This window comes from Chitinophaga hostae (assembly GCF_018224885.1).
GTDB classification, from domain to species: Bacteria; Bacteroidota; Bacteroidia; order Chitinophagales; family Chitinophagaceae; genus Chitinophaga; species Chitinophaga hostae.
The window spans coordinates 173,015-230,685 of the sequence record NZ_JAGTXB010000011.1 but is presented as its reverse complement, the minus strand read 5'-3'; the positions used below and the strand labels follow the sequence as shown (position 1 = coordinate 230,685).

The 57,671-nt window shown below is 48.1% G+C and carries 41 protein-coding genes (2 of these 41 running past the window's edge); 23 read left to right on the top strand and 18 right to left on the bottom strand.

Annotated features, from left to right (window positions below; translation table 11 throughout):
- The 13 genes from KE626_RS21945 to KE626_RS21885 all read left to right on the top strand — a co-directional run.
- Positions 1–203, top strand: the 3' portion of a protein-coding gene (locus tag KE626_RS21945; protein ID WP_211975135.1) for a CIS tube protein. 577 nt of this gene lie to the left of the window's left edge; the window shows 203 of its 780 coding nt (coding positions 578–780); its start codon lies off the left edge, out of view; it ends in the stop codon at positions 201–203.
- The gene (vgrG, locus tag KE626_RS21940; RefSeq protein ID WP_211975134.1) at positions 200–1,900 is read left to right on the top strand and encodes a type VI secretion system tip protein VgrG; all 1,701 of its coding nucleotides are present in this window, start codon (positions 200–202) and stop codon (positions 1,898–1,900) included. Before KE626_RS21945 ends, vgrG begins: the two co-directional genes overlap by 4 nt.
- A 6-nt stretch (positions 1,901–1,906) precedes the next feature.
- Positions 1,907–2,218: a PAAR domain-containing protein gene (locus tag KE626_RS21935; protein ID WP_211975133.1), complete on the top strand. Its 312-nt coding sequence runs from the start codon at positions 1,907–1,909 to the stop codon at positions 2,216–2,218.
- Positions 2,219–2,229: 11 nt separating this feature from the next.
- Positions 2,230–2,667, top strand: a complete 438-nt coding sequence (locus tag KE626_RS21930; RefSeq protein WP_211975132.1) for a GPW/gp25 family protein — start codon at positions 2,230–2,232, stop codon at positions 2,665–2,667.
- A complete protein-coding gene (locus tag KE626_RS21925) occupies positions 2,664–6,953 on the top strand; it encodes a hypothetical protein (RefSeq protein WP_211975131.1) in 4,290 nt (1,429 codons plus the stop codon). The genes KE626_RS21930 and KE626_RS21925 overlap by 4 nt, the downstream gene beginning before the upstream one ends.
- A gap of 8 nt (positions 6,954–6,961) precedes the next feature.
- Positions 6,962–10,258, top strand: a complete 3,297-nt coding sequence (locus KE626_RS21920) for a hypothetical protein (RefSeq protein WP_211975130.1) — start codon at positions 6,962–6,964, stop codon at positions 10,256–10,258.
- Positions 10,259–10,269: 11 nt separating this feature from the next.
- Positions 10,270–12,237: a hypothetical protein gene (locus tag KE626_RS21915; RefSeq protein WP_211975129.1), complete on the top strand. Its 1,968-nt coding sequence runs from the start codon at positions 10,270–10,272 to the stop codon at positions 12,235–12,237.
- A 5-nt stretch (positions 12,238–12,242) separates the two neighbouring features.
- Positions 12,243–13,604, top strand: a complete 1,362-nt coding sequence (locus KE626_RS21910; protein ID WP_211975128.1) for a contractile injection system tape measure protein — start codon at positions 12,243–12,245, stop codon at positions 13,602–13,604.
- Positions 13,605–13,628: 24 nt separating this feature from the next.
- Positions 13,629–18,278: an eCIS core domain-containing protein gene (locus tag KE626_RS21905; protein ID WP_211975127.1), complete on the top strand. Its 4,650-nt coding sequence runs from the start codon at positions 13,629–13,631 to the stop codon at positions 18,276–18,278.
- A gap of 10 nt (positions 18,279–18,288) precedes the next feature.
- Positions 18,289–18,816, top strand: coding sequence for a hypothetical protein (locus tag KE626_RS21900; protein ID WP_211975126.1), 528 nt, complete (start codon positions 18,289–18,291; stop codon positions 18,814–18,816).
- Positions 18,817–18,823: 7 nt separating this feature from the next.
- On the top strand, positions 18,824–19,990 hold the full coding sequence (locus KE626_RS21895; RefSeq protein WP_211975125.1) for an eCIS core domain-containing protein: 1,167 nt from the start codon (positions 18,824–18,826) through the stop codon (positions 19,988–19,990).
- Positions 19,991–20,016: 26 nt separating this feature from the next.
- The gene (locus KE626_RS21890; RefSeq protein WP_211975124.1) at positions 20,017–21,438 is read left to right on the top strand and encodes an ATP-binding protein; all 1,422 of its coding nucleotides are present in this window, start codon (positions 20,017–20,019) and stop codon (positions 21,436–21,438) included.
- Between the two features lie 108 nt (positions 21,439–21,546).
- Positions 21,547–22,374, top strand: coding sequence for a 3-keto-disaccharide hydrolase (locus KE626_RS21885; protein WP_249207628.1), 828 nt, complete (start codon positions 21,547–21,549; stop codon positions 22,372–22,374).
- 177 nt (positions 22,375–22,551) lie between these two features.
- Here KE626_RS21885 and KE626_RS21880 read toward each other — a convergent pair whose 3' ends face one another.
- Positions 22,552–22,983, bottom strand: coding sequence for a MarR family winged helix-turn-helix transcriptional regulator (locus KE626_RS21880; RefSeq protein WP_211975123.1), 432 nt, complete (start codon positions 22,981–22,983; stop codon positions 22,552–22,554).
- 66 nt (positions 22,984–23,049) lie between these two features.
- Between KE626_RS21880 and KE626_RS21875 the strand changes: the two genes are divergently transcribed.
- On the top strand, positions 23,050–25,326 hold the full coding sequence (locus tag KE626_RS21875) for an ATP-binding cassette domain-containing protein (RefSeq protein ID WP_211975122.1): 2,277 nt from the start codon (positions 23,050–23,052) through the stop codon (positions 25,324–25,326).
- 67 nt (positions 25,327–25,393) lie between these two features.
- Entirely contained in the window at positions 25,394–26,080 is a 687-nt protein-coding gene (locus tag KE626_RS21870) for a GNAT family N-acetyltransferase (RefSeq protein ID WP_211975121.1), read from the top strand.
- A 13-nt stretch (positions 26,081–26,093) separates the two neighbouring features.
- Here the strand turns inward: KE626_RS21870 and KE626_RS21865 are convergent, their stop codons facing one another.
- The 7 genes from KE626_RS21865 to KE626_RS21835 form a co-directional block, all read right to left on the bottom strand.
- A complete protein-coding gene (locus tag KE626_RS21865; RefSeq protein ID WP_211975120.1) occupies positions 26,094–26,846 on the bottom strand; it encodes a ferritin-like domain-containing protein in 753 nt (250 codons plus the stop codon).
- Positions 26,847–27,208: 362 nt separating this feature from the next.
- Positions 27,209–27,454, bottom strand: coding sequence for a DUF6755 family protein (locus tag KE626_RS21860; RefSeq protein WP_211975119.1), 246 nt, complete (start codon positions 27,452–27,454; stop codon positions 27,209–27,211).
- 25 nt (positions 27,455–27,479) lie between these two features.
- The gene (locus KE626_RS21855; protein WP_211975118.1) at positions 27,480–27,995 is read right to left on the bottom strand and encodes a Rieske (2Fe-2S) protein; all 516 of its coding nucleotides are present in this window, start codon (positions 27,993–27,995) and stop codon (positions 27,480–27,482) included.
- Positions 27,996–28,005: 10 nt separating this feature from the next.
- Positions 28,006–28,575, bottom strand: a complete 570-nt coding sequence (locus KE626_RS21850; protein ID WP_211975117.1) for a 4Fe-4S dicluster domain-containing protein — start codon at positions 28,573–28,575, stop codon at positions 28,006–28,008.
- Between the two features lie 24 nt (positions 28,576–28,599).
- A complete protein-coding gene (locus KE626_RS21845; RefSeq protein WP_211975116.1) occupies positions 28,600–30,813 on the bottom strand; it encodes a molybdopterin oxidoreductase family protein in 2,214 nt (737 codons plus the stop codon).
- A 38-nt stretch (positions 30,814–30,851) separates the two neighbouring features.
- Positions 30,852–31,913 carry a hypothetical protein gene (locus KE626_RS21840; RefSeq protein ID WP_211975115.1) on the bottom strand — a complete coding sequence of 354 codons (1,062 nt, stop codon included), beginning with the start codon at positions 31,911–31,913 and terminating at the stop codon, positions 30,852–30,854.
- Between the two features lie 39 nt (positions 31,914–31,952).
- Positions 31,953–33,014: a tellurite resistance/C4-dicarboxylate transporter family protein gene (locus KE626_RS21835; RefSeq protein WP_211975114.1), complete on the bottom strand. Its 1,062-nt coding sequence runs from the start codon at positions 33,012–33,014 to the stop codon at positions 31,953–31,955.
- Positions 33,015–33,198: 184 nt separating this feature from the next.
- Between KE626_RS21835 and KE626_RS21830 the strand changes: the two genes are divergently transcribed.
- Positions 33,199–34,110: a sterol desaturase family protein gene (locus KE626_RS21830; RefSeq protein ID WP_211975113.1), complete on the top strand. Its 912-nt coding sequence runs from the start codon at positions 33,199–33,201 to the stop codon at positions 34,108–34,110.
- 219 nt (positions 34,111–34,329) lie between these two features.
- Entirely contained in the window at positions 34,330–34,971 is a 642-nt protein-coding gene (locus KE626_RS21825) for a hypothetical protein (RefSeq protein WP_211975112.1), read from the top strand.
- Positions 34,972–34,990: 19 nt separating this feature from the next.
- Here KE626_RS21825 and KE626_RS21820 read toward each other — a convergent pair whose 3' ends face one another.
- Positions 34,991–35,947: a ligand-gated ion channel gene (locus KE626_RS21820; protein WP_211975111.1), complete on the bottom strand. Its 957-nt coding sequence runs from the start codon at positions 35,945–35,947 to the stop codon at positions 34,991–34,993.
- Positions 35,948–36,417: 470 nt separating this feature from the next.
- On the opposite strand from KE626_RS21820, the gene KE626_RS21815 reads away from it, so the two are divergent.
- The 4 genes from KE626_RS21815 (at position 36,418) to KE626_RS21800 (ending at position 39,753) form a co-directional block, all read left to right on the top strand.
- The gene (locus KE626_RS21815; RefSeq protein WP_211975110.1) at positions 36,418–36,681 is read left to right on the top strand and encodes a hypothetical protein; all 264 of its coding nucleotides are present in this window, start codon (positions 36,418–36,420) and stop codon (positions 36,679–36,681) included.
- Positions 36,682–36,743: 62 nt separating this feature from the next.
- On the top strand, positions 36,744–37,676 hold the full coding sequence (locus tag KE626_RS21810) for a TlpA family protein disulfide reductase (RefSeq protein WP_211975109.1): 933 nt from the start codon (positions 36,744–36,746) through the stop codon (positions 37,674–37,676).
- A gap of 194 nt (positions 37,677–37,870) precedes the next feature.
- Positions 37,871–38,122 carry a hypothetical protein gene (locus KE626_RS21805; protein ID WP_211975107.1) on the top strand — a complete coding sequence of 84 codons (252 nt, stop codon included), beginning with the start codon at positions 37,871–37,873 and terminating at the stop codon, positions 38,120–38,122.
- A gap of 74 nt (positions 38,123–38,196) precedes the next feature.
- Complete coding sequence (locus tag KE626_RS21800; RefSeq protein ID WP_211975105.1) at positions 38,197–39,753, top strand: TlpA family protein disulfide reductase; 1,557 nt, start codon at positions 38,197–38,199, stop codon at positions 39,751–39,753.
- A 177-nt stretch (positions 39,754–39,930) separates the two neighbouring features.
- On the opposite strand, the gene KE626_RS21795 is transcribed toward KE626_RS21800, so the two are convergent.
- From KE626_RS21795 to KE626_RS21765, 7 genes are all read right to left on the bottom strand, one after another.
- Positions 39,931–40,767 carry a DUF5018-related domain-containing protein gene (locus KE626_RS21795; RefSeq protein ID WP_211975103.1) on the bottom strand — a complete coding sequence of 279 codons (837 nt, stop codon included), beginning with the start codon at positions 40,765–40,767 and terminating at the stop codon, positions 39,931–39,933.
- Between the two features lie 30 nt (positions 40,768–40,797).
- Positions 40,798–42,525 carry a RagB/SusD family nutrient uptake outer membrane protein gene (locus KE626_RS21790; RefSeq protein ID WP_211975101.1) on the bottom strand — a complete coding sequence of 576 codons (1,728 nt, stop codon included), beginning with the start codon at positions 42,523–42,525 and terminating at the stop codon, positions 40,798–40,800.
- A 29-nt stretch (positions 42,526–42,554) separates the two neighbouring features.
- On the bottom strand, positions 42,555–45,869 hold the full coding sequence (locus KE626_RS21785; protein ID WP_211975099.1) for a TonB-dependent receptor: 3,315 nt from the start codon (positions 45,867–45,869) through the stop codon (positions 42,555–42,557).
- Between the two features lie 209 nt (positions 45,870–46,078).
- Positions 46,079–47,236, bottom strand: coding sequence for a FecR family protein (locus KE626_RS21780; RefSeq protein WP_211975098.1), 1,158 nt, complete (start codon positions 47,234–47,236; stop codon positions 46,079–46,081).
- A 129-nt stretch (positions 47,237–47,365) separates the two neighbouring features.
- Complete coding sequence (locus KE626_RS21775; RefSeq protein ID WP_211975096.1) at positions 47,366–47,962, bottom strand: RNA polymerase sigma factor; 597 nt, start codon at positions 47,960–47,962, stop codon at positions 47,366–47,368.
- A 308-nt stretch (positions 47,963–48,270) separates the two neighbouring features.
- Positions 48,271–50,256 carry a flavin monoamine oxidase family protein gene (locus tag KE626_RS21770; protein WP_211975095.1) on the bottom strand — a complete coding sequence of 662 codons (1,986 nt, stop codon included), beginning with the start codon at positions 50,254–50,256 and terminating at the stop codon, positions 48,271–48,273.
- A gap of 35 nt (positions 50,257–50,291) precedes the next feature.
- Positions 50,292–52,010, bottom strand: coding sequence for an alpha-keto acid decarboxylase family protein (locus tag KE626_RS21765; RefSeq protein WP_211975093.1), 1,719 nt, complete (start codon positions 52,008–52,010; stop codon positions 50,292–50,294).
- Between the two features lie 402 nt (positions 52,011–52,412).
- On the opposite strand from KE626_RS21765, the gene KE626_RS21760 reads away from it, so the two are divergent.
- A complete protein-coding gene (locus KE626_RS21760; RefSeq protein WP_211975091.1) occupies positions 52,413–55,223 on the top strand; it encodes a family 78 glycoside hydrolase catalytic domain in 2,811 nt (936 codons plus the stop codon).
- 119 nt (positions 55,224–55,342) lie between these two features.
- The gene (locus KE626_RS21755; RefSeq protein WP_211975090.1) at positions 55,343–56,038 is read left to right on the top strand and encodes an alpha/beta fold hydrolase; all 696 of its coding nucleotides are present in this window, start codon (positions 55,343–55,345) and stop codon (positions 56,036–56,038) included.
- Positions 56,039–56,051: 13 nt separating this feature from the next.
- On the opposite strand, the gene KE626_RS21750 is transcribed toward KE626_RS21755, so the two are convergent.
- A complete protein-coding gene (locus KE626_RS21750; RefSeq protein ID WP_211975089.1) occupies positions 56,052–57,323 on the bottom strand; it encodes a Na+/H+ antiporter in 1,272 nt (423 codons plus the stop codon).
- A gap of 269 nt (positions 57,324–57,592) precedes the next feature.
- Positions 57,593–57,671, bottom strand: partial view of a hypothetical protein gene (locus KE626_RS21745; RefSeq protein ID WP_211975088.1) — the final stretch only. It continues 245 nt past the right edge of the window; only the last 79 of its 324 coding nucleotides appear in the window; its start codon lies beyond the right edge, outside the window; the stop codon is at positions 57,593–57,595.

Here is a 57,671-nt window from a genome sequence, read left to right as displayed (position 1 = left end):
TGCTTTCATTGCTGTCGCCCGACCTTAGCCGCCATCACCTGGTGCTGGCCGGCGAAAACATCCTGCGCATCTGTGATGATGTATACGAGGATGAAAAATATTACCTGGAAGTGGCGAAGGCCAACAAACTCACCAACTTCAGGAACCTGCAACCCGGCACACAGCTTATTCTTCCACCCATCGATAAAACCGCGAAAAGATGATCCTGCCACTCACAGGGGAAACACAAAACAGGGAAACGCATAACGTATCCATTACCGTGAAAGCAGACGGTAAAGAGGTAACGATGTTGCCCGGCGGACTGATATCCTTGTCCATAGGACTGGAGCTTAACCGCATACCCTGGGCGCGCCTTGTATTTGCGGATGGCGCCGTAGAAAAACAGGAGTTTGCGAAAAGTAACCTCGCGCTGTTTTCTCCCGGTAAAACCGTGGAAATACTCCTCGGATATAACCAGCAGGAAGAAACTGTTTTTAAAGGCATCATCATCCGGCACGCAGTAAAAGTACAGCAGGCCCGTTATTTCCGGCTGGAGATAGAATGCCGCGATGCCGCCGTGAAAACGACGGTAGCCAGGAAGAGCCGCTACTTTTATAATCTTTCTGATAAAGACCTTGTACAAAATATCCTTAATGATTACCCCGATGTAAAAATCGGAACATTGGAAAGCCCGGGTTACACACACAACGAGTTAGTGCAATACAATGTAACCGACTGGGACTTTATGCTGCTAAGGGCCGATGCCAACGGGCTTTGTCTCAACCTGCTGGATGGCGACCTGCACATGAAGAAACCGGCTGTAAAACCTACCCCCGATCTGCAGGTGCAGTTTGGGGTAGGCAGCACCGGTATTCCCATACTTGAGTTTGAATCCGAACTGGATGCCCGCGATCATTACCCCGAAGTGAAAGGCAGCACCTGGGATTATACCCGGCAGGAAGTGATGGAAGAATCTGCCGGCGCAGCAGGTGGCCCCGCTGCGGGTTTGCTGTCACAGGCGGCCGGCGCGCTTACCGGTGGCGGTGGTGCACAACGCGATTTCCCGGATGTATTGTATAAAGATAATCCAGTGCAGCTCTATCACGGCGGAGATATGGATACCCAGGAACTCAGTGCCTGGGCTGCCGCCAAGCAGCAACGCGGAACCTTATCACATGTAAAAGGCCGCGCTTCGGTAAACGGCGTGAAAGTACAACCCGGCGATACCCTCGAAGTAAACGGGGTAGGCGACCGGTTTAACGGTACACATCTTATCAGCGCCGTATTACACCAGGTGGTAAACGGGCAGTGGAAAACAGATGTGCAGTTTGGCTGGAATAAAAATTTTACGGCAGAAAATATAACGCCGGAAGCAGCAGATGCCGCAGGCCTGGTAGGAGGCATTCGCGGCCTGCATGCAGGCATCGTATCAAAAATTGCGGGCGATACCCGCAGCGGCGATTACCGGGTACAGGTGAGGTTGCCGTATGTGGCACAGAACCCAAACAGCACCAGCGCCGATGGTATTTGGGCAAGACTGGTAAATATCTACGCCGGTAATGACCGCGGATTTATTTTCAGACCCGAGCTAAATGATGAAGTCATTATCGGGTTTATCAACAACGACCCCAATGACGCCGTAGTGCTGGGCGCCGTACACAGCGATAAAAATACAGCCCCGCAGGATATACCAGCCTCTGATCAGAATCCTAAAAAAGGATTCATTTCCAAAGCAGGTATGCAATTCCTTTTTGATGATGATAACAAGAAAATAATTCTCAGCGCAGGAGACAGCAACAGCCCCAAAATTGAGCTGGATGGAAGCGGACAAAAGATCAGCATCGTGCTGGACGGCAGCACTTCCATTGAATTATCGGCGCAGGGAATAAAAATAAATGGTACCCGAATCGATTTAAACTGATCAGTTATGCCAGGAAAACCAGCAGCACGCAATACCGATATTCATGTATGTCCTAAAACATTGCCACCGCCATCTACCGTGCCGCACGGGCCCGGACAGATCATGGCCGCCGGGACAGCAAGGGTATTTGTAAACCAGCTCGCCGCTGCCGTGAAAAACGATATGTGTATTTGTGTGGAACCAGGCAATATGATCAAGAACGGTTCTTCTTCAGTTTTCTTTGGCGGTCAGCCCGCAGCGCGACAAATGGATGAAACTACCCATCAGCCGGGAGGCATGATACAGGCAGGATCTCCCAATGTATTCATCGGAGGATAAAAATATAAACCATGGAATATTTATTCTTAAATCCGCAGGACGAACAGAAAGCCTTTCTCGGCAAAGGCTGGGCCTTTCCGCCCGCCTTTGACCGTAACACCGGGAAAGTAGGCATGGCACAATATGAAGAAGATATTGACCAGAGTCTCCGGATATTATTCAGCACCAGCGTACGCGAACGCGTGCTGCAACCGGAATTCGGCTGTAACCCGGAAGACTACGTGTTCACCGCACTCAACATCACCTTTCTCAGTTACCTGGAAGACCTGATCCGTAAAAACATTGCCAAATTCGAACCACGGATCAAAGTGCTGTCGCTCGTGATTGCACCCACCGAACTGGAAGGCATGCTGGAAATTAAACTGGACTATGTTGTCCGCACCACTAACACCAGGTATAACATCGTGTACCCATTTTATAAACAAGAGGGAACAAACGTGGACGTATGATACTACACTGCAACACATTGCGCCATCCATTGGTACATGGCGGCACCCAACAACGCGACAGACTGCTGATCAGCCTGATCCCTGAACAACTGGAACTGGACGATCGCGCTATTGAAGAACTGATTGCCTTTGCAGGCGGATTGTCTACCCACGTGCGCCATTGGGGCCCGGATAACAAGGAGGCGGGCGATTGGCTGCCTTTCTGGGAATCTGATACCACCAGCCTCCTGGCCATCCTCGCCGCCACCGATCTCGATAGTCCGCGCACCGCTTTCCGCTCCAAAGAAATACTTTTCCGCCGCCGGAAAAAACAGGAAGATATGGGTACCGCAAAACCCGGTGAGCCTCCTTCTGCCGCCATTATGGAAGAGATGATCAAAAGTACGGCATGCGGCATCTACGGTCTTGCGCTGACGATCCTTCATATCTGCCAGAAAATTCCGGCAACACATCCGCTGAAACAGGATATTATCAATATTATCAGCAGCACCCTGCAGGATCCATTGTACCGGCTTATACAATTTCACAAAGCCATTGATCAGGCAGCTATTCAGCAATATGAAGGGTTTATAGGTACCACCGGCTGTTCAGCACCATGGGGGCTCAAAGATAAAGCAGCCTTCGAATGTATCAATTTCGTATTGCCGTATGAGTATATCGATGAATTGTGGAGCCTCTTCCTGAAATTCTACAAAGCATTATCGATCATCCTGGAAAAAGTAAAGAAAGCTTTTCACAGCTCCCTTCGCTCCCGGCATGACCATGAACCACATATTGCCCTGTTCATCACCTTTCTCCACCTGTTCAAATACCTGCAACAGGAATTGAATAACACGGTAGAAAAACATTTACTGTTCTATTACCATGATGTGCTGCGCTTGGAAAAACGTCAGCTGGTACCCGATAAAGTACATATCGTATTTGAACTGGCCCTTCGGTTGCCGCCACACCTGATCACCGCCGGTACGGCGCTAAAAGCAGGTGCGGATGCAGCAGGTGTTCCAATGACCTATGCTTTAACAGATGAGTTAGTGATTTCACCTGTAAAACTGGTGGAGAAAAAGAACCTGTATGTAAAAGACGACAGAGCAAATGGTCGGCCGGTAAAGCATGTTTACTCATTGCCGGCCGCCGATAAAAGAGATGGCCTGGAAGAAGAATGGCCGGAAGGAGAGAAGGCATGGCGGGCGCTTTCCGGGGAAACCGTGTACGAGAGAATCAGCTACCAGTATCGCAAAATCCAGGGCCTGCTGGACACTTATGAGTATCATCCTGCAGCTGTGCTGAAGGAACAACAGAAGCTGGCGAAGAAACTCGGGCAACTGCAGGCTTACGCGGGTTTCAGCATTAACAGCACAGAATTCTGGCTGGAAAATGGAGCCGACCGGATGATCTCATTGCAGTTAACCACTACCGCTAACATCGATAGTCTCAATTTACTGGAACTGTTCCAGCTGGATATATCTACAGAGAAAGGACTGATTCCGTTGAACCCCAATGTAGCCAATCAACCTTACGACTATAACGATACACGCACCGGCATGCCCTATTCTTTTCTGAGCGACATCCGGAACGAATATTATTCGGAGATCAGTGCGGCGAAAGCAGCAGGTATTCCACCGGATGCGACCTACAGTCTTTATAACAGGGTAGCACAGGTACATCCTTACGGAGGTGGTATTGATCTCGCCAAAAAAGAGACAATAAAAGGAGAAAAGGAAGACATGATTGTATGGATCTACCGTCTCATCATCTGGCTGCATGCCGACTTCCCCGCAGTGCTGCCGGCAGATGAAAATACGCCTCCTTTTATACGTTTTAAAACCCGGGAATTAAAAGAAACAGATCTCACTATACAACAGGTAGAAGTATATAGCTACAGCGGTATTGTTACAGAATATTCCGAAACAGGTATGGGCGTGCTGGGCCATCTGCAACAACCCGGGCAACCGGCTGTTTTTTTCAGAGAAAATACTCCCGGGGTCATAGAATCCAAAAACCAGCTGGTCATGGCCTCGAAGGTGGAATCGGATGTGTTTATAAAATTACAGGAGCTTTTTTTTAAGGATCCCGGCTTCCTGTACATTTGGCATAACGGCGATGATAACCTGAGCCTGGGAACGAAATCTTTTTTATACGATGGCGGCTGGCTGGAAATAAAAGATAACACAGGCCCCGGCATTATCAACTACGTTGAAAAAGAAGGCCCCTTACAGGCTTCCGGTCAGTTCCCGGTAGTAAAGTCTTCCAGGGTGAGCGGCTGGATTAAAATGGAAGTTACCTGGGGCGGCGAGCAGTTCTTTGTACTGGATGCTAATAACATTGTATTCGCTTATCGCAGCAACCCGGTAAAAATTGATGCCAATGATACCAGTCTCCATCAGCGAACAGATGGAAGATTGACCTCCCGGCACTTTTTGCGCGCCTTTAATTCGCTGGGTAACTGGGAAGATTTGTCTGGCAACGGCGTAAGCAGCTCCCCGCTGATCCCCATGCCGGAACCGCAACTGCCCATTGGTCCAGAGTTATTTGAACCTTCCCGGCCAAGGCCTGTACCGGCTAACGGTAACCTTTTCCTGGGCTTCGAACAGCTAAAGCCTGATCAAACACTATCGTTGCTTTTCAAAACGGCGCCTGGTACCGGCAACCCGGATCATTATGCACCCGACATCGCATGGTCCTATCTCACCGACAACAACTGGACAGCCCTGCCTCCGCAATATATCCTGAAGGATACCACCCTGGGGATGCAACAAACCGGTATTATCCTTTTCCAGATACCCGGAAATATCAACAACGATAACACGGCCATTACCGGTAAAGACGGACGAAAGGATCTCTACTGGCTCAGGGCTTCCGCAGTGGAAAAGCCGGAAGACGACGTGATGGTAGACGCGTTGCCCATGCTCGTAGATATCCATGTAAATGCAGCGGAAGCTGTCTTCACAGATAATAACAATACAGAAGAACACCTCATAAACGGTATACCGCCATTCACTGTCAGCGCCCTGAAGTACCGGGATGTGCAGGTGAAAACAGTTACCCAGCCTTATGCTTCCTTCCAGGGACGCACCTCTGAACAGTTGGACCGCGATGGCTATATCACACGCATACACGAAAGACTGCGTCACAAAGACAGGGCCGTAACCTTATGGGATTATGAGCGCCTGTTGCTGGAGTCTTTCCCGGAAGTGAAAGTATTGAAATGCCTGCCGCATTCCCGCCGTATTTATACCGCCAAGCCAGGACATGTTACCGTGGCAGCAATTCCATACCCGGAAAAGATGACGGGCAACCGTATTTTTTATCCCATCTTCGAAGCGGGGGAACTAACCACTATGAAACAGTTCCTCGCAAAACGTAACAGCTATTTTGTGGGCGGTTATGGAGATCCCGGATTTTGCTGTTGTGAAGATAACTGCCAATGCGATGATGAACACGATCGCCTCGATGTGATCAATGCCAGGTTTGAGCCGGTAAGGATCAGGGTATGCGTGCGCTTCCTGAAAGGGAAGGATATTCCCTTCTACACCAAAGCGCTGAACGAAGCACTGAAATTGTTTTTGTCGCCCTGGGCAAAAGGGAAAAAAGCATTGTTGTTTGGTACCTCCGTGAGCAGAACACGATTGCTGCAGTTCCTCGAAAACCTCGACTATGTGGATGTGGTGACCAACCTGAAAATTAAACATTTCTCTTCCCGGCAAATGGCGGAAGAATATGAAGACAGCATCAACTGGAGCACCACCGAAGTAATTACGCCATACGCCGCGGCATCAGTCCTCACCACTTATCTCGACAGGCTGAACGAAGACAACCCTAATGTCATTGATCATGATATCAACGTGATAAGGGAAAATGACCGCTGCGCCTGTGGCAGCTGTGAAGAAGACCGTCCGCCAACGTTTACAGATGAAGTGATCGACGTAAAAGAAGACACCCGAAATGTACCGGCGCCCGATAGGAAAGAAACGGATAAAACGAACACCGCACCGGTTACCGCCAAACAGCGGAAGGAGCTACACGATCTGTTACTGAAGGCCTGGCAACCCCGGCTTATCCATGCCGATGCCATTATTAATGCAATGAAAAAAGCACTGAAAATGGCACTGGAAGAAAAGAAGCTGGAAGGAAAAATTCCCGCCGACGCCAGGAAAGGAATCGCCGGAGAACATGCCTACCGCATTACACCGGTGTTGCTTAACAACCAGGTAACCGCAATGAATGTAGATGTAGCCTTTACGAAAGATGAATTTACCACGATAAAAATAGACAAGCCCCAAAAATAAACTGACGTATGAGTACCTCTCTCATCATCCCCAAAGACCCCGTGTATCCACCGTCGATGGATTGGCAGCTGCTGCGCCGGGAAGGTATCCGGCATATCGAAAACCTGGCCTCGGATATCTGGACAGATTATAACCTGCATGATCCAGGCATCACCATACTGGAGATACTTTGCTACGCCATCACCGACCTGGGATACAGGAGCAACATGGCCCCGGCCGATTTGTTTGCAACGCCTAACAACGACTCATTTTATACGGCCGCACAGATCCTTCCGTGCGCACCCGTAACAGCACTGGATCTCAGGAAGATCCTCGTAGATATACCCGGCATACAAAATGCCTGGGTGGAACAGCTGGATCACCCGGAAGTGCGTTTTTACTGGCAGGAGGGATTTATACTTTCCTATGCAAAGGAAAAATTGCAGCCCTTCCTCACCCTGGTGAAAGCCAACGAAAACCTGGAATTGCCGCCGGTGAAGGGTATCGACGGCTCCACGCTGCTGATCATCAGTGGTTGCAGCAGCGATGCCGATAAAGCTGCTGCAAAAGAATTGTTTCTGAAGGGATTGCGGGATAGCGTTACCATCAGTGATGAACTTAAAAGGGCATTGTTGTTATATGTGCTGACCAGCTACTTTGATGAGGCCATTTTCTTCCTGGAAAGCTCCCTGACCTCGCCACAGCAAAATATACATCTTGTACAGGATCTGCTATTGTTGCTGGATTTGCTTACACCGCTTCGCGGGTTGCCGGCAGCGGAAATAGCTGCCAACATTGGCTCTCAGCTGCTCGATCCCATCAACCGGCATTCGGAGCTGACCAACTTTTTCTTTTACGATCCGCTGTTCGCCCTCTACTTTACCGGAAGCCTGAAGATCGCAGAAATACCCGACAAGGACCAGCCACCGGCGTATAATCTTTTTGCACCGCAAGGTATCTACAGCGTTACCATCAGGCTGGAAGAGGGGTATGAAGGTCAGGAAGCTGATCTGATGGCAGAAGCCAAAAGAAGGTTACACCGGGTACGTAATCTCAGCGAAGATATCCATCCAAAAATACATATAGCCGAAACCGTAGGATTTGGCCTGAACCTGTCGCTGGAGCTGGATCCCACCATCGATAAATGGGAGATACTGGCCAATGTATATCGTGCTGTTGAACAATACCTATCGCCCGACATCCGCTTCTACAGCCTCGAAGAAATGATGAACCGCTATGCGCAGTTTGAAATCGACAGCGACGTGCTTACAGCATTGCAGGCAGCACAGCTCCCCGCAACACTGATCACCGCATTAAACCCGGTTGTGGGCAAACGTTTTACCGGTGATGCTGCCTTCAATAAAGCCATAGCCGCCCTGTGGGATGACAAGGGCATGGATGATTATTATAGTGACGTATTTATCCAGTCAAAAAAATATTACAATGCTGATCCCGTATTCAAAGGGCCTTTGTTACAACATGGTTTTGTAGAGGAAGCAGCATTGCTGAATGCACAGCCCCGGCAAACGGTGTATCGCTCGGATCTCTACCAGGTGATCACCGCCGTGCAAGGCGTGAGGCAGATCGATAAACTGGAGATATTCCTGTGCAATAACGATAACAGATATACGCAGGATGAAAAATGGTGCATTGCATTTGATTGCAAATGTTTACCTGTACTGAGTATCGACTGCTCACATTTTGAAATCATCTCCAATTACCAGGAAATGCCGGTAGACATGCTCCGGCTGAAAGAATACCTGGAAGTGCATCCTGCGCCCGTTACTAAAATAAACAGATCACAACAGGACCTGCCCGTACCGGATGGCCGGGTACTGACTGACCTGACTGATTTTACCAGCGTCCAGGAAGATTTTCCAAGGACCTATAAGATCGGTAACGGCGGTATCTCCAAAAAACTGCCGGATCTGCGCCAGGCGCAGGCAAAGCAACTCAAAGGATACCTCTTTTTTTACGACCAGCTGTTGGCCAATTATCTCACCCAGCTGTCGGCCGTAAAAACATCCCTTTCTGTAAAAGGAAATGATACGGATATCTACCAGACGTTATATAATATACCCGGTATAAAAGAATTATTGCTGGATTATAAAGGTGCGCAGGTAGTGCCGGCCACGCTTAATAAAGTGGATCCCAACCCGGAGTGGGACGCTTTTACCGCCGATGAAAACAATGCCTATGTAACGGCGTTGAAACGGCTGACAGAAGGCAGTGATACCGACCGCCAGATTTTTCATAACCGCCTGCTGGATCATATGCTGGCGCGTTTCGGAGAACAGTTTACTGATTACGCGCTTCAGTTATACCGCATTGAGATGCCGCTCTCCGATAGCAATGCATGGGCCGCTGATGAAGGGCTGGAAGAAAGTATTGCCGACAAACAACGTTTCCTGCAACAGGTGCCGGCGCTGGGAGCAAAGCGTGGTACCGGATTCGTATACCAGTTTGAGAAGGATGAATTTCGTTACTGGAAAACGGATAATGTAGAAGGTGTTCGTAAAAGAGTATGCGCTATTTTAGGGATGCAGGATGCCACCCGGCATACCATTACCTGTGAACCGGTATTTGAAGTAGGCGTAGGGGAGATAGATAACCTGGGTAACACGAATGCGGAAACAACCTATGCCTTTTATGTAAAGGCGCCGCAACCAGGCGCAGCACGATTGCTGGTGAGCACGGAAATATTCAGAAGTTTTGAACAGGCGAAAAAAGCCCGTCTCGATTTTCTCAATCGTGCCGGCGACAGCAGCGCTTATGATATTGTGGAAGATAACCTCGTTGGTTTCTGGCTGAATATCCCACCGGCATCGCGTACCGCAAAAAATGCGCTGATGCTGGAGCCTGGCCCTGGCCGCGACGGCGCTGCCAAGCGACTGGAATATATCAGGAGCCTTGCTTCCGGCAACTGCAACGACGATAGTTTTCATTTGCTGGAACATATCCTGCTGCGGCCAAGAGACGTCACCTTTACACAGATACTAACGCCGATGATCTGCTGCCCGGAAGATCCGGCGCTGCTGGATCCTTATTCATTCTGGATTACAGTGGTATTGCCCGACTGGGCCAGCCGTTTTCAGAACAGCGACCGGCTGAATGCCTTTATGCAAACACTTCGCCGTGAAATGCCCGCGCACCTTTCCGTACGTTATGCGATGTTGTCAAGAACAGATATGCTGGCATTTGAAGCCGCTTACAACGAGTGGATAAAACGGCTTTGCACAAAAAATCAGCCTGAGCTGGCCGAAGCGAACGATGTATTGGTAACGCTGATGAATAACTGGAGTGATAATCAGATTCATTATTTCTAACAACAGCCTTCATGAAAGAAAGTATTGATACCTGTTTTGCCGGCACCGGCGTAGTTTGCGGAGCAGAAGTACACGTAAATGCAGACTGCTCTATCGAGGTGACTGAGGGAACCGTTATTTTACCCAACGGCGCCGTATTGCATACCCGGCAAAAGAAATTCCGCTACTATGTAAAGCCTTTGCCTGCCGGCAATAATAAGGGAGAGAAGCAGTCTTCCGTGGTTAACCCGGTAAGCCAGTTTATGCTCGCTTACCTGAAAATCGATAAGCTGGATGAAAAACACATGGAATTCCTGCAGCTGGCGGAAGATGGCGCCGCAGCAGAGACTATAGACTCCCTGAAACAACAGCACCCGGACGATATTCCTGAGCGTAACCTCAACCGTGATAAGATCATGGTGCTGCTGGCATTGCCGGGAGAGGAGGATGATACGCCGGTGCTGTACTGGATATTGGTAACCCGCAATGCCATGGCACGCGCCGCCGGTATTGAAGCGCCCAAAACAGACGATGACCAGTCCCTTTTTTCAAAAGCATTTTCCCCGGAAGATATTGATATTGAAGAGGTGGATCGTTTTCTGCGACCTGTTTTGAAATTGCCGCTGCTGACCATTCCCCGCGTCGGCTACCGCAAACTGGCTATCATACAGCCAGCCATCGGTTTGAAAGATGATAACCTGCAACCGCCTTTTAAGGTGGTGAATAGTTACGCGCCGCTCTTCTTTGAGTATAAAACCATCATTGATGAGTACATGCAGGTATTCCGCGATGCGCTGAAGCAGTTGCATGATCTGTTTGGCCCGCTGTTGTCGCACAAAGGTCCTGCCCTGCTGGAAACCTACCAGAAGATCCTGTCCCTGAAACTGTCGGCATTTTATGAAGAAGGAATACATCTTTACTATATCCAGTACGTGTACGATTGGCTGCGCGACCTGACCACGGCTTATAATGAGCTGGTAGCTAAATTGAGCGGTTACCGCGGAGTATGTACCTGTAAGTCATTAAAGGAGACGGATAATAAAGGTTTGCTGCTGATGCTGGGACCTGTACTCGGTGGCCGCACCACTTACCAGCCACTCATCTTCCGTGACCTGGCCATTATAGCAGAGAGAGACGCCACTATTCGGGAAGTCCGTTGTATGCACTGGCGCATGATGACAATGATCCGGACTTTTGATCTGCCATTTTTGCAACTGGACAAAGCGCTGGCTTTTACCGGCCAGGGCATAGAGGAAAAGCTGGATTCCACCGACTACTGGGAGTCGCTCGCCAATCCGGATGATAATGATGACTTCAAAAATATTCCCATAAAGCTAACGCCTACACGTAGCTCTGCGGAACTGCTGGGTAAAACAGCCATTCCTTATTATTATCCGCTCGACAGTAACAGCATTTACTCCGTACACCAGTTCTGGGATTATGAAACCACGGTGTTGCGGCGTGCGGATACGCATTTGTCCTATAACGCTTTTGACGGTGATGAGGACAAACCATCTACCGATATTATCAACGACAGCTACAGCACCCGGCCGGAAGTATTGTTGCCACTGGCTTTTAATTTCGAACCCCGGCACTGGCTTCGTGCGGAAGGGCATATTGGTAAAGGAATTTCATTAGGGGATGGGGAATCCAGAACATTCTGGTTTAACGACTTTGACCTGCTGGACTATCTGCAAAAATATAACATCGCTCTGGACGTGATTGCGGTGGATCTGAGCACGCCCTACAACAAAGAACGACTGCAGTTTATGAGAGGCCTGGAGCACCGGCCTGCGGTGCAACAGGGACAAACGCTGGTACTCATGTATGTATCCAGCCCGGAACAGATTGAGCTGCATGAGTGCAGCAAAACTAACCGGCCGGAGATAGGCGCCTATATCATTGTGGCGGATTTTGTATTGCCTTACCGCTTCACTTGTTGCCCTGTTGAGAACATCGACTACTATGTAATAGGCAGCGAGATTGAAATAAACCGCTAAAGCACTTGAGCGATCGTCAACATATCATTGGAAGAATGGAGGTGCAGGTAAACGCATCGGAACCGCTGCTGGCCACACAGGTGCAACAGCAGCTGGGCTACCGTTTGCACACCGCCGCCTTTATGCAGCAACTTGATGCCGTACTGAATGAAGCTGCCGGTGAATATGAATATATCGAAATTCCCACGCTGACCGTGTCGCTGGAATGTGCCGGTGAAGTGGATTTTCAATCTCAGCTGCTACAACAGCTGGCTGCCGCCATCCGTGAACAGGTGAGCCAGCGGCAAACTGCCGGCATCGTGATGGCTAACGGAAATGCTTATACGCTGGCGGTGAAACAGTTCTTTTTAAAGTATGGTATCCGTGCATTTTATAACGGTAAAGATATCCTTGCTGCGCTGCATGAAGAAATAAAAGAGCTGCCTGTAAAGGAACAACCTGCATTGGAGCAGTTATTAAAACAAGCGGGCCGCGAAACCCCGCTGTTGTGGCGCAGGTTGTATTACCTGCTGGGAGCTGCTGGTATACAGCAATTTTTCCTGCGTACTTTTGGCAGCAGCGAAGCGGCCCTGGAGTTACTTGTTATACAAACGCTGACACGAATGGGGAAGTGGCCAATAGCTTCAACCCCCGCGGCTAAAGTGATCAGGGACGGAGCTGCTGTCACCACATTATCTCCGGTATTGTCTCCTGCGCTGCTGGAAGATGCTTTGCTATGGGAGGCTTGCTTCCGGTACATGCTGGAAGGAAACGACATTAAAGCATTGCCGGCAGCAATGGTGGCGTCGGCCCCGGCGCTCAAAAAAGAAAATAGCAAACAGGGCATCACGGCTGATCCGGAAGAAACAGCTATTGAATTATCGGCGCAACTGCAAAATGGTTTGTTTGTTGAAAACGCCGGGCTGGTATTACTATGGATGGAGTGTGCTCGCTTGTTTCGAACCCTGGGATACGTGGTGGAACGGCAGTTTACGGATGAAGTAGCCCAACAGCGGGCCATCCTGTTGCTGCATTACATCTGCTATGGCCCGGACGTTTTGGGCAGCGAGGAAGACTGGCTGCTCAACAAATTGTTGTGCGGCTGGCCGCCTGAAATACCGGTAGATCCTGCGTTGGCGCCTGATGATGCAGCGCAGCAGGCAGCCCGGGAAATGCTGGCTGCCTACCTGGACACCTGGCGTAAAGACCGGAAGTTTTCGGCAGCATGGTTCAGCACGGCCTTCCTGCAAAGGGAAGGGGTGTTATTACGCCGCGCCGACGGAGCCTGGGTCCTGGAAGTAAGCGCCAGAACAGAAGATGTCCTCATTAGCAAAGTATCGATGGTTAAATACGCGTGGATGCCACAAATACTATATGTACGGTGGTAGTTTGAATTACCCGGAAATAATTTTATGAGCGAAAGCGGTACCCATACAGCACTGCCAAAGGCAGGCCTCAAAGCGGGCAAACTTTTCCGTAGGGAGGAGCAGGGGCAGGGTTATGCACATCGCAATAATCCTTCACAACCCTTCTTCTCCGGCACCGTATCGCTAACAGCCGATATGGAATCTGCGCATCCGGAGGTGCAATCGCAGTTTATTCCGGGTATTCATCGTTATGGCGGGAAGGAAGAACTGCAAGCCAAATGCGCGGAATGCGAACACGAAGAAAAATTGCAGCGTGCCGAAACGTCCGTTGCCACCCCGGCTATCCACCGGTCGGCAGCAGCAGAAGAGGTGCAAGCCAAATGTGCGGAATGTGAACAGGAAGAAAAATTGCAGCGCGTTGAAATGACGGCTATTCACCGGTCTGCCGGGGAAGAAGTGCAAACGAAATGTGCCGAATGCGAGAAAGAAGAACAGCTTCATAAAAAGGAAACTGAGGGAGGTACACCACAGGGGCTTGTGCAGGCCAAGGAAGTTAGTGAAGAAGATCTCCTGCTATCCAGGCAGGAGGATGCGGAGGTGCATGCCAAACCGTCGGAAAATATTTCCCCGGCGCTGCAACGGAACGAATCTTCCGGGGATGATGCGGCCACGGTGCAAACAAGTTTGAAAGTGGGCAGGCCGGATGATGCTTATGAAATAGAAGCCGACCGTATGGCCGATAAGGTCATGCGCATGCCGCTGCGATCCTTTACCGGCGGCGGAGGCACGCGCCCGGAAGGAAACGGCAATAACAACAATAACAACATTCAGCGTAACGAAGAAGAAGGGGGTGAGGTACAAACCAAGCCCATAAGCGGTTTGCAAAGAGCCGGGGATGGCGGGCTTCGTACCAGTGATAATTTTACCTCCCGGCTCAAAACATCCGGTCAGGGTAAACCACTCGCCGCGCCGGTACGCGAGGATATGGAAAGCGCTTTCCAGGCAGATTTCAGCGCGGTGCGTATACACACCGGAACAGAAGCGGCAGGGCTTAGTCGTGACATAGGCGCAAAAGCTTTTGCTCATCAACACAATATTTATTTCGCGGAAAATAATTACCAGCCGGAATCTCCAGAGGGACGTTTTTTATTGGCGCATGAGCTTACGCATACGGTGCAGCAGGGCGCTGCCAAAACCGTACAGCGGGATCCGGAAGAAGGTGAAGAAGAAGAATCATCCTGGTGGGATATGCTGCGCAACGGCGCCGAATACGTGCTGGAGTCCGTGTTGCCGGCAAGCATCTACCAGTTTTATAAAGACATCAAAAGCGAAGGTTTACTGGGTTTTGTGAAGGGTAAACTCTTCGGTTTGTTCCGCGGGTTGTTCAACGGGCTGGGCTTTTCCGACCAGGAATTTATGTTGATCATACAGATCTTCCTCCAGCTCAAAGCACAGCTGCCTGCTATTATTGACGGTCTTTCAAAGGGCGATTGCGCCCCGTTGTTCGCTGCGTTGAATGTATTGTCTGCCGTGATCAGCGGTATCGCAGGTGCAGTATGGGACCGTGTAATGAACGCCATTGAGCCATTGCGACAATGGCTCAATAATATCTGGGATACCTACATGGCGCCCGCTCTTGACCGCATCACGGCCTTTGCGGGAGAAGTATGGGAACGGATCAAGAGCCTCGGACGATGGATCTGGGATGCTTTCTATTGGGTGGTGATCAAACCTTACCGCGACGCCTGGGACTGGATCTGCGAAAAGCTGGGCTTTACAGATTCTGATGAAGGCGGCTTTATGAGCTATGTAACAGGATTGCTGGGAGAGGCCTGGCAGTATATCAAAGCACAATTGCGCCCCGTCATAGAGCCCATCCAGGAAGTAGTATCGGCCATCGGCGCTATGGTGAACATGGAAGCTATCAGGAAACTACAGGAAGATGCCACCGAATGGCTGAATCATGTGGCAGATACCGCTACAGCCATGGGCGGTGAAGACGATGCCGTAGCCAATAAACAGCTCACCCTGCGGGAAGTATTGCTGCCTGCCCTCAATAACTCTATTGATCGTATCAAGGTACGGTTGCAGGAAGCCGGCAGGTGGGTGGTAGATAAAGTAAATAATATAGCCACCACCGTTAGTGGATTTGTTACCGGTATCGGCAGCAACCAATATCTCAGCCCCGTGTATTCCCTTATCAGCTGGGTACCCGCCACGATGACGAGTATCCAGGATTGGGCGGTGGATAAAGTAAACTGGCTGTTTGATAAGATCAACACCGGCATGGACTATATCCGCGATTTTATGAAGCGGGTACTGGATATGCTGATGCAGTTGGTGTCTGCAGCAAGCGATTTGCTGGGGCGCCTGGGTGATTTTATTCTTGGTCCGTTAAACCTGGTGCCTAAATGTATCAAAGATCCCATCGTTAACTGGATAACAGAAGTGATCCTTAAAAAGATCCCGGTCATCGCCGAATTCATTGAGCTGGCGGACAAGTGGCCGCAGATAAAAGCCGCGGCGCTCACCGTATTGAAACAGGTGTTTGTTGACGGGGCGCTGGCAAAAGGCCTGTGGACTTTCTTCCGCAACCTGCTCAGTATCCTCGGCATCGATCCTACCCTGGTGACCACCGTGATAGCTAAAGCAGCGAGCAACTTCTCTGCTATCATTAAAAAACCGCTGGAGTTCCTGAAAAATGTATGGAACGTGATAAAAGGCGGCTTTGTGCTTTTCTTCGACAACATCGGTACGCACCTGCTGACAGGCGCTATGGACTGGCTCTTTGGCGAAGTAAAGGGCGCGGTAAGTGTAGCGCCGCCGAAAGATTTTACCCTGGGCAGCATCCTGGGATATGTGATGGATCTTTTCGGTATCACCAAAGAAAATATCTACAAACGGATGGAGCTGAATCCCCGTATCGGCCCCGAAAAAGTAGCGAAGATCAGGAAGCTGGAAAACATACTGACCGGCGCATTGGAATGGATCACCGTATGGATCAAGGAAGGCCCGGCCGGCTTACTCCGCAAAGCGAAAGAAAAGCTGAACGACCTGAAAGAAACCGTGATCAATGGTATCATCGGCTGGGTTACTACCAAGGTATCTGCCGAAATCATGCAACGGCTGGCTACCAGCTCCGATCCGCTGGGCATCGGCGCTACTATCAATACAATTATCCTGATCTATGATACGATGAAAACGGCGGTAGCATACGTAAACCGTATGCTCAATATCGCTAACCAGGCCATGGATAACCTGAAGCAGATCATAGAAGGAGATGTAAAGAATGCGCAGGAAGCATTTGAACAAGTACTGGGCAAAGCAGTGCCGGTAGTGATAGGTTTCGCCGTGGAAGTAATCATTGGCCCAGTAGGAGAAAAGATCCAGGAAATTGTGACCGCTGGCCGCACAAAAGTGGATGAAGCCATCGACTGGTTGATTAACATGGCACTGAACGCGATAGATGCTATTATCAATGCTGCTAAATCAGCCGCAGGAGCGATACTGGGCTGGCTGGGGCTTACAAAGAAATTCCCTGCTGAAGATGGCGAAACACATACGCTGTCGTTTAAAGGAACGGAAAGCAATGCTCAACTGATGATTGCCAGCACCCCGATGACTTTTAATAAATGGATAGATGGTGTTACAATCGATGATCCGGGCAGCACTGAAGGCAAGAAACGGCAGAAAAATAAAGTCGACGCCAAAGCCAAATATGGAGAGATTGAAACCACCAGGAAGAAAAAAGAAACCGCTGCATATACCAAGGAAGATAAGGAACAGGATGTGAAAGTACTGCTGGATGAACTAAGCGCCCTGCTGGGGCCCTTATTTAAAGGCCAGTTGGAAGACTGTTCTACAGAAGCCAATAACGGGTTGAAATTTGGCGGTCTGCATGCTGCTGCCTATGCAAAAAGTATGTTTGCCAAAGCATTAACAAAAAAGAAAATGCCGGATGGTTCCCAGCCCAATGTTACGGAGCCGGATACCTTCCGTATCATTAACCAGCGGCGGAATGGTTCGGGCTCGTTCTATGTGCTTGGCCACTTGCTGAATCATAACCTGGGCGGCACTGGTTTGGATATGAAAAATCTTACACCGTTAACAAGAAGCGCGAACGGAACACATCACAGCCTGGTGGAACATAATATTAAAACCTCGGTGACAAAAGGTAATGCCGTGGAATACAGTGTTACACCGAAATATGAAAGAAAGAAAACAACCACTACCGAAGAAAAGCAGGTATTAAGCTCGCGGGTGGCTGATAAAGCGAAGATCATTGAAATTATCAGGGAAGAAACCAAGGTGCCGAAATACCTGGAATGTAAGGCTTACCTGGTTAATCCAAAAGATAAAACCCGTACCAAGTTCTTCGACAACAATATTGACAACGATGTTAATCAACGTCCGGATTCATACGACCTGGTGGGCATTAAGAAAGCGGATGTATTCCTGGATTGCAACAAACAGGCTAAGCTGGAAACGATAGAAAAGCCGATGACGCCGGCGCTGGCGGCGGCTATTATTGTTGCCATGAAACACCGTAAACGTGATAGTGGCGGCAAGCGGTTTGATTCTTATGATTCATTGACCAATTACCAGATAGATGGCAAATACGCCTTTAACAGCCGACAACGCGCAGCGTTGGATGTAATAGCCACACTGCCTTATGTAAAATTATATCAAGGATAAAATAAAGACTATGCGAAGCTTCATTCAAATGTTACTTGCACTGCTTACGCTCACCGGTATGACCTGGGCGGTATGGCAGGGATACCTGCTGCTGCGGCAGGAACAACTGGGATTACCGGATGGTATGCGTTCTGCAGTGATCGTTTTCGCGATACTGGCCATCATTTGCACATTCATGATTGCCAATGCGATCGGCAACCACAGCAGCCGGATCTTTAAAGGGCATCAGTTGCCCTACCGGACAGCCCTGTACGAAAAGTGCCTGGTGGAATGGCAGGCTGTACTGGATGAATTTGAAGAAGACCAGGACGTGAAAGTAGATCTGCGTTTGAGGGAACTCGAAGGGCGGCTGGCGCTGCAGGCATCTCCCAAAGTCATCAAATTATTTCGTGAAATGCAACGCGCCGCAGGCGCTGAAGGATTACATACTGCGATATCTGCAGATCTGATGCAGCGGCTGATACTAGCCATGCGGGAAGATCTCGGCCAGGAATCAGACTATTTTGTGCGTAAAGAAATTCAGCAACTTTTTAAATAATGATGCCATGGCACTAAAAAAGCAACTGCGCAAAAAAAAGAACAAAGGAGAAGGAAAGCCGGTGCAGCAATTCATCCAGGCAGAGCACTCCCAGGAAGCTGCTGAGGGAAATGCATTGTTCTTTCCGCCGGGAGCTAAGCCACAGGCTAAGCTGAAAGTCAGTAATCCCGGAGATCCGCAGGAAGAGGAAGCCGATAAAGCAGCGGATAAGGTGGTGCAGCGGGCGCCGGCTGATTCGCATAGTATGGATCAGCGGGATGATGAAAAACAGATTGCTACCAAAAAAGAAGGATCTGCGGCATCGCAGGCGACACATATGCCGGGAGCCATTCCCAGGGCCGGCGGCAATACCCTGCCGGCTGCCACGGCTGCGGAAATGTCCAGCAGCTTTGGGTACGACTTCGGGAAAGTGCGTATCCATACCGATCCGCAGGCACAATCAGCCGCCCAACAGTTACAGGCACAAGCCTTCACTTACAATGGTGAGATCTATTTCAACAAAGATAAATACAACCCCGGCAGCCAGGAGGGCAAATGGTTGCTGGCGCACGAACTCACCCATGTGGTGCAGCAACAGGGCCACGAACTGAGTGTGATACAAAAGAAAGATGTGCCGGAAATATCTACGCCGGTACCCAAAGGGATGAAAACGGAAAAAGACGATACCGGCAATGTGTTGCAGGCGACAGGAAATGTAGGCAAAGTAAAAATCATTATACTGCCGGATACCACCGGCGACGTGCCGGCAGGGAAATCTGCTGTTACCAAAATCACGCACAGCGTGTCTACGCCCGATGCTGATACCACCAACGGAAAGGTTTCCAAGATAAACGGGAAAGCTACCCTGGAAATCACCATCCAAACGGTGTATGCGGCGGATGTCAGTCCAAAGTCCACTTCTGCCTATGGTCGCGGCACCACAAAAGCCGACGAGAAAAGCGGCAACACATCGCTTCGTTTCCATGAAGGCAGTCACGGTACCTTTGTGCTTACCTATCTCGCAGCCCATCCTGTTCCCGTATTCGGCGGATTTGTAGGGCAGTCGGAAGAAAAATTCAGTGAGGCGAGCGACAAATACCTGGAAAAAGTAGATGAATATATGACGAAGCTGGATGCTGCCAATGAGAAGGCAGTGGATTGTGTAGGGACAAAAGAAGCCTCCTGTAAACCCTGATAATACTGACATTTCAATATTGAATTATGTACTGGAAGAAAAAAGAACCGGCTACTTCTCCGGAAGAAAAACAGGCAGCAGTGTCATCGGATGTGATCGGGCAGTCGTTCCTGGCCGAGTCCATGTCAGCGCTGCTGAAAGTAGCTGCCTCCCGGCTGGATCATCACTTCGGTAAAGTGAATGCGTTTGTGCAACCGGCTTTTGATATCACGGATGACGACTCCCCGCTGGCTAGATATGTGATAGACAATCATCTTTCCATTGAGGAATATATAACGCTGATGCTGGCCCTGTCACCACATGTACATCCCGATCTCTTCACGCCCCTTATCCGGCAATACATGCCCAGGGGAGGTGACTTTCCTGAGTTTGGCGGCGTAAAGGGCACTAATTACCGGGGCATCATACCCACGGGGGAAACAGCTCTTTTCCTGTTGGCAGGCATGAATATGGACATGCGTTTACAATATTCCCTGTGGCTGCGGGGAGAAGTACCCGGCAGCGGCAAAATCAATGGTGCCGCTAAAGCCAGGTCTAAGATCTTTCAATCGGGTGTACTCACCCTGGAAGAAATGCGGGAAGGCGAGCCGGAAATGAGCGGGCGGCTGCAACTGTCGCAGGCCAGGTTAACAGAATTCCTCACGGGCCGGAAATGGCGCCCCTCTTTTGGTTCCGGCTTCCCGGCTACGTTGCTCGAAACTAAAATGGAATGGAATGACATTGTCATATCACATCAAACAGAGCGGGAGCTGAAAATGATCCGTTACTGGCTGAAATACCATGGGCACCTGGAGTCAGATGCTAACCTGGGCAGAAGAACCAAGCCGGGTTACCGCGCATTGTTCTATGGCCCGCCGGGTACCGGTAAAACCCTTACTGCCAGCCTGCTGGGAAAACAATTCGGATTAGATGTATACCGTATCGATTTGTCGCTCGTGGTATCCAAATATATCGGTGAAACCGAGAAAAATCTGCAACAGATCTTTGACAGGGCGGAAGACTGGATCCTGTTTTTTGATGAGGCAGATGCGTTGTTCGGCAAGCGTACCAATGTACAGTCGGCGCACGACCGCTTTGCCAACCAGGAAGTATCCTATCTGCTGCAAAAAATTGAAGAGCATCCCGGCCTGGTCATCCTGGCTACCAATTTCCGTAACAATATGGACCAGGCATTTATCCGTCGTTTCCAGACCGTAGTGCCTTTCAATGCCCCCAATGAACAGGAAAGCCTGGCACTGTGGAATAATACCATGCCGGCAGATATTCCCTGGAGCGGAGATATCAGCCTGCAGGATTTTGCCCGGAAATATGAATTAACAGGAGCGTCAATTCTGAACATCGTACAATCAGCCTCTATCCGCGCCCTGTCGGAAGACCGGCCCATAGAAACGCAGGACCTGCTGGAAGGGATACAACACGAATACTATAAAAACGGGAAGTCGGTTTAACAGGATTGCCGTTACCGGTTATGGATGTAAAAAGTAACAAAACCCTTTCATTGTTTGCATTAAAAAGGTATTTTGTACGCTCATTTGTATCCATAACTCCGTATTTATATGACGAAGCACTTTTTTTCACGTTTGATGCTGATGCCAGCACTGGTTGCCGGCTGTATTTCCTGTTCCCATACTGCCAAACTGCCCGCCGGGGATAAGAAACCGGAATGGGTGTCGCTGTTTAATGGCAAGGACATTAAAGACTGGATCGTGAAAATTCATCACCATGAAGTGGGTGATAATTTTGGAAATACCTTCCGGGTGGAAGATAGCATCATTAAAGTGCGGTACGATCAGTATGGTAACTTTAACGAACAGTTTGGCCACCTGTATTATAAACAGCCTTTTTCGCACTATCATCTGAAGTTCGAATACCGGTTTGTAGGGAAATGGTGTACTACCGCTCCCGAATATACGTTGTTGAACAGCGGTGTGATGTTTCATTCCCAGGACCCGCGTACAATGCCCAAGGAGCAGGACTGGCCTATTTCTATAGAAATGCAGCTGCTGGCCGGCTTAGGCGATGGTAATGCCAGGCCTACAGGTAATATGTGCTCTCCGGGTACCAACGTGGTGTACAAAGGGAAACTGGATCCGCAGCACTGTATTGAATCTTCTTCCAAAACCTATGATGGGGAACAATGGGTAAGGGGAGAATTGATTGTGCTGGGCGACTCGCTGATAACGCATATCATTAACGGGGATACCGTATTACAGTATTCCAAACCACAGATCGGTGGCGGCGTGGTAAATAACTATGACCCTGCTGTAAAAGTGGATGGCAAGCTGTTATCGGAAGGGTTTATCGCGCTGCAAAGCGAAGGACAGCCAGTTGATTTCAGGAACATACAAATACTGAACCTGGCGCCGGCTGCAGCTAAAAAATAAGGACACTTGATACCGGTGCACCTGAGCGTACGTCCGATACCGTTATATATGCGCCGGGATTTAGCGTTGAATAAGACTGTAAAATAAAGCGACTTCCTTTTCAGGGGAAGTCGCTTTCATCATTAGATCGGCTATAAAACTATCTTTATTTGGTGGTTGGTCCTTCATCAATAACGTTTATTCGTCCAGATGAATATTGTTTGTAATACGGTTGCAGATCCTTATAAATGTTTTGCGATCGCTTTCCGAGAGTAAATGCCGGATTTGCAATGACATCGTTTTTCTTAATTTTTTTGCCTGGCTCACCAATTTCACAGCTTTAGGTGTAACCGCATTGAAGTAGATACGCCGGTCTGTTTCATCTCTTTTTTGTATGATCAGTCCGTCAGTCATCAACTTTTTTATTTGACGGGAAATGGCCGGTGCGGAAATTCTGAATTGTTTTGCCAGCTGACCTGTGGCGGTTTCTCCACTACGGATGATGTAATCGAGTACCAGGTATTGGGTGGCTGTTAATTTCTCCGTGCTGAATTTGTTTACCTGTGCAATGATCAGGCATTGAAGATTTGTATACGCTTCCTCAAATTGTCCGGTAGTATCTGCGGGCATAGTAATTGCTATTTGTTAACTAAGTTAATCATTAACATTGTTAACCATTTAATTTTTCTGCAGCGTATGAATACAGGTAAAAACGACCTCATCATCATTAAAGGTGCCCGGGAAAATAACCTGAAGAATATCGACGTCAGCATTCCGAAACAGCAGATCACCGTACTTACCGGAGTGTCCGGTTCAGGGAAATCATCCCTGGTGTTTGACACGATTGCAGCAGAGGCGCAGCGGCAGCTCAATGAAACCTTCAGCAGCTTTATCAGGCACAGGTTGCCACATTATGGCCAGCCCGACGCTGATCTGATGGAAAACCTGAGCCCGGCTATTATTGTGGACCAGAAACAGATCCGGGGCAATGCGCGTTCTACAGTAGGCACCATCACAGATATTTATTCTTTGTTACGGCTGTTATTTTCACGTATAGGAAAGCCATTTGTGGGCTATTCCAACGTGTTTTCATTTAATCACCCCGAAGGGATGTGTCCTGTTTGTGACGGCCTGGGTACCGTTACCGCGGTGGATGAAGAAAAACTTTTTGATCGTAGTAAATCACTGAATGAAGGTGCGATCCTGTTTCCATCATTTGAACCGGGTACGGCATTATGGAAGCGGTTTGTGTTATCAGGTTATTTCGATAACAACAAGAAACTGGCGCACTATACGAGAAGAGAATGGGAGCTATTGTTATACCAGGAAGAAATAAAGCCGGATCATCCGAAGGCGGGCTGGTGGCCTTCTGCGAAATATGAAGGGGTTATTCCCCGTTTTAAGAAACGATTTTTAGGAAAAGAAGCAGAGGAGAATAAAAAGTCGCTGCAGCCTGCACTAAAAAAGGTGGTCACAAAAGGTCCTTGCCCGGAATGCCATGGCGCCAGGTTAAATGCGCGGATACGCAGTTCAAAGATTCACGGGGAGAACATTGCCGGGTATGCTGCACTGCAGGTAACTGATCTTGTCAGGGAGATTGCCCGGATAAAAGAACCGCAGGCGGTTACGATGGTCGCGGCTATTACAGAACGACTCACCCACCTGGTAGAAATAGGGTTGGGGTATCTTAGTCTTAACCGGGAAACGTCTACTTTGTCGGGAGGGGAATCACAGCGGGTAAAAATGGTACGTCATCTCGGGAGCAGCCTGAGCGACATGTTGTATATATTTGATGAGCCCAGCAGCGGTTTACATGCCCGGGATGTGCATCAGCTCAATGTGCTGATGCAGCGGCTGCGTGATAAAGGCAATACGGTGCTGGTAGTGGAGCATGACCCGGATGTGATCCTCGAAGCAGATCATATCATTGACATGGGGCCCGGCGCCGGCAAGTATGGAGGGGAAATTGTGTTCCAGGGATCGGTAAAGGGATTGCTGCGGTCGGGTACGCTCACCGGTAAATATCTCCGGAAACCTGCCCCGGTAAAACAGGCGGTAAGGCAATGGAATGATAGTCTTGCTATCCGCCACGCAAAACTGCATAACCTGAAAAACGTGAGCGTTAATATCCCCAAAGGTGTGCTTACCGTGGTAACAGGCGTGGCGGGATCGGGGAAGAGCAGCCTGATTAACGGGATGGTGCCGCGTTTGTATCCGGATACCATTTGTATCGACCAGGGTGCATTGGGCGGTTCTATCAGGTCAAACCCCGCTACGTACACCGGTATCTCCGATATCATCCGCCACCTGTTTTCCAGGAGTAATAAAGTGAGTGCCGGACTGTTTAGTTTTAATTCAGAAGGTGCCTGTCCTGCCTGTAAAGGGTTGGGCGTTACCTCACTTGATCTGGCCTTTATGGATGATGTTGTTACCACCTGCGAGGTATGCCATGGCCGCAGGTTTACCCCGGAGGTACTCGGGTATAAATTCAGGGGAAAGAGTATTGATGAGGTATTACAATTAAATGTAACGGAAGCCATCGGATTTTTTTCCGGGGAAGAGGAGATATTGGCAGTATTGCAGCGTTTGCAGGAAACAGGGCTCAGTTATCTTTCACTCGGACAACCATTGGATTCTTTATCCGGCGGTGAAAGGCAGCGTATTAAACTGGCCACGGAGCTCGAACGTACAGGTAATATTTATGTGCTGGATGAGCCTACTACAGGGCTGCATTTATCCGATGTAGGCAACCTGATTGTGTTGCTGAACAAACTGGTAGACAATGGCAGTACCGTTATTGTGATTGAACACAACCTCGATGTAATCGGGCAGGCTGACTGGGTCATTGACATGGGACCTGGCGCCGGACGGGAAGGGGGAACGGTTGTTTTTGAGGGGACACCTGCGGCTATACTCAACGAACCTTCATCGCTGACGGGCACATTTTTAAAAAAGTATATCCATCACAGTTAGTACTGCCATCAACATTTTTTTATCAAAAAAAGCGGGTTGATTTTATGAAAAAACATAAATTAGCTGCATGAAGGAAATCATGTTGGATAACCCTGCCTGGGGTGCATTGACCAGTGAACAGGCATCTTTTGCAATCGGCACCGACCATGCAAAAAGATACCAGCCCGGAATAGTTCCATTTATAGCCTGCGATGATCCGCAGGCTGACCACCTGGCCGCACTGGATGCCTGGATCCTCCCCGGTGAAACCTTTTATATCATTGGCGATTTGCCTGCCTTGCCACAAGGCTGGGTGCTGGAGCACGAACTGCCTTGCGCTCAAATGGTGCTGCGCAGCAGTATGCCCCCTATGATGGATGAAGAAGGGATAACTGTTTCATTGCTTGGTGAAGCAGATGCCACGGAAATGTATGACCTCATCAATAGTTTACAACCCGGCTATTACAACAGGGATACCCGTTTGCTGGGCACCTATTATGGTATACGGCTGGAAGGCAAGCTGGTGGCTATGGCAGGAGAGCGGATGCGGCTCACCGGTTTCACGGAGCTAAGCGCTATTTGTACCCATAAAGATTATGCCGGCCGGGGTTATGCGCAACGGCTCATCAATCGTCTCTGCCGGCAACAGGCGGATGCGGGCATTATTTCTTACCTGCATGTATCTCTTGCCAATGAACGCGCCATCCGGATATATGACCATATGGGGTTTGAGCAACGGAGAACAATTAGTTTCAGACGCGTGCGCAAGCAATGAAGCCGTCCTGTTCTTAGTTGTGATGGAATAATGCCAATGCATTATTGCTGCCATTGACCTGCAGGGACCGGTGAAATATTTTTACATACTTATATTTCATCTTTCGCATAAAGCTATGGAAAGTATTACCGCCCGCTTTAAACACGGCCTTGTGCCCCAGCCATACGAGGCAGGTAGTAAATAAAAAGAAGGCCTGGTAAATGTGGTTACAGATGATCTTGCTGTTAGGTCCTTTGCTGTGAAAAATAATGGATAGTCTTTCCTGTTGAAACCTGATATGATCGGCTTCATCGATCAGTATATCCGTGCAGATCTGTTTTAAAAGTGTGCAACAGGTAGCATCTTTTAGTGATTGATAAAAGATCTGCGCTGCGCTTTCCACCACAATCACGGCTACTGTCCAGATTTCCATATTAGTATTGAAATAGCGTACTTTTCTGAACAGGGTATCGCCCCAGTCCTGTTGTATTTTTTGCTCACCAATAGCGTCAAGGTATCTGCCTAAATTATTCCCGTGCTTTTGTTCTTCTTTAATAAAAAGTTCCACAGCTGCTACGTAGTCGGGATCATCATTTTGTGCAGCATACTTTTTGGCTGCACGGATGAGGTGAGCGCCATCGGAGGTTTCGCCAAGCTGCCAGGCTTGCAGGGAGCGGAGAATGGTTTTTCTTTCGAAGTCAGACAACGCCGGTGATATTTGCCAGTCAACCCGTTGCTGCAGCGCGTTCAGGGTGAAGTGTCCGATCCATTTTTTACTTGGGTTCATGATGCGTGTTTTTAATTTTGATAAAGGCATGAGGATATTGGTACAGAAATTTATTCTTTTCTGTATGTTTTTCTGCAATAAAAAGTACTTTGTAATACAAAGTAAATGATAATTATTTAATCTGCGAATTTTTTTATGAAGAAGAAAATTTTAGGGAAGGGGGGAGAGTGGTGGCGCTACCTAATCAATTGTTGGTGAACATATGCCGGGTTACGGGGATGGGGAGAAACATTGCAGTGGCGCAAGGCCACTGAGAATACTTTTTCTGGATGACGCATATATCATCGCTGAACAATTCGATTTCTTCCGGTTACCGGATGTGAAGCCCTGGTAATCCGCCAGGCAGATCAGGATAAGAAACATCACTTCTTCCGATACCCCATTGGTAAAAAATATAACCAGAAAAAGCCTATCAGGAACAGTACCAGGGAGGCGATAAATGCCGGTAAAGCAATATCCTTGTTTTCGCCGAGCGCATTGTTGAGTCCCGTATACAGCAGCCATATCTGTATGCCTACATTTAAAATGAGGATAACGATCAGCGCTGACATCAACGTATTTGTTTTATTTGGATGTGCTTTGTTCTGGGCGTCTTTGAAATTGCTCATAGCAAATATTTTGCGGGATGACTACTTAAATGGATGTTGTGTTGTGGCTGGCCGCTTTCACATATACGTCGTTTCCTTTTAGCACAACTTCCAGTGCGGGCAGTGGTCTTGGTGGGGGGCCGGCGAGTACGTCGCCCGTCATGGCGTCGAAGAAGCCTTCATGGCAGGGGCATACAATTTGCCCGCTTCCCGGTTTATAATATACGGCACAGGAAAGATGTGTGCATTTCTGCTCATAAGCTCTCCAGTTACCGTTTTCCAGGCGAATAAGAATATAGGGGATGGTACTGCCGTCGATAACGAATGAACGGGTGCCACCGGTAGGAACGCTGTCGGCTTTGCAAACAAAATGTTCTCCTTTGACCGGTTCATCCGGAAAGAAGTTGGCTTTAACGGCCACATATCCACTGCCTACTGCTAGTCCGCCGGATACCAGGCATAGAAACCTGGCGAAATCGCGACGGCTTACTTTGGTAGATTCCGTTCTTTCGATCGGGAAATCCTGTTTCCAGTTAGGCTCTTTTGTTGTTTGATCAGGCATATATTCCGGTTTAATGAACTTTCAGTTGGGTACTTCCTTTGGGCATCATGATATTCACCTTGGTGTTGACCACCTGTTCACCGAAGACAAATGAATTCACCGGTGTACTGTTGGGCCGCATCCGGCTTATTTCCTCCCTGGTGCCATAGAACAGCGCCTGGCTGGGGCATACGGTGGCGCACATTGGTTTTTTACCTGCGCTGGTTCTGTCGTAACACATGTTGCACTTCATCATCATGTCATACTTTTCTTCTTTGATAGGTACGCCGAAAGGGCAGGCCATCACGCAGTTGGAACAACCAATACAACGGGCGGTGTTCGCACTGTGTACTACGCCGAAACCATCTTTAGAGATGGCGTCGGCGGGGCATACTTTTGCACAAACCGGGTCATCACAATGCATGCACACCTGCACAGTTGTTTGGATGGTAACGGCGCGCTCCACATAATTTACATGGATCATACTTTCGTGGCCATTGGTTTCGCATTCGGCGCAAGCCATTTCACAGGCTTTACAGCCGATGCAGCGCTGCATGTCTACGAAAAATTCCATCTCTGTTTTATAGGAGGTTATTTCCATGTTGGTCAATTGTAGTGAAATAAATCAGATACTGCCAAATGCCGGTATTTCACCGGGTTTGGTAAATACGCCCAATGGCTCCAGGCGGCAGGCGCATACTTTGAATTCAGGAATTTTTGATACCGGGTCAAGCGTGCCGATGGTGAGCTGGTTGGCCGATTTCCTGCCGGGCCAGTGATAGGGAATGAATACGGTATCTTTCCGGATTGTTTCCACAATGTTGGCGGGGAAATCAGCAGTCCCTCTGCGGGTGGTTACCCGCACGGTTTCCCGTTGCCGGATATTATATCGTTGCGCCAGTTCCGGATGTATTTCCAGTAACGGTTCCGGTATCTGGTCTACCAGCTTGCCAATCCTGCGCGTTTGTGTGCCGCTGAGGTACTGCGATACTACGCGGCCGGTAGTCAATACCACGGGGTATTCAGCGTCTGTTACCTCTGAGGGTTCCCGGAATTGTACCGGGTTAAAATGTGCTTTCCCGTCGGCTGTCGCAAATTTTTTATCTTCCCATAAGCGGGGAGTGCCCGGATGATCTTCTGAAGGACAGGGCCAGAAGATCCCCATATTATCTTCTATCTTTTTATAGGTGATGCCGTAGTAATCTGCCGTACCACCTTTAGAGGCTATACGTAGTTCGTTGAAGATGGCTTCTGAATCGGCGAAGTTAAACTTGTCTCCTGCACCGAGTCTTGCTGCCAGCGCCTGTATAATATCTGTGTCTGCGCGGGCGTTGCCTGGCGGGGTAACGGCCCTGCGTATACGAACTACGCGGCCTTCTGCCGTGGTAACGGTGCCTTCTTCTTCTTCATGCAGGGAACCGGCCAGCACAATATCGGCATGACGGGCGGTTTCGCTTAAAAAGAAATCGATGCACACATAGAATTCCAGTTTTTCGAGGGCTTCCCTCACATAGTTGTTGTTAGGCAGCGATACCAGGGGGTTAAAGCAGATAGAAAGCAATCCTTTCACTTCCCCGCGATGTATGGCCTCTATCAGTTCCCAGGCGGTGAGTCCTTTTCCCGGCAACTCTGGTTCGGGGATGCCCCAAACGCCCGCAATGTACTGGCGGTCGGCCGGGTTGGTGATATCGCGGTTACCAGGTAGCTGGTCACATTTATGCCCATGTTCACGGCCACCCTGTCCGTTGCCCTGGCCGGTAATGGTTCCGTAGCCGCAATAGGGTCTGCCAATACGGCCTGTAGCCAGTACCAGGTTAATACAGCCCAGTACATTTTCCACACCTTTGGAATGGTGTTCTATGCCGCGGGCATGTAACAGGAAGCTGGTTTTTGCCCTGCCCCAGAGCTCTGCTGCTTGTTGTATTTTCTCTTTTTCAATACCGGTTACTGCTTCGGCCCATTCCAGCGTATAATCCTGTACAGCGGCAATGGTGGCATCGAAACCGGTAGTATGATGATCAATGAAATCATGATCCAGCATATCGTGATCCGCCAGGTATTTCAGCATGGCGCCATACAGCGCGGAATCGGTACCTGGTTTTACGGGAAGATGAATATCGGCGGTTCTGGCCAGTGGTATCACCCTTGGGTCAACAACAATGAGTTTGGCACCGTTGTCCCTGGCACGCCAGAGCCAGTAGGTGAGGGTAGGAAAGGTTTCGCTGACGTTGGCGCCGGTAACAATAATGACTTCCGCATGTTCCAGGTCGGTGTAGTTGTTGGAGGTGCGGTCCAGTCCAAATGCTTTTTTATTGCCTGCTCCTGCACTCACCATACACAACCTGCCATTGTAGTCCAGGTTAGCAGTTTTTACGGCTACGCGGGCAAATTTACCCATGAGGTAACTCTTTTCGTTGGTCAGCGATACACCGGATAAAATAGAAAAGGCGTTTGGACCATAGGCAGTCTGTATTCGTTTAATCTCTGACGTTACCTTGTCGAGCGCCGCGTCCCAGCCGATAGGTTTAAAACCCTCGCCCTCGACCCGTTGCAGTGGCTCCATCAGCCGATCGGGATGATTGTCCTGCATATACCGCTCTACGCCTTTGGGGCAAAGGCGGCCCTGGTTAAACGGAAATTCCATCCAGGGTTCAAAGCCAACTACTTTATTGTTTTTTACCAGCAACTGTATACCACATTGCATACCACAGAAGCAGCAATGCGTTTTCACGCTGTCATCCGGTTCATCTCTGCCGGGATAACCCTCCCTTGGTGCATAGTTGAGATGAGGGCCATAACTGGCAATGATTTTCTCTGGTGATGCGGGTAGTCTTGCCATGCTGGTCGTATTTTAGTGTAAGGCGTCATTGCCGGTGATTAGCCAAAAAAAGATCCGCTTTCCTGGCGGGCTTTCAGATGGGCCATAGCAAGCAGAGAACGTTTGCCCTCGGGGCTATAGTCCAGGTGCGAGCTGCCATCTTCCAGCGTAAAGTCGAAGCCCACCTGTTTGGTCACGGTTTTCAGATCGTCTACATGCAGCTGGGTGGTGAACTCCTGGTGGGTATGCGGACAAACCGCCATACCTCTTTTTTTGCCTTCCAGTTTGTATATATGCGCGCCTATTTGCGCTGGTCGTTGGATGATATGGAAAAATTTGCCGAAGGGAATCCATACGAGGAAGAGAATAACGGCAATGGCATGCGTAACTGACATAAAATCGTAAGCGATCCCTTTCATAAACGCGTAGCTGAAGTTAAGTCCCAGTCCCGTTACCGAAATAATGATCAGCAGTATAAGGGGAAGAAGGTCGCCTTCAAAAGTTTGTGATGCAATAAGCCCCGCATTGGTTAGTCTTCTCACAAGAAAAATAACGGCACCGGCAATCACCGCCCAGGAACACCAGGTGAGGGCGTGAAAGATGAGAAATGCCATCACTGAACCAAGTTTAAAATCCATTACTTTAAACCCGAAGAAATTGGCGTTGTATAGTTTAGTAGCCCCCGGATCTAATGCGGTGGCGGGATCCAGCGTAAAGTTGATCCATCCCAGCGTGAGCGGGATGGTGATGGCAAAAGCCGCCAGGCAACCCCATGCCAGCAGGAAGTGGGCCAGCCATCTTTTGTTGCCTCTCGGGTAAATGAAGCGCTGCAGTAACAGGTTGCGAACAGCATCGCCCAGCATGAACCAGGCGTGTACAAAGAAATTCCCGGTGAAAACCATTTGCCAGGTGCGCGTAAAATACATCCAGGTGGGCGGACGCTGCAACCACACACAATAACGGTAAATGCCGCCAAACAATGCAAACAGGGTACCGAACAGGTAAGCGATGAGTGCCGGGTCGAAGTTCTGCAGTTTCCTGGACCCATAAAAAGAAATGACCACACAGCCAAGGGTAACAATGATTGCAATCAGGGCTGCTTTTCTATTGAGAGAATGCATTGAAACAGGTTTATGGTTATCCGAAATACAGCAATGATGTTATCCTTTTTTCCTGCCCGCTGAAAACAGGTCAATAAATAAACCAATAAATACGATTACCCATGTAGTTAAAGCTAATATAACAAATAAAGCCGAAATCGGTTTAATGAAAGTGAACCCCGTAATGGAAGCATACGTGAACGTACACACGCCGTACATGCCCAATGGAAATACCATCGACCAGTACTGCGGATCATATTTGAGCGGTACCCGCGCAATGAAGTGCCGGTAGGCAAACATGAGGAACAGCAAAGGAATCCACCAGCTGGCAAATGCCCAGAAAAACATGGTGAACGCCTGCACAAAACCCGCCCAGTGACTCAGCGTTTCGTGGCCGTTGGCATACATGACCAGCCGCGACCCTGCCAGCGTAATAATGGCTACAGCGCCCATATTGATCCAGTAAGGGGGCGTGAGGGTTTCAGCTTTCATACTGAAAAACAACCAACGATAAAGGATCAGACCGATGAGCACAAAATAAAACATGCCGCCGATCATATACGCACATAAAGAAATAAAGGCGATCAACCAATGAAGCGGACTGCTGTTGGCAATAATAGCACCCAGTACTGCCACGGATTCCGTGGCTACTACTATCAGCAGCCAGGCGCCGTTAATACTCTGCTCCAGCGATGGCTTGGGCTCCTTTAGGATATTCACCAGGAAAAAAGTATATAACAACAACGCCCAAAGCACAAAACCCGTTATCCATAGCACCAGCGCAATGTCCATTCTCCCGGTAATAATAGCCACCTCGCTGCCCAGCACATTATTGCCTGCCACCAGCGTAAGAAAGGTAACGCCACGGGCTGAATGATGAAGATCGTTCCATACCACTGCAGGGTACCGGATAATACGGAGGATAAGGATCACCCAGAGCAGCAGGTAAAAAATAACATTTAGTACCAGGAACAATTCCGCCAGCCATACATATTTCCAAAGGAATAAGCCGATAGATACGATACCGGTAGCCATTACCAGCGCAAAATAGCCGGGGAAGAAGCTTTCCAGGGACGTGGTAGTAACAGGCTGACCAGGTTTTGCAAGAGGCGCTTGAGGCATGAACAGGGTTTTTATGAACAATCTTTCTTCCTGTAAAAATAAGGGAATTCATACTTCCTTCCTCTCCGCACGAAAGGATAACTTGCAAGGAATATTTTTTAGTAGTACTATAGGGGTTTATTTGCCGGGAATCGTCTTATTACGGAAACCGGGAGCATTCCCTTTTTGGGAAAAGTATTTACCTATGACAGAAACAACTTTAAGTTCGGCAATTTTTTATTTATTCAGCGCTATCATTATTTTAAGCACCGTCGAGTCGTATTTCAGCTACAGGCACGATAAAAAGTACTACGATTCAAAAGACACCCTGACCACCATTTACCTGATGAGCGTAAATTTCCTCGTGAATGTGGTAATGAAGTCAGGCACCTTCCTGTTGCTGGACTATTGCTACCGTCACTACAGCATCCATTTTATATCCAACGTTTTCCTTTACTGGACCGTACTGATATTGCTGCAGGATTTCCTGTACTGGCTGCTCCATGCCACCGGTCATTATATCCGCCTGTTCTGGGCAGTACATGTTACACATCATTCATCCGAACATTTTAACCTGACCACCGGTTTCCGTTCCAGCGTATTTGAACCGATGTACCGCCTGTTCTTTTTTGTGCCGCTAAGCCTGCTGGGCTTTAGCGCCATCGATATATTGTTTGCCTATTACATCACCCAGATCTATGGTAACCTGGTACATACACAAACCATTGGAAAGCTGCACCCGGTGATAGAATATATCTTTGTAACCCCTTCCCATCACCGGGTACATCATGCCAGCAATTTCCGCTACCTCGATAAAAATATGGGCATGTTGCTTATCATCTGGGACCGTTTGTTTGGCACCTTCCAGGAAGAGCTGGCAGAAGATAAGGTAAAATACGGCCTGGTAAAAGAACTGGAAAACCGGGGACCGGTGAACATCATCTTTCATGAGTTCGTGGCCCTGTCGCAGGATATGAAGAAAACAGACGCGCTATCCGACAAGCTGAAATACCTCTTTTATGCACCGGGATGGAGCCACGACGGCCAATCACAAACCAGCAAAGACCTGCAGCGCCAGCTGGCGGAAGAGGAAAGCGCAGCCTGTCTGAAAAGCTGATGAAGAACGGCAGGAGGGAATCGCCTCCTGCCTGCTGATACGCAGCGTTAGTCTCCGTACGCTGCAACCGGCTGTCATTACCGGAATAAAAAAATGGCTACTGCCGTATGTTATCTCCCGAAATATATTTCTTCCCCAAAAATTTATTATCTTTTCAGCACACTTTTAAAATAACCCATATACCCGGTAACTATTTATCCGTATAACTTGTGATATCCAATGAAACACATCAGCAGATCGCTTTATCCCGATGAAATACGTTTGTTAAACAAGCTGAAAACGAAACTGCTTAAAAAGAAAGCGCCCGGATTTCAACTGTACCAGTTTATCCCGGTATTACTTACAGGCATGATATTCATCTACATGATCAACCTGATCAGGGTGCCCATTGTAACGGTTGTTTTTGGTACCATAGCTATAGGATGTTTTCTATTTGTGGTGATGACGCCTTATGAATCATATAGAAAAAAACAACAGGCAAAAAAACGGCTGTCACAGGTGAATCATTTTTTGCTCACCAACGAAGTGGAGGTAACGGTGATCCATGCACGACGTATAGCGCTCGCCTGTGAATATGAAGATGAAGGTGATTTGTTGCTGGTTGAATACGAAGCTGATGCCGTGCTTTATTTGTGGGACCATGACTATCGGCTGAAAAAGCGGTTCCCCTGTCTTCATTTTGAAATTTATAAAGATGACTTTGCTTCGCTGACAGGCAGGCCCGTAAATGCTTTGAGTGAAAGGATTGTACCGGCGGTGATAGATGCCGGCGCAAAGTGGAACTATTTAAAAAAGCATGGCGGCCCGGTGCATATGACTACGGAGCAAATTAATTTTGAAGAATTACTGGAAAGATTTTAATACCTCACTGCGCTGCCTGCTAACCGTTACTCGCCTTTGTAATAAAATACACATTCAGCGCCACATACAGCAGTAATACTACCTGGGCCAGCACCAGGTCCATCCTGTGCGCCTGCTGCAACTTATTTGCCTTGATCAGCTTCAGCGATAAAGCCGAAGAGGTAATCACCGCAAAAATAAAAAACAGGGTAATGCCGTGTAAAGTATCTACCAGCGTAAAAGTAGTAGAGTCGGGTAAAGAGGAATCAATAATATATTTGTTACCAATGGCGGCAAACAGTGAGCCTACGCCCAGTCCAAACCGTGAATCAATATTATCCGGATGGATATAAAAACAGGTATACGCAATCAGGAACGACACATACATGCCCAGGAACATCTTCCAGAATAACTGACCCGCATCCCTGCTGATCCCCATTCTTACAGTAAAGGCGCTGTATTCGGTATGCGGGGTTGGTATGCTGCTGTCGCCGAAAGCCGTTTCATAGGCTTTGATGTTGGTCGACATTTTGAAACTGTCAATATTCCAGCCTCTCAGTGTAAACCGCGGATCAAAATGTTTACCCAGCGTGTCAGTGGCAAATACCATGGATTTGGAATCGAATTGTGAATTTTCTATGGAAAACCGCAGCCGTTGCCGGTCAAAAGGAAAGTTGTTGATCTTCCACGAATCCTTCATCACACATTGCAGCTTCATCAGCAGGTAAATACTGCCATTGCTGGAATCAATAGTAGAAAAGGATTTGGTAAATGACTTAGCCTGGGGGATTTCCAGGTTTTGAGCAAAATCAAATTTCTTGTTATTATACCTGAGCCACAACCAGAGGTTGACGGTATACTCGCTTTGCTTGAAATCAATATCATGAATGCTGGTGATGTAGATACCAGTTTTAACGGTATCAGGCGGCGTTTGCCTGGCCAGTGAAGTGGTAACAGATAAAATGAAGCATATTAAAAGCGGTGTTGCTTTTTTCATTTATTTGTTTTTTAGAGAGATGAGAGATCAGTCTTTATACCTTCATGATAAAGATACACTTCTAATGCCAGCTAACCCGGTTTGTGGGCTAAAATAACGGTAGAATAAATCAAAATAGCAGTAGTTGAATAGGGGCCTTGTTGCTATTATTGTATAAATAACTACGACATTTCCTGATAGTCAACCCAATTTTTCACCCTCATAACCAATTATTTTTTATCTAAACTTTAACCCTATGGCTTTCTTTGAACGAATCCACCAATATAGTTTTGATTTGACGTAAATCGGCTCGAATTAAAAACCCTGTGTCATTTATAAAATGACCGGTGCAAGATATTATTTCTCTATTTAACTCGAGTAATGGTAGAGGGTATTAGCCATAATATACTATGGCCCGGAAAAGGGCGAATTATTTATCGTGTTTCAGAAAACGATAAAGTCTTTTTCATTTCAAACCTCAAATTTAAAACATGAAGAAGCTAAGATTAAGTCTTCAACAACTTTCCAACGTGGAAGTGCTCTCAAGAGAGCAGTTAAAAACACTGTATGGCGGTGATGGTAGCGGCGCCGGAAGCGGTAATGGCAGTTGCCTGGCTTGTTATTGCGGTAGTACGATGAGCAGCTGTTATTACACTACAAGTCCGTCCACTCTCTGTGAGCGTGTTTATCCTAATTGCAATGAAGATTTGTATGCAAGACCCATAATCGATTGTAAAGGCTGCATTATGAATTAATCAATTTTTATTAGCATTCTGGAGCGGGCGGCGACGGTCGCTCCTCTATTAAACCAGTCAAGATGAATCGCTTGCTTTTCCTGTTTTTAGCAATTTCTATTTGGGGCTCGATTACATTTGCTCCAAGCTATGCATCATTTATCTCCATTCAGCGAATTTCTGATCCTGTTCAGGATACTTTGCCTGAAAACGGCGCCTGGGACACCACCCTGGTTTTTCCATCTGTAAAAGCGCTTTTGCAGGCAGATGCCAGGAAGCAGAAGCAGCTACGGGATTGGTATGGGAAACACAAAGAGGAGAAGGACGCACAGTTTTTATATGATAGCCTTCAATACAGTTCCACAGATAATTTTGCCGTACTAATGTACAAACATCTGTTACGAGGAGAAAAAAATGCAGCGAGTATAGGTGCATTCGCATTCGCTGCGCGGATATCCCCATATCCGGGTAAGGCCAGGATGGAACATCTTCTCAGCCTATACCCGCCAGCGTTGCGAAAAAATCCTAATGGTCAGAAAATTGCTGGCATCCTGCGTGGAATTAGTGCGAACGAAGGTAAAAATATTCGCCGGCTACTGGAAGCGACTGTAATCAGATCAGAAAGCGGGAGCACCCAAAAGCTGGCAGCGTTGATCCGGGAATCCCGGGTAAAAGTGCTGGTGTTTGGTGGGTCGTGGTGCAAACCATGCAGATTTAATGATATCGAGATCCATCATGCAGCGGAAAATTGGGTTTCCTCCGGCATTCAAATCTACCATTTTTCTCTCGACAGGGATCCTGATAAATGGAAGGCAAACAAATCATTGCAATCCCTTGGCGCTGTTTCCTGGTTGGTAGAGGGCAACTTCAACTCCCCGCTGGCTAAGCAGCTGAACTTCACAGGAGTGCCGCAGTATATTGTTGTTGATAAAAACGGTGATGTGCTGATCGACGTTTATAATGCAAGACAGTTAATTGAACGAATCGAGCAGATTAGGAAAGCAAGGGATATTTAGCCTGTATTATTCCGAAAACCATAATATTCACGACCTGGAAAATTTTCTATCTGCACAAATAAATAATAAAACAATATAAATGAATTAATGACTTGTAAATAACGGTGCACGCCCGTTAACGAATGTCATTAACAGGCATAGGCGGCCTATACTCAAAGCCTATACTATTTTATTAACAACCTAAATTTCAATTAATGAAAAAACTTAAATTGAAAGCGTTGGAACTTGGCGTCACGGAACTATTGTCCCGTGAACAACTCAAGAAAGTATTCGGTGGAGTTGATGGATCTGGTAGCGGGGGCGACTGTAAGGGCGACAAATTTGAAGTGTGTAAAGGTCAGGCGGAAGGAACTAAATGCTGCTTTACTTATAGCGGCACAGTTTATTCCGGAAAATGCTATGCGTTTGCACCAGATTATAAAATACACTGTTCGGACCTGAACTAGATTTATTCCAGGATTACTGAAGATGGCAATTGTCGTTTTTAGTAATCCTGGGCATTATAATTGAATTTATCATCATGTTATCATTTAAAATGAAGTTGACCTGCGTCGTCTTATTGTTTCTCTTGCCGGTGATTGCTGTCGCTCAATCGGGGGATCCTGTCCTCCAGGCGGGCACTGTTGACATAAGCGGCGAAGTAACTATTCCGAAAGCTATTAAGAAAGATAGTGTGTGGTTGTTTCTGAAAATTCCCCAACCATTTACCGGCGAGGTTGGTCTGTATAAGACGCTGCTGGATTCAACCGGGAGATTTGTATTGAAGGTAAACACCGAAACAAATGTGAGCAGATGTGCTGTTAGCACGGATATAAATATAAATAACCAGGTAACCATCCTGTTAAAAAATAGCCACGAAAATAAAATATCCTTCAATTATAGTGATGACGGAATTATAAATAAAGTCAAGGTTGGTGATAGTACTGGATTCACTGATGAGGAACTTATCCAGAGTCTGAACAAATTTAGCGAAATGATCAGTGAAAGATCCGGTAAGCCTATAGAACCTTTATACAATAAGAAGTATAGTGCCTTTATAGACCATGCAAATGAGGTCTTGCGGAGAAAGCAGACCATTCTGAATAAACCACCCCTTTTATCTGAAAGGATGAAGGAAATTCTATTCAAGGATTATTCCCTGGCCGTATACCATCTTCATGTATTCGATTACGAGGGTGAAATGATTTTAAACTACAGGAATACGAATAATGGAAGAATGCCAGATAGTTCAGAAGTGAAGAAGCCTACACGAAGTGATTATTCGTTTTTGAAAAATCTGGACCTGAATAATCAATTGTATCTGTATTCTTTTTCTTATCCCACCTTCACGCGCGAGTTATTGCTAAATAACACGTTGAATATCCCGCGTATCCAGGATACCCCCATCCGTGAGTGGACAAGAAATGTGAATGAGATTTTGCAACCGCTGATCGGATTTGATCACGGCCTGTTCTATGATATGCTCGTAGGCAATGCATACGCGATGCAATTTGAGCTTGAACTAAAGCCATTGACATTAAAGCAAATTGAAAACATCAAAAATTATTATAAGGGTAGTGATTTGGAGAGGGTTCTTCTGCGAAGAAATAACGATATAATACGGAAAGCTAAGCTAAAAGAAACCCTGGTGGTTAACAATACTCCGGATGTATCTTTTAAAGAATTAATGAACGCTATTGTCTCCAGGTATAAGGGGAAAACTGTTATTGTTGATTTTTGGGCAACCTGGTGTGTACCTTGCATTGAAGCCATCAAAGAATCCAGGGACTTAAAAAAGCAGCTCGCCGATAGAGATGTTGTATTTGTTTATATAAGTAATCCTTCATCTCCTGAAAAATTATGGGAAAAACATATACAAGGTATCGGTGGTCAGCAGTATTACCTGAGTGCAAAAGAATGGGAATATCTGTTGGATAGTTTTAATTTTGATGGTATACCTGCTTACCTGATATTTGATAGGAATGGAGTACTTAAAGATCAAATTACCGGATACCCGGGGAATGAAGCGATGCAAAGGAAGGTCGAAGCAGTGCTGGAACGAGATCTCAGCTCAAAGGGGCAAGCGGTGAGCCAATAGAAGTAGGGATATTATACCGTGTGGCCAAGGCAAGCACATTGAAGCTTAACAGCCACCTCCTGAACATTCACCTCAAAACTGCAATGAGCAGCCACTCAAATCAAATTCAAAGGGCCGTTCTAAAAAGAACAGCCCTTTAAATTTAAGCCACGTGTTTTTTAGGAATCAATATGTTTATTACTTTAATGCCAGCACAGTATGGAATCTCCGCCAGTTTGCCGGGTTCCCGCCACTGTAATAGTAATAGTTTAACGTAAAACGTTTGTTTACCGGATCGTAGGTGGATGCAGGAGTGGTTTCCTGTTGTACTGCTACCACTGCATCAGGATCACTGGAAATGGTGACGGTGTTATCGCTATTCATGGTAATGAAATAGGTAATACCGGGATTAGCGAAGTACCAGTACGCCGCCGTTGCCTTTAGCTTGTTGGCGCTAATAGTAATAAGCTCCTGGGTATAGTCTGCCGGGCAGGTCTGCAATCCTGCGGACGCATGATTAAGGGTACCGGTTTCGATGTAACTGCCTTCCCATTGGTTTACCACTGGCAGCGGGGAAATGGATATTACCCAACTTTTCTTACTGCCATTTGCTGCCATTACTTCGTACTGCACAGGTTTGGTAAAATCACCCGGTTTTCCGAGCGCCGGTGAAGCACCAACAGGACTTATAATAGCCGCTTCCGGAATATTGGCGTAGCCCCATATTTTACTCAGCGTAACCTTCGTTTTTTCACTCCGCGGAAAGCCGGCGGGGAAAGAAGGTGTTACGTAAACGGTATCATGGGAGATCGTTTTCGCTCTGTTTAACTGTACTGTCTTTGCCAGTATGCGGGTAGTTTCCTGCGGCGTGCCCTTGTTGTCAATAACGGTATCAATGTATTTATAATACAGGTTAAAATCACTGATATCATTTAAAGAAGAGTTGTTCATTTGCGACAGGTCCTTCTTCAAACAAGAGCTCATCACCAGCGCACCCAGCGCAATTATAATAAAATGAAGATATTTATGTTTCATACTAAACGGAATTGAAGTTGTTGAAATGTCCTACCAACCGGCATTCTGGGTGAGGATAGGAAGTGCCACGATCTTGGACTGCGGTACGGGAAACAAGTAACGCTTGGGCGTAAATTTCAGTTCCTGTCCGTTCTGTTCGTTCATCTCAAATACCTGGTAGGTTTTACCGTCTGAGCTGATGGCGATACCATGTTCTTTGCCATTTAATTCTGGTATGGCTACACCGGTATTTTCATAGCCCTGTTTCAAACCACCGGTCAGTTGCATGCCCCATCTTAATAAGGACCAATAGCGGTCGCCGGTTTCGAGGATCATCTCTATATGCCTTTCTCTCCTGTAATCATTCCACAGGTTTTCATCGGTGGAGGTGATGTTATTTTTAAAGCCACCATGTACCTGGTAGGTTTTAGTAAGATAGGTCCGCGCATTGGCTTCATCACCCAAACGGATACACGCTTCTGCGTAGTTCAGATAGGCTTCTCCCAAACGGAGCACGCTATAGCAAAAGTCGGTAGGGTCGGAATACCAGAGTTTTTTAGCCTGGTATAGATATTTGGCGAACAGGTAACCTGTAACAGAGGCGCCGCCGTTGATATTGCCGCCATTCAGTGGTTGTACATTGGAGGAGGCGTTACCATCCGCTCTCAGGTATGCCCAGTTGCCGAAATATTTGCTGCTGTCGCAGATGATAGAAGCATAAAATCTTTTATCCCTGTTTTTATACATCTTTTCATAAGCGCTGCCGCCGGTTTGGTTGAGGGTAGTTTGATTCCATTTTCTTTCCTTCCCGTCGGCATCTGTTACCAGGTAGTCATCTACCAGGTCTTGCGTAGGTGCATAGTTCATCCAGCCTTCTATAGATTCTTTCAGCGGGAACTTTTGCATTGCAGCATCGGTAAGCTTGGAGGGTATCATATCGCTGTTGCATACAAGGGACTGCATGGGCGTACTGGAGAAACTGGTATTGGTGTTTTTCATTTCAAATACCAGGATGTTTTCCGGAGATGCTACTGCCGTGCTGTATGCGTTAAAGAGATTGGAATAGTCGTCCAGGCTGTACTGGCCGAGCGCGAATAATTTGTCGCCGGCGGTCTTTACAACAGTATAATAATTTTTATCATTCAGATATGCGCCGGCCTGTAAAGCCACCCTCATTTTGAGTGCATAGGCGGCGCCTTTACCGGCACGACCTCTGTCATTAGTCTGGGGCAGGAGATCAGCGGCATCATCCAGGTCCTTCAAAATAAAATCATAGGTTTCCTTCAGGGAAGAACGGCCAATATTGAAGTCACTTTCTACTGTCAACACATCCTTTACCAGCTGCACACCACCAAAACGGAATGCCAGGTTAGAATAGATGGCTGCCCGCAAAAAGTGGGCCTCGCCCAGGAAAGTGTTTTTTTGTACTGTCGTAAATGAAGAAGCGGGTATATTTTGCAGCACCAGGTTTACCCGGCGTATATTACCAAACGCTCCCCAGCCTTCATCATTGTTACGATCTATCTGCTCCGTTTTCTCAGAGGTATAACCGCCGCCCCAGGGATGATTCCGGATGCTTTTAGTGATAGCGTCGTAGTTCCAGGAGAAAATATAACCTGCACAGTTGGAGTAGCATTCATAGATATAACCCTGGGTCAAACCATAGTTACTCCACACATCACTGCCGGTGTATTTATCCAGCGGTTTGGTATCCATCACCCTCGTACAGGAAGTGACAGTCAGGAAACACGCGATGATCAGTATAATATAGTATTTCATTTTTCAGACATGTTTAGTGCATAAATTACTTAGAAGCCTATGCGGAAACCCAGGGAATAAGTTTTGTTAACGGGGTAGAAAAAGTTGTTGTTGTCTGCCAGTTCCGGATCAAAATATTTTTTTACCGGGGAAAGCGTCAGTAGGTTGTTGCCACTTACAAAGCCCGTCAGCTCGTTGAAAGCGCTGGTTTTCTTTAATAACCTGGTGAAATTGTAAGACAACGTCACACTTTTCAATCGTACAAAACGCCCGTCTTTCAGCCAAAAGGTGCTGGAGGTATAGTTGTTGCCCGAGTTCATGGTGTTGTTGCCGGCCCTTGGGAAATCTGAGTTCTTATTGTCGGCCAGCCAATAGTTTTTCTGGAAGTCGAAGTTGATCCTGCCGAAGCCTTCTCCGCCCTGCAGGTAACCTCCAAGGTATACGCTGCGTGTTCCTGCTCCCTGTATGAGTGCATCCAGTTTGAAGCCCTTGTACTGAAGTCCGAATGGAATACCGAAGGTGAAGCGGGGAGAGGATGACTTACCCAGACGGCGGAAATCCTGTGCGTCGATTTTGCCATCACCGTTGGTGTCTTCCAGCCATATATCACCCAGTCCCAATGCTGAAGAAGTAAGACGGCTGGGATTATTGAGGATATCGTCAAAATTTTGATATAGCCCACGTGAGCCGTACATAGCGGCATAATAATCCTGGTTTACACCCTGGCTGCGTGTATACGGGTTGGTGAGGGTCGCGCTGTCTTCATTTGTCCTTTCCCAGAGATAGTTGAAGTAGGTGACGTTAATTCCCACATAACCTTTCAGGTCCTTGCTAACATTAAAATTATAGTTGAGCGCGGCGTCTATACCTTCTTTACGGGTAGCGGCGTCTGTAAGCACCAGTGGCAAACTTTGTCCGAGTGGCTCAGTGTAACGATAAGCGGGGTTGCCAAGAATATTGGTAGTACGGGTATAAAAATAATCAATATTACCGCTCAGTTTTTTGTTCATCGCTTCAAACTCAATACCTAGGTCACGCGAGTGTGTGGCAAACCAGGTAATGTTCTGATTGGCAATGGTGAGCCCTCCTTCGTAGTAACCGTTTTGCAGGTTACCATTGGCTACATAAGCCTGCGTATGTACGCCATACTGCGGCAGGTAGGCATACTTTGTTCCTCCGATGGAGCCCACTTTTCCATAGGAACCTCTTAATTTGAAATAGGAAAATATATTATCCAGGTGCAGGTTATCGTAGAATTGCTCCTTCGATATTATCCATCCTGCACTTACTGCGGGAAAAAATCCAAAGCGTTTTGATGGCGGAAAATAGTCGGAGCCATCGTAACGACCGGTAAATTCCAGCAGATATTTACGGGCATAGTCGTACTTGATCCTGCCCACATAGCCTACTTCTCCCCACTCGCTGGCAGAACCGTCATTTACCTGTGTGGCGGCGTCGCCGGCAAACATCTGGTCAACCGCCGTCGATGCGAAGTTTTTACGCTGAGCGCTGAACCATTTGTTATTGCCGCCTCTTGTAACCGATACCAGTGTGGCGCCCAATGTGTGTTCTCCGAAGTTGGTGTTATAATCCGCCTGGAATTCTACATTATAGGAGCGGGTATTGCTGCTGCTCTGGGCCAGCGTGGGGCTTGGTGTAGGATAAATAGTACCGTCGGTATTGTACTGTGTTGCCAGCACATTAAACGTTTTGCCCGGGTTGGAGCTGAACACATAGTCGCCCAGTGCTTTTAGCGTTAATCCTTTTACCCAGGGTACATTCCAGGTGAAGGTGAGGTTACCGTCATTAAAAAGCGTTTCAGATCTGCTGTAACCCGGCGAATAGATTTCAGCCAGCGGGTGATCCACCAGCGGGGCAAAACTGCCATCCTTATTAAACGCCTTTTCCAGTGGGCTTTTGGCAACGATATGGCTGAAGATGGAACCGGAACCGGCCGGTGGTTGAGTGCTATAGGAATAATAACCATTTAACCCCAACGCAACGGTAAGTCCTGTGCCATCGAAGGTAGTGCTGATTTTGGTGTTATAGGAAAAACGCTGTACCCGGAAGGAGTTATTCACGTAGTTGCTTCCCTGGTTAAAGTAGCCCAGCCCGGCGTAGTACTTTGTTTCTTTTGTTCCACCGCTTACAGACAGGTTATGGCTCTGTTGGCGGGCATATTTACGGAAGCTCAGTCCATACCAGTCAGTATTGGGATAGGTATCCGGATCTGTTCCGTTTTTTATTTTATCCAGTTGCTCGGGCGTATAAACGGAATTTTTACCGTTACCTGCCGACTCACCAATGGCATTCGCCACCAGGGCTTTGTCGTAGCTGTTGATGAGTTTTGGGAACAAGCTGGGCGTATTCCATGCCATGTTATTGGAATAAGACAATCTCGGTTTTCCGGTTTGCCCGCTTTTAGTAGTCACCTGCACAATACCGGCAGCTGCTTTTGCTCCGTAAACAGCGGTGGCTGCGGCGTCTTTCAGAAAACTGATGCTTTCCACATCGCTCATGTTCAGGGCAACAAAAGCCGCCTGGTCCCTGATAATTCCGTCAATTACATATAACGCGGTGCTTTGTCCAATCAGCGGTTCTCCGCCTCTGATGGTCATAGCAGGCACACTGCCTGGCTCTCCGCCGCTGAAATTGACAACAACGCCGGCAGCACGGCCAGCCAGTGCAGATTGGATATCAGTATAGGGAGCGTCTTTAAAATTGTCTGTTTTTACAGTGGTAATGGAGCTGGTCACCGTTTGCTTTGACTGTTTACCATAACCCACCACGATAATTTCATCTACCTTGCTGGCCGATAATTTCAGGGAGACATTCATTTCTTTGCGACCGTCTACTGCAACTACCTGGTCTTCATAACCGATAAAAGAAATGATGAGCTGATCTCCTGCATCTACTGTAAGCGTAAAAGCTCCCTGGTTGTCGGAGGCAACGGCCTTGTTTTTCCCTTTTACCCGGATAGACGCACCCGGTAAAGGATTGCCTTTATCGTCGGTAATAATACCTTTGAGCACGATGGGAACAATTGTGGGGGAGAGTCCTGATGCCGTGACCTCCTTTTGTTTGATCACTACTGTTTTACCCACAATGGCGTAGCTGAGTGGTCGCCCTTTAAAACAGGCATCCAGTGCTGCTTCCAGGGATACATTCTCTACGTTGGCAGTTACTTTTTCCATATTCCTCAGTAAACGGTCGTTACTGAAAACCTGGTAGCCGCTTTGCCTGCTGATTTCCCTGAAGACCTTCGTCAATGGCACATCTTTTACATGCAACGTGATGTTCTGGCCATACCCTTCGGCCGATGCCTGTAAACAGGCCGCTAATAAAAGGATACTCGTCACTTTCATAACTGACACGATGTTGGTTGATTGTCGGAAGCAATTCGCCTTCCATCTGCTAACGAGGAATTGCCTATGAAATCTTAATTTCATAACTTCATGAAGTTTAGGTTGATAAAAAACAATTGGTAATTGTGAACTATACGGCCTGAACGATCCGCCGGCAGTGTTCCACCACTGCCGGTTTCTTTTTTATTCAGTCTTTTTATTTAGTATTTCTAAGGATTGATTAATATCGTTTTATCGTTGATAGTGGCTGTTACTCCGCTATAGTCAAGTATTTTGAGGAATTCGGACAAGCTGGCATCAGTAGAAATTGAGCCGGTAAACTGTTCCTGTGGCACGCCGTGTGGATATTTAACGGTAACATTATACCAGCGTGCTGCCTGGCGCATCATCATTTGAATATCTGTTGCATCGAATACAAAAAGCCCCTCTTTCCATGCTGTTACATCAGCTGCATCTACCTGCTTTACTACTGTTGAGGAGGGGGTAATACGTGCCTGCTGCCCGGGTGAAATCACCACCGGTTGCTGCGATGCCCCACCGGAAACCCTTACTGCGCCTGATACAAGCGTTACCCGGATATCCGGCTCATCGTCATAAGTATTAACATCAAAATGGGTCCCCAGTACCTGCACCTCCAAACCCTTGTCAGGGCGCGCTACTACGAAGGGCGCCGCTGCATTTGACGCCACCTCGAAGTAGCCCTCTCCCTTAATAATTACTCTTCTTTGTTTTCCGGAAAACGAGGTGGGATAGGTAAGTGAGGAAGCAGCATTTAGCCATACCTTGCTGCCGTCGGCCAGTACCACTGCCATGGCCCTGCTACCAGCAGGAATACTAAGGGTATTGTATTGCGTTTGCTGATCGTGACCACCGGCCATATATACAATTTGCCCGCTGTCGTTCTTCACAATATTTGCGTCTGCCTGGCTGGCCAGCAGGCCGTTTCCGGCACTGTCGAGCAGTATTTGCTTGCCGTTGGCCAGCGTAAGTACTGCGCGTGCTGCGGAAGGAGCGGGAATATCGCTGACCCGCTTCGTTACTGTTGCCATCGTTTTTGCTTGCCGGTTGCCATTCAAATAAATGGCGGTCAAACCACCGGCCAGCAGCAATACCGCTACGGCAGCTGCGGTGGCCCACCATCGGCTCCTGCGGGGCTCCAACGACTTTTTCAGCGCCAACTGCGCCTGTATCCCTTCCCATGTTGCTGCACTAAACTCCGCTTCATCACCGGTTACCAGGATGCTTTCGGTATCACCTGCATTCACCTCGTCGTACCAGGCGAATAGCTCGTTGATTTCTGCTTCGGTGGCAGTACCATCTATATATTTTCGGGCAAGCCGCTGTATGGCATCTTTGCTAAAAGGCATAAATCCTGGATTTTTATTTACACAGGGTAATACCTATAATAGATACATGAGCGAAGACTTTGTACGCAGCAATTGGAAAAAAAATTAAAAAAAGAAAAGGGATGACAAACAGGGGTAAAATACCGGTAATCAGGAGAACAATTTCCAGGCAACAAACAGGAAGGTCATCACAAATACAGCAGTACGCAGGGCTCGCAGCTTTTTATGCATAATTTTCATCACCTGACCAATATAGCGTTCCGCTGTACGTGGCGATACGCCCAGCTGTTGCGCTACTTCCTCAAGTGGTTTGTCTAATAATTTATGTTGGATAAATATCAGGTTGAATTTTTCCGGCAATGCTCCGGCATATTTCACGAGTATATCCAGGAGTTGCTTGTTTTCCAAATCAAACTCAACTGCTTTCCCTTCAATACCAGCGATGCCTGCGTGCGTTTCGTAAAGGGCTTGTCTGCGACTCTCATCCGCCAGGTAACGGTATACGGCATGCCTTGTCATGGCGGCGAGGTATTGAGGCAAAGAAGCAATTGCAAGCCGCTCCCGCTTATTCCAGAGATTCAAAAACACCTGTTGGATAATTTCTCTCGCTGCTTCTGTGTCGCGAAGACGTTTGTGTGCAATAAAAAGCAGCCGTTTCCAATACTTGTTGTAGATCTCATTAAATGCGCCTTCATCACCCTGAACCAGCAACTGGCACAATTGTTCATCTGTGTAATCTGAATACATTCACCAAGAGATATCTGATATAGAGAAATTGTTGTTTGGTTGACCCTCTCTAAAATAACGTGGACTTTTTCCGTTAAACTTTTCCGTTTCTGTCCGGGCTCTGTTAAGTCTGTCTAAAGCTCTTACTAATTCCTATTCGGTCCTAATGTTATATTATCTATCTCTGGTGTTTTTTACACATACGGACTCGTGCTTCTGGTTCAACTCCGCACCAATAGCATACATAAGCGATTCCGTGGCAGGGAGTTATCATAAACAACAAAACCGCCCCCAAAAACAGGAGGCGGTTTCAGTATTATTTATACATCTTATCCGCAGGGGCAAATAAACGGATAATGTTCTTCATCAATAATGGGCTTGATGCCAAAGAAATCGTTCAACACTGATTCCGCGGTACAGTAGGCGCCTTCCACCCAGGCCTGGTCATTGGAGTAGGCTTCTCCAACAATAAAGATGTTGGCGTCTGCTCCGTCAATCAACTGCGAAGGCTTCCTGATTTTCTGTTGCACATCGCAGATATTGTAATGACCTGCATAGGCGTGGTAGCCTGCGTTAAATGGCGGAAGCGACCAATCCATGTATCTTGTTTCCAATGGCTCGGGAACCGCTGAGTAATCGGCCTGTGGTCCGAAATGCACAGCTGCCAGTTGCTGCCGCAGCATCTTAACCATGATATCCGGTGCTTTCCGCGGGCCTTCCAGCGTTTGACAGTTTTCCGAGATGGGTATCTTGCGTGTTTTGTTGGGCCCGATTTCCAGCTCCTGCCAGAAACTGGTGAATGACTCATCGTCGTAGCTGGCGAGTAAGCCGTATATTTTATCTCCCGTCTGATCTAATGCATTATTCCCGAAATACACCACCTGGCGTATGGGCATATCCGTTACACTGGGGCCTATACTGTTACGCTGCGATGTGTTCAGCAGCTGTTCTTCCTGTACAATGGTGAGTCTTTCCCTGATCAGCTTTTCCGTAGCGGCTATCAGGTCTGCTGCTGCGGTAAACGGCGTTTCCATGATGCTACTGTCCTTGCTGATGGCGGTAATATATGCCTTGGGAAAACCCTGCTCCACCAAACTGGTCAGCACGGCTGTTGTTACCTCGTAGCTGTTGATTTGTGCAGGGTAGGGCGGTGGTGTAGCGGCATTATCGGCCCACCAGGGCTCATGGAAAAACATGCCTACCTTATAGGACGGCTGCATGATGGCAGATTCCAGGTACAGCTGCACCTGCTGGTGATTGAGTACATCCAGCCCCTCGTGGTCTTCATAACGGGTGGCTTGCGCTACCAGGTCGATAGAATGGCGGGGCATGGCCATCCACGCGGCGTTAGTAGTTTTTTCGCCCGACTTTTTATTGGGCTTTTCGCGGGTGGCGATGGTATAATGAATCACACCATCCTTCTGCAGAATGGAGTGCAAACGGGTATTGGGGTAATAATTGAAATGGACGCCTTTTTCTTTGGCCCGTTTCACGATGCTGTCAAACAAGGCGTTAAACATGCTGGAATAGCCGGTAGTCAGTGTCCTGTATTCCGTGCCGGGCGTGAATTCGTTATTGGCCTGTAATGCAACGGCCGCATTCCAGTTAATAACGTTCGACGTATAGCCGTTACCGTCAGAGGTATAGTTGTAGCCTTCGGAGCCCAGCTGGTCAAACATCAGGTTCCAGTAACCGATGTCTTTCAGGTGATCTCCCTTTTTATACACAGACGACTCGGGCAGATCCACATTAATTTTGCCATGCTGGTAGAAGTCGCACCACTCGCGGCGGCTTTTATTTTTTGTAACCGCCAGGCTTTCTACCAGGTTGAAACCGGTATCAGGCGAGTCAGTGGCGCCGAAATTATTGACATTGTACGGCGCCGGGTTGCTGGAGGTAATGGCGTTCAGGTACATGTTTTTTGTACGCAGGTAATACAGCGGGTTCACGGACTCATTAAAGGGCACGGAGTATTTGTCGAGCCCCAGCTGTGATATCACGGTGGTGACTAAACGATGTCCGTCGCTTTTAGGTTTTCCATCCCAGGCGAGATAGCGCATACCGCCTACTTCCAGGTAGGAATTCTTCTTATCATCCTTGTAATGCCAGGTGCATACACGGGCGCCGGCCGCGCGGCTGCCGGGGTTTTCCTGGGTGAAATCATATTGTCCCCAGTCGTAGAGTTCCAGGGTGTCGCCTTTCACCAGCCCTTTTGCACCGGCCCCGGTGCCGGCGGGTGATTTGTCGAGCAAACGCCACGCGGTATAAAGCCCCGCGGCGCCAGCTCCGAAAATAGAATAGGTTTTGTTTTTCATAAGAGTCATTTTGAGGTAGTGAGAAGAAGCGCGATTTATCCTTCCTCGCCAAGGCGGCGCATCTGTTCCGGAAGGTCTTTTTCCGGGATGACCACCTGTACAAGAACAGGTTTATCTGTAATATTTTTTATTTTGCCCAGTACATCGTTTAATTCCGCTATGGTGGTTACCCGGAAACCGGCGGCGCCATAGGCTTTGGCGAGTGCGGGGTAATCCCATTCGGGGAGCAGGTCAAAGGTGTCGAATTTGTGCGCTGGTCCCGGTTTGAAGGAATTTAGGTTTACATACACCTGCTCAATGGCATATACCTGGTTACTCATCACAAAGATGACGGCGTTGAGTTTATTCCGCGCCAGGGTGGAGAGCGACTGGCACATCATCATAAAGCCACCGTCGCCGGCTATTGTCCACGCTCTTTTACCGCTGCCAAGCTGTGCGCCGCAGGCGGCCCCGGTTTCGTAACCGATCACCTGCCAGGCGGCAGAAGAAATAAAACTGTTGCGGTGTAATCCATACGCGTTGGTGGCCACATACAGCGCAGAGCTTACCCCAAACGTCATCACAATATCCTTCAGCATATTTTGCTTTTGCAGGAATTGCATGGAATGCTGAAAAAAGCGGTTATACGTAATCACATCCGGTTTGTCATCCCAGTCGGGATCTGAATTAGAGATCCAGGGTTCCGGGTATTTGGGCTGAGGAGGCGCGATGGTAGTGTGCGGATAACCTTTTGTTTTTTTGAAGAGCACCAGCAACGCTTCCATGAAATCCTTCATGGTCACGTTTTTATAGGTATAATAGCCGGCCCGCACCTGTGCGGTATCTGCCAGTACCATGGTGGCATATTTGTTTTGCACAAACCAGAGATAGTCATCTGTGAGAATAGTACCCAAGGTAAGAAAGCAATCGGCCTGGTCTACTTCATTGATCACACTTTTAATAGAGGCGGCGTCCGAATAGGTGCCGATAAATTTATCACCTTTTTCTGTAAGCACTGATTTCCCCAGGGTAGTGGTGGTATACAGAAAGCCGCTGGCATCAATGATTTCCTGGAGCAGGTCAGACAGGCCATGACGCAATATCTCCACGCCGGCAAATATCATGGGATGTTTGGCGGCGATGATTTGCTTCCATGCCTGGGCTACGGCGGCCTCCAGTGCTAACGGATCACTTTTGAGTACTTCGGGTTGCAGCGCTTTTCCCAACGGAGGAGTACAAACCTCACCCCATACTTCCTCATAGCAGGCAATGTATACCGGCCTTTTGTGGGTGATGGCGGCAATGAGCAGCTGGTCAATTTTTTCCGGCGCGCCCGCGGCGGTGCTGAGGGTAATCGCAGCTACCGTTACCTGCTCATATACCTGTTGGTCTGCATTCAGATTGCCGGTAGAATGGTGAAATAAAACGTCGTACATTTTGGTCATTTGCCGGTCGTCCGATCCGGGAGTGGCGGTGATCACCACCACAGGGCTGCGCTCAACATAAGCGCCCGCAATGGCATTGAGCGCGCTGAAGGTGCTTACCCCGAATTGTAACGATACCGCCGCGAGCCCTCTTGTCCGGCCATAGGCATCTGCGGCATAGGCGGCATCCAGTTCATTCATGGCGCCTATTGCGGTTACACCATCAAAGTGTTCAAGGGTTTGCGTGAAATGTTTAACATAGTCGCCGGGGATCTGGAATACCTCGGTAACATCGAGCTGCTTTAACCTGGTCAGCAGGTAGTCAGCCACGGTAAACGGCTTCTTTTGCATGTAAGAGGATTTATTTTTGTGTTCATGGATAGATTGAGGGTGTTTATACCAGGGAAAGACAAATAGGGCGAACCGGGTATGCTACTAAGTTAATGGAATTTAAAGGATAACAGAAAGGAAGAAAGGCTGTTTTTAGGCGGTACCGGGAAATTTCCCGGTATGATCCGGATGTTAGCAGTGCTAACTGAAACCACCGGAAACTGGACGCAGATAGAATTATCCGACCTTTTCTTTTTTCAGATGATACAACAGCACGTGAAGCCAGGGAACATTACCGGTTAATGCAACCCCTGCATTAGATAACCCGGGCAGGACGGCACAGGTTGCAAGACCTGATTTTTATTTTTAATATTGACGATACTGTTCACCTTATATTTGGTGTCCGCATTAAAGATATTTACTATGATAAAAAAAACCTGTTCCAGCTGGTTACTTCTAACACTGTTTTTCGTCACTACCGCTTTTGCCGCCATTCCAGGCGCTATACTGCCTGTTCAGCTGCGATGTGAATACCTGGTAAACCCCAGGGGCATAGATGAAATACAGCCACGTTTAAGCTGGACACTCAGCGCCGCCGACAGTACCGCTTATGGTCAGCGCCAAACAGCATGGCGCATATTGGTGGCCGCCACACTACAGGAACTCGAAGAAAATAAAGGAACCCTTTGGACATCGGGCTGGATCAACTCCGACGAAATGCAGCATATCGTTTACAAAGGAAAACCCCTGTTGTCGGATCAGACCTGCTACTGGAAGGTGTCTGTTAAAGACGAACAAGGACGCATCTCCGGTTGGAGTGCGCCGGCGTCCTGGTCTACCGGGTTGTTACACTCCGCCGACTGGAAAGCCCAATGGATTGGCACAGATGAAATATTTGATCCGAAACAGAAAGATTGTAACATATCAGATCCCTGGCTGCGTAAAACTTTTGAGCTGAAAGCCGTACCACAGCAGGCCAATTTCTTTATTGCTTCCGTGGGTTTTCATGAACTGTATGTAAATGGTAAAAAGATCGGCGATGGCGTAATGGCGCCGGCCGTTACCAATCACACCAAAAGAGCAAGGTATATTAGCTACGATATTGCAAAGGAATTGAAGCCGGGTAAAAATGTGATCACCATCTGGCTGGGCACTTCCTGGTCTGTTTTCGGACCATACATCGTGCCCGGGAAGCCGCAAACGCCCATTGTAATAGCGCAGGGAGCAGTGTATAACGCCGACGCGCCAACGCCGGTAATACTGCTTAAAACGGATGCTTCCTGGCTTACGCATCCAAGTCCCAACAAACTGCTGGGCGTATGGGACTCCAACCGCATGGGCGGCGAGCTGTGGGACGCCAATAAAGAAGTGAAAGACTGGAACACCATTGCATGCGACGAAAGCAGCTGGCGTAAAGTAACCGTTTACCATCCTGACCTGCTTTTATCTGCACAGATGGTAGAACCCAATAAAGTAATGGATGAAATAAAACCTGTGTCCATCCACCCGTTGCCCAATGGGAACTATGTGGTGGATATGGGGGTGAACTTTGCCGGCTGGACAGCCATCCGGGTAAGCGGAAAGCCGGGAGACAGGATTGATTTCCGGTTTTCAGAACGCGAGGGGGTAGACATGACCTTTGGTTTGCACAGCGCCTTTATTATTGGCCCAACAGGTCAGGGGGAATTCCGCAATCATTTCAACTATAGTTCCGGTCGCTGGATTACCATCACGGGATTAAAAACGCCGCCCTCAACAGCCGACGTCCGGGGCTGGCTGGTACGCACCGCCTATGAGCCGGCCACCAGCTTTAGCTGTTCTGATACATTACAAAACTGGATCTATGACCGGGTCCGCTGGACCTTCCAGAACTTATCGATTGGCGGGTATATTGTGGATTGCCCGCAGCGGGAAAGACTGGGCTACGGAGGAGATGCACATGCCACCTGCGAAACAGGCATGTTCAATTTTCATATGGGCGCTTTTTATACCAAATGGATGGAAGACTGGCGTGATGTACAGGGATCAGAATCTGTTGTGGGCAACATGTATGATACCGCCTGGGCGCATAAAGGAATCATGAGCGGTCGTCATCTTCATAAAGGTATATTGCCACATACAGCCCCTACCTACATGGGCGGAGGCGGTCCCGCCTGGGGTGGCATCGTGGTAACGTTGCCCTGGTTTATTTACCAGCAGGAAGGAGACCGGCGGATACTCGAAAACAACTTTGGTATGATCAGCGACTGGCTGGATTTCCTGGATACGCAAACAAAAGACAACCTGCTGCAACGGTTTGGCGGGCGTTGGGACTTCCTGGGAGACTGGCTCTGGCCGGGAGCTACCGCGGAGGGGATGAATAATAATAAACCACAAACGGTATGTTTAAATAGCTGTTACCGCGTTTTTAACCTGCGCACTGCAGCAAAAATAGCCAGGGTGCTGGGCAAAAACACCGAAGCTTCGCAATGGGAGCAGCAGGCCGATTTATCCAGTCGTGCTATCAACGACCGCTTCTACAACGCCGCCGATAACAGCTACTCCGACAGCTCCATGGCCAATATGGCTGCTGCATTGCTGGCGGGCGTACCAACATCCGCGCAACGCGGCGCTGTGATGAAGCGGCTGGAGAAAGAAATACTGGTGGTACGCCAGGGGCATATCCATGCAGGCATTACAGGAGGAGCCCTTCTATTCAAACTATTACGCGATGAAGGACGGGATGACCTGTTGTACAGTATGACTTCCCAAACAGATTATCCGGGTTGGGGGTATATGAAGGCAAACGATGCCACCACCATATGGGAGATGTGGGAAAAGAATTTGCCGGGGCATTCCCTGTTACACAGCTCCTATCTTTACCCGGGCGCCTGGTATGTCAACGGCGTATCGGGCATACGCCGGGATCCGCAGTCCGGCAAAGGTTTCCGGCGTTTCATTATCCGGCCGCCACTATTAACGGCATCACAGCTGAACTGGGCGCGTACCTCTTTTGAATCGTCGGCCGGTACCATTAAAACCGCCTGGCGCCGCGAAGAACAAGGACTCAGTTTAGAGGTAACAATACCTCCCAATTGTACCGCAGCGGTGGAACTTCCGGAGAAAGAAGCGGACAGCGTAAAAGAAGGCAGCGGGCATCTCAAAAAGAAAGGCGTGCAACATGGTTATGCCTTGTTTGAATTGCCCGCGGGAAAATATACCATAACAACGGCATCATCTCCCGTAAAAAAATAAAAAACAAAGGGGTAACATTACTAAAATGTTACCCCTCTTTTTATGGCAGAACATTCGCCCGGACTAAGGTGTTGTATGAAACGCCAGATTGTTGGCATACACACCTAAAATGTAAAAACATGGCTAACCAGGACGTTACTATTATCCTTGTTCACGGGGCATGGGGAGATGGATCCCATTGGCGGCATATTATTCCCGCCCTGACAAAAGAAGGTTATAAGGTAAGGGCAGCACAGAATCCGTTGACCGGATTGGAAGATGATGTTGCTAAAACAAAGGACCTGATAGATGCGCAGGAAGGGAAGGTTTTATTGGTAGGACATTCCTACGGCGGAGCCGTCATCTCCGGAGCCGGCAATCATGAAAAAGTGGTAGGCCTGGTATACATCGCTGCTTTTGCTCCTGACGAAGGGGAGAGCCTGGGTGGTATCTTTGCCAGGCGGGAACCGCCCAAGGGAGGCGCCAGCATTTACCCCGACCCCAAAGGTTTTTTGTGGATCAAATACGATGAATTTCATGATTCTTTTTGCCAGGATCTGGCAGCAGACGAGGCTTTGGTAATGTCGCTCGCGCAAAAACCAATACATGGGAAAGCCTTTGGCGACGCGGCAGGCAGCCCGGCATGGAAAATAAAACCCAGCTGGTACCAGGTGTCGGACCAGGACAATATGATTCCGCCAGCCACCGAAAAGGAAATGGCAGAAAAGATAAACCCGCGTAAAACCATCCACCTGGATGCAGGACACGCATCGCTGGCTTCACGTCCTAAAGAGGTAACGGCCCTGATTTTAGAGGCGGCAGCAGCTGTGAAATAATACCCCCACTGATTTAAGCCGTAGTTACTTTCTTTTCCTTCACCGGTAAATTTACCATTTTCACAATCCAGGGCAGGGTAATTCCCTGCCCTATCAGGGTAAACAATACCACCACCACAGACATAAAAATAATAGGATTCCGCTCCGGAAAATTACCTTCATTGTCGAGCGTTAACGGTAACCCGATAGCGATTGCCAGGGAAACGATGCCGCGCATCCCTGACCAGCCGATGATCAGGCTGTTTTTAAAGTCCAGCAACGCATTTTCTGTAATACGTCCTTTCCCTTTTTTAAAGGCCTGTTGTAAATTGAGTTGTTGGGAAAACACCCGCGCCATGCGCAACGCCAGGGCTATAATGGTAATAATAAAACCGTACCCGATATAGGGGAAGATCATATGGGACGGAATACTTTTTATAATATAAGGGAACTGCAATCCTATCAGGATGAAGATAAGCCCGTTCAGCAGGAATATGATGATGTCCCAGATAGATTTTGACTGGTGCTTTAACTTCTCCGGGAAAACCTGGTTACTAACCCGGGCAATGGTAACACCCAGCACCACTACCGCAATAACGCCGGAAGCATGCAGGTGTTCGGCCAGCAGGTAAGTAACGAAGGGCATCAGCAGCATAAAACTGATGGTAACAAGGTCGTTCTTATGAACCGCTTTAAGGATTACGGTCAGTAATTTCCCCACCAGGGCGCCAATAAATACGCCGCCGGCCATCAGTATTACAAATTCGATGGAAGCCTTCCAGAACACAAAAGCAGTGCCTGTAGCCGCAGCTATAGCGAAATGATAGGTAACCAGGGCAGAGGCGTCATTAATGAGGCTTTCACCTTCCAGGATGGTGATGGTTTTATGGGATAGTCCCAGGCCCTTGGTGATGCTCATAGCCGCCACCGCGTCCGTGGCCGACAGGATAGCTCCCAGCACAAATGCCAGGGGCCAGCTCATGCCAGGGATCAGGTAGTGGGCTGCCACCGCAATACCTCCTGCCGTGATAAATACCAGCCCGATCGCCAGCGTGCCAATAGTGTTGAAGTTGGTTTTGAATTCCTGCGGGGAGATATTAAAAGCGGCATCGTATAGCAGCGGCGGCAAAAAAATCAGGAATACAACGTCCGGGTTTAACGTGATATTTGGCAGGGCAGGTATAAAGCCAATGCCAATACCGGCCGCTATGAGCAGCACAGGGTAGGGTAGTCGTATCTTGTCTGCCACGGCAGACAGCACAATCATAATGGCCAGGATAAAGATGACGATGCTGTAGTTCTCCATACATTCATTTGGTTACAAATGTATATATTTAATGAAGATGGAACGGGAGTTGGTAAGCAGGAAACGGAAGCGTTGGCATAGGCACACCTGATACCGAAGGCTATAAACTGGCCGTAAATGGCGTTGCGATCTCTATTAAAGAAAGTAGAAGAGCTAACACTGTATATTATTCAGCTGAATAGAAAGGTAGACGCCCAACAGGCGGTAATTAATACCCTGCAAAAATAGTCTGACCGGGGCAGGTCAACTGATCTGCCCCATTTCACCTCTCACGAAGCCTTACTGATTTGCTGCTCCCGCCATTTAATAAACATCATGTGGTAGGCAAATTCCCAGTACAGATGGTCA

Excerpts from the sequence above, each read along its gene's own strand:
- vgrG (WP_211975134.1), top strand. The coding sequence starts at position 200 with ATGATCCTGCCACTCACAGGGGAAACACAAAACAGGGAAACGCATAAC.
- KE626_RS21935 (WP_211975133.1), top strand. The coding sequence starts at position 1,907 with ATGCCAGGAAAACCAGCAGCACGCAATACCGATATTCATGTATGTCCT.
- KE626_RS21930 (WP_211975132.1), top strand. The coding sequence starts at position 2,230 with ATGGAATATTTATTCTTAAATCCGCAGGACGAACAGAAAGCCTTTCTC.
- KE626_RS21925 (WP_211975131.1), top strand. The coding sequence starts at position 2,664 with ATGATACTACACTGCAACACATTGCGCCATCCATTGGTACATGGCGGC.
- KE626_RS21920 (WP_211975130.1), top strand. The coding sequence starts at position 6,962 with ATGAGTACCTCTCTCATCATCCCCAAAGACCCCGTGTATCCACCGTCG.
- KE626_RS21915 (WP_211975129.1), top strand. The coding sequence starts at position 10,270 with ATGAAAGAAAGTATTGATACCTGTTTTGCCGGCACCGGCGTAGTTTGC.
- KE626_RS21905 (WP_211975127.1), top strand. The coding sequence starts at position 13,629 with ATGAGCGAAAGCGGTACCCATACAGCACTGCCAAAGGCAGGCCTCAAA.
- KE626_RS21900 (WP_211975126.1), top strand. The coding sequence starts at position 18,289 with ATGCGAAGCTTCATTCAAATGTTACTTGCACTGCTTACGCTCACCGGT.
- KE626_RS21895 (WP_211975125.1), top strand. The coding sequence starts at position 18,824 with ATGGCACTAAAAAAGCAACTGCGCAAAAAAAAGAACAAAGGAGAAGGA.
- KE626_RS21890 (WP_211975124.1), top strand. The coding sequence starts at position 20,017 with ATGTACTGGAAGAAAAAAGAACCGGCTACTTCTCCGGAAGAAAAACAG.
- KE626_RS21885 (WP_249207628.1), top strand. The coding sequence starts at position 21,547 with ATGACGAAGCACTTTTTTTCACGTTTGATGCTGATGCCAGCACTGGTT.
- KE626_RS21880 (WP_211975123.1), bottom strand. The coding sequence starts at position 22,983 with ATGCCCGCAGATACTACCGGACAATTTGAGGAAGCGTATACAAATCTT.
- KE626_RS21875 (WP_211975122.1), top strand. The coding sequence starts at position 23,050 with ATGAATACAGGTAAAAACGACCTCATCATCATTAAAGGTGCCCGGGAA.
- KE626_RS21870 (WP_211975121.1), top strand. The coding sequence starts at position 25,394 with ATGAAGGAAATCATGTTGGATAACCCTGCCTGGGGTGCATTGACCAGT.
- KE626_RS21865 (WP_211975120.1), bottom strand. The coding sequence starts at position 26,846 with ATGAACCCAAGTAAAAAATGGATCGGACACTTCACCCTGAACGCGCTG.
- KE626_RS21860 (WP_211975119.1), bottom strand. The coding sequence starts at position 27,454 with ATGAGCAATTTCAAAGACGCCCAGAACAAAGCACATCCAAATAAAACA.
- KE626_RS21855 (WP_211975118.1), bottom strand. The coding sequence starts at position 27,995 with ATGCCTGATCAAACAACAAAAGAGCCTAACTGGAAACAGGATTTCCCG.
- KE626_RS21850 (WP_211975117.1), bottom strand. The coding sequence starts at position 28,575 with ATGGAAATAACCTCCTATAAAACAGAGATGGAATTTTTCGTAGACATG.
- KE626_RS21845 (WP_211975116.1), bottom strand. The coding sequence starts at position 30,813 with ATGGCAAGACTACCCGCATCACCAGAGAAAATCATTGCCAGTTATGGC.
- KE626_RS21840 (WP_211975115.1), bottom strand. The coding sequence starts at position 31,913 with ATGCATTCTCTCAATAGAAAAGCAGCCCTGATTGCAATCATTGTTACC.
- KE626_RS21835 (WP_211975114.1), bottom strand. The coding sequence starts at position 33,014 with ATGCCTCAAGCGCCTCTTGCAAAACCTGGTCAGCCTGTTACTACCACG.
- KE626_RS21830 (WP_211975113.1), top strand. The coding sequence starts at position 33,199 with ATGACAGAAACAACTTTAAGTTCGGCAATTTTTTATTTATTCAGCGCT.
- KE626_RS21825 (WP_211975112.1), top strand. The coding sequence starts at position 34,330 with ATGAAACACATCAGCAGATCGCTTTATCCCGATGAAATACGTTTGTTA.
- KE626_RS21820 (WP_211975111.1), bottom strand. The coding sequence starts at position 35,947 with ATGAAAAAAGCAACACCGCTTTTAATATGCTTCATTTTATCTGTTACC.
- KE626_RS21815 (WP_211975110.1), top strand. The coding sequence starts at position 36,418 with ATGAAGAAGCTAAGATTAAGTCTTCAACAACTTTCCAACGTGGAAGTG.
- KE626_RS21810 (WP_211975109.1), top strand. The coding sequence starts at position 36,744 with ATGAATCGCTTGCTTTTCCTGTTTTTAGCAATTTCTATTTGGGGCTCG.
- KE626_RS21805 (WP_211975107.1), top strand. The coding sequence starts at position 37,871 with ATGAAAAAACTTAAATTGAAAGCGTTGGAACTTGGCGTCACGGAACTA.
- KE626_RS21800 (WP_211975105.1), top strand. The coding sequence starts at position 38,197 with ATGTTATCATTTAAAATGAAGTTGACCTGCGTCGTCTTATTGTTTCTC.
- KE626_RS21795 (WP_211975103.1), bottom strand. The coding sequence starts at position 40,767 with ATGAAACATAAATATCTTCATTTTATTATAATTGCGCTGGGTGCGCTG.
- KE626_RS21790 (WP_211975101.1), bottom strand. The coding sequence starts at position 42,525 with ATGAAATACTATATTATACTGATCATCGCGTGTTTCCTGACTGTCACT.
- KE626_RS21785 (WP_211975099.1), bottom strand. The coding sequence starts at position 45,869 with ATGAAAGTGACGAGTATCCTTTTATTAGCGGCCTGTTTACAGGCATCG.
- KE626_RS21780 (WP_211975098.1), bottom strand. The coding sequence starts at position 47,236 with ATGCCTTTTAGCAAAGATGCCATACAGCGGCTTGCCCGAAAATATATA.
- KE626_RS21775 (WP_211975096.1), bottom strand. The coding sequence starts at position 47,962 with ATGTATTCAGATTACACAGATGAACAATTGTGCCAGTTGCTGGTTCAG.
- KE626_RS21770 (WP_211975095.1), bottom strand. The coding sequence starts at position 50,256 with ATGAAAAACAAAACCTATTCTATTTTCGGAGCTGGCGCCGCGGGGCTT.
- KE626_RS21765 (WP_211975093.1), bottom strand. The coding sequence starts at position 52,010 with ATGCAAAAGAAGCCGTTTACCGTGGCTGACTACCTGCTGACCAGGTTA.
- KE626_RS21760 (WP_211975091.1), top strand. The coding sequence starts at position 52,413 with ATGATAAAAAAAACCTGTTCCAGCTGGTTACTTCTAACACTGTTTTTC.
- KE626_RS21755 (WP_211975090.1), top strand. The coding sequence starts at position 55,343 with ATGGCTAACCAGGACGTTACTATTATCCTTGTTCACGGGGCATGGGGA.
- KE626_RS21750 (WP_211975089.1), bottom strand. The coding sequence starts at position 57,323 with ATGGAGAACTACAGCATCGTCATCTTTATCCTGGCCATTATGATTGTG.